The sequence below is a fragment of the uncultured Psychrobacter sp. genome, assembly GCF_947500265.1.
In the GTDB taxonomy this organism is placed as follows: Bacteria; Pseudomonadota; Gammaproteobacteria; order Pseudomonadales; family Moraxellaceae; genus Psychrobacter.
Window position 1 is genome coordinate 115,343 of sequence record NZ_CANMRN010000006.1, and the last position, 57,671, is coordinate 173,013.

52 protein-coding genes (2 of these 52 running past the window's edge) are annotated in these 57,671 nt (G+C 42.1%); 17 read left to right on the forward strand and 35 right to left on the reverse strand.

Features of this window, described 5'->3' with window-relative positions:
- The 3 genes in view from Q0788_RS10030 to Q0788_RS10040 are tightly spaced (at most 32 nt apart) and all read right to left on the reverse strand, a layout consistent with a single transcriptional unit that may run on beyond the window.
- Positions 1-406 carry the 5' end (the start) of an AAA family ATPase gene (locus tag Q0788_RS10030; RefSeq protein WP_298810241.1) on the reverse strand. 962 nt of this gene lie to the left of the window's left edge, so the window shows 406 of its 1,368 coding nt (coding positions 1-406); its start codon is at positions 404-406; the stop codon falls past the left edge of the window.
- Positions 407-427: 21 nt separating this feature from the next.
- Entirely contained in the window at positions 428-1,411 is a 984-nt protein-coding gene (locus Q0788_RS10035; protein WP_198335622.1) for a WG repeat-containing protein, read from the reverse strand.
- Positions 1,412-1,443: 32 nt separating this feature from the next.
- Positions 1,444-1,866 (reverse strand): hypothetical protein, encoded by a 423-nt coding sequence (locus Q0788_RS10040; protein WP_298810246.1) that lies wholly within the window; start codon positions 1,864-1,866, stop codon positions 1,444-1,446.
- Between the two features lie 407 nt (positions 1,867-2,273).
- Between Q0788_RS10040 and Q0788_RS10045 the strand changes: the two genes are divergently transcribed.
- A complete protein-coding gene (locus Q0788_RS10045; RefSeq protein WP_298810248.1) occupies positions 2,274-2,867 on the forward strand; it encodes a hypothetical protein in 594 nt (197 codons plus the stop codon).
- A 68-nt stretch (positions 2,868-2,935) separates the two neighbouring features.
- Complete coding sequence (locus tag Q0788_RS10050) at positions 2,936-3,202, forward strand: hypothetical protein (RefSeq protein ID WP_298810250.1); 267 nt, start codon at positions 2,936-2,938, stop codon at positions 3,200-3,202.
- 209 nt (positions 3,203-3,411) lie between these two features.
- Here Q0788_RS10050 and Q0788_RS10055 read toward each other — a convergent pair whose 3' ends face one another.
- From Q0788_RS10055 to Q0788_RS10070, 4 genes are all read right to left on the reverse strand, one after another.
- On the reverse strand, positions 3,412-3,765 hold the full coding sequence (locus Q0788_RS10055; RefSeq protein WP_298810253.1) for a hypothetical protein: 354 nt from the start codon (positions 3,763-3,765) through the stop codon (positions 3,412-3,414).
- Between the two features lie 47 nt (positions 3,766-3,812).
- Positions 3,813-4,412, reverse strand: a complete 600-nt coding sequence (locus tag Q0788_RS10060) for a tetratricopeptide repeat protein (RefSeq protein WP_298810256.1) — start codon at positions 4,410-4,412, stop codon at positions 3,813-3,815.
- Between the two features lie 317 nt (positions 4,413-4,729).
- Positions 4,730-5,233, reverse strand: coding sequence for a hypothetical protein (locus Q0788_RS10065; protein ID WP_298810258.1), 504 nt, complete (start codon positions 5,231-5,233; stop codon positions 4,730-4,732).
- Between the two features lie 143 nt (positions 5,234-5,376).
- Positions 5,377-5,997 carry a recombinase family protein gene (locus Q0788_RS10070; RefSeq protein WP_298810260.1) on the reverse strand — a complete coding sequence of 207 codons (621 nt, stop codon included), beginning with the start codon at positions 5,995-5,997 and terminating at the stop codon, positions 5,377-5,379.
- 272 nt (positions 5,998-6,269) lie between these two features.
- Between Q0788_RS10070 and Q0788_RS10075 the strand changes: the two genes are divergently transcribed.
- On the forward strand, positions 6,270-7,121 hold the full coding sequence (locus tag Q0788_RS10075) for a thymidylate synthase (RefSeq protein WP_298810263.1): 852 nt from the start codon (positions 6,270-6,272) through the stop codon (positions 7,119-7,121).
- A gap of 157 nt (positions 7,122-7,278) precedes the next feature.
- Here Q0788_RS10075 and Q0788_RS10080 read toward each other — a convergent pair whose 3' ends face one another.
- The 11 genes from Q0788_RS10080 to urtA all read right to left on the reverse strand — a co-directional run bounded on the left by Q0788_RS10080 (position 7,279) and on the right by urtA (position 21,756).
- Positions 7,279-7,791, reverse strand: coding sequence for a hypothetical protein (locus Q0788_RS10080; protein ID WP_298810266.1), 513 nt, complete (start codon positions 7,789-7,791; stop codon positions 7,279-7,281).
- Complete coding sequence (locus Q0788_RS10085; protein WP_298810269.1) at positions 7,788-9,896, reverse strand: site-specific integrase; 2,109 nt, start codon at positions 9,894-9,896, stop codon at positions 7,788-7,790. The genes Q0788_RS10080 and Q0788_RS10085 overlap by 4 nt, the downstream gene beginning before the upstream one ends.
- Complete coding sequence (locus Q0788_RS10090) at positions 9,896-12,334, reverse strand: site-specific integrase (RefSeq protein WP_298810272.1); 2,439 nt, start codon at positions 12,332-12,334, stop codon at positions 9,896-9,898. Before Q0788_RS10090 ends, Q0788_RS10085 begins: the two co-directional genes overlap by 1 nt.
- Positions 12,331-13,566 (reverse strand): tyrosine-type recombinase/integrase, encoded by a 1,236-nt coding sequence (locus Q0788_RS10095; RefSeq protein ID WP_298810274.1) that lies wholly within the window; start codon positions 13,564-13,566, stop codon positions 12,331-12,333. Before Q0788_RS10095 ends, Q0788_RS10090 begins: the two co-directional genes overlap by 4 nt.
- Positions 13,567-13,656: 90 nt before the next feature.
- Positions 13,657-14,295, reverse strand: a complete 639-nt coding sequence (thyA, locus tag Q0788_RS10100; protein ID WP_298810276.1) for a thymidylate synthase — start codon at positions 14,293-14,295, stop codon at positions 13,657-13,659.
- A 148-nt stretch (positions 14,296-14,443) separates the two neighbouring features.
- The gene (lgt, locus tag Q0788_RS10105) at positions 14,444-15,328 is read right to left on the reverse strand and encodes a prolipoprotein diacylglyceryl transferase (RefSeq protein WP_298810279.1); all 885 of its coding nucleotides are present in this window, start codon (positions 15,326-15,328) and stop codon (positions 14,444-14,446) included.
- Positions 15,329-15,633: 305 nt separating this feature from the next.
- Positions 15,634-16,332, reverse strand: a complete 699-nt coding sequence (gene urtE / locus Q0788_RS10110; RefSeq protein WP_298810282.1) for an urea ABC transporter ATP-binding subunit UrtE — start codon at positions 16,330-16,332, stop codon at positions 15,634-15,636.
- Positions 16,333-16,410: 78 nt separating this feature from the next.
- On the reverse strand, positions 16,411-17,220 hold the full coding sequence (gene urtD, locus Q0788_RS10115; RefSeq protein ID WP_367179723.1) for an urea ABC transporter ATP-binding protein UrtD: 810 nt from the start codon (positions 17,218-17,220) through the stop codon (positions 16,411-16,413).
- Positions 17,221-17,264: 44 nt separating this feature from the next.
- Positions 17,265-18,335, reverse strand: a complete 1,071-nt coding sequence (gene urtC, locus Q0788_RS10120) for an urea ABC transporter permease subunit UrtC (protein WP_298810287.1) — start codon at positions 18,333-18,335, stop codon at positions 17,265-17,267.
- Between the two features lie 10 nt (positions 18,336-18,345).
- Positions 18,346-20,091, reverse strand: coding sequence for an urea ABC transporter permease subunit UrtB (urtB, locus tag Q0788_RS10125; protein ID WP_298810362.1), 1,746 nt, complete (start codon positions 20,089-20,091; stop codon positions 18,346-18,348).
- Positions 20,092-20,403: 312 nt separating this feature from the next.
- On the reverse strand, positions 20,404-21,756 hold the full coding sequence (gene urtA / locus Q0788_RS10130; RefSeq protein ID WP_298810290.1) for an urea ABC transporter substrate-binding protein: 1,353 nt from the start codon (positions 21,754-21,756) through the stop codon (positions 20,404-20,406).
- A gap of 412 nt (positions 21,757-22,168) precedes the next feature.
- On the opposite strand from urtA, the gene Q0788_RS10135 reads away from it, so the two are divergent.
- Entirely contained in the window at positions 22,169-23,821 is a 1,653-nt protein-coding gene (locus Q0788_RS10135; RefSeq protein ID WP_298810292.1) for a DUF4139 domain-containing protein, read from the forward strand.
- 108 nt (positions 23,822-23,929) lie between these two features.
- Positions 23,930-24,751 (forward strand): NRDE family protein, encoded by an 822-nt coding sequence (locus Q0788_RS10140; RefSeq protein ID WP_298810295.1) that lies wholly within the window; start codon positions 23,930-23,932, stop codon positions 24,749-24,751.
- Positions 24,752-24,848: 97 nt separating this feature from the next.
- Here Q0788_RS10140 and Q0788_RS10145 read toward each other — a convergent pair whose 3' ends face one another.
- Positions 24,849-25,367, reverse strand: a complete 519-nt coding sequence (locus tag Q0788_RS10145) for an RNA pyrophosphohydrolase (protein WP_057761956.1) — start codon at positions 25,365-25,367, stop codon at positions 24,849-24,851.
- A 476-nt stretch (positions 25,368-25,843) separates the two neighbouring features.
- On the opposite strand from Q0788_RS10145, the gene Q0788_RS10150 reads away from it, so the two are divergent.
- Positions 25,844-26,257 carry an OsmC family protein gene (locus tag Q0788_RS10150; RefSeq protein ID WP_201549050.1) on the forward strand — a complete coding sequence of 138 codons (414 nt, stop codon included), beginning with the start codon at positions 25,844-25,846 and terminating at the stop codon, positions 26,255-26,257.
- Positions 26,258-26,271: 14 nt separating this feature from the next.
- A complete protein-coding gene (locus Q0788_RS10155; RefSeq protein WP_201608040.1) occupies positions 26,272-26,697 on the forward strand; it encodes an MAPEG family protein in 426 nt (141 codons plus the stop codon).
- Positions 26,698-26,742: 45 nt separating this feature from the next.
- Here Q0788_RS10155 and Q0788_RS10160 read toward each other — a convergent pair whose 3' ends face one another.
- The 7 genes from Q0788_RS10160 to Q0788_RS10190 form a co-directional block, all read right to left on the reverse strand.
- Positions 26,743-27,777 (reverse strand): tRNA-dihydrouridine synthase, encoded by a 1,035-nt coding sequence (locus Q0788_RS10160; protein WP_298810298.1) that lies wholly within the window; start codon positions 27,775-27,777, stop codon positions 26,743-26,745.
- Between the two features lie 75 nt (positions 27,778-27,852).
- Complete coding sequence (locus Q0788_RS10165; RefSeq protein WP_057761950.1) at positions 27,853-29,352, reverse strand: UvrD-helicase domain-containing protein; 1,500 nt, start codon at positions 29,350-29,352, stop codon at positions 27,853-27,855.
- 216 nt (positions 29,353-29,568) lie between these two features.
- Positions 29,569-30,456 carry a twin-arginine translocase subunit TatC gene (tatC, locus tag Q0788_RS10170; RefSeq protein ID WP_298810302.1) on the reverse strand — a complete coding sequence of 296 codons (888 nt, stop codon included), beginning with the start codon at positions 30,454-30,456 and terminating at the stop codon, positions 29,569-29,571.
- The gene (gene tatB / locus Q0788_RS10175; RefSeq protein WP_298810303.1) at positions 30,456-31,151 is read right to left on the reverse strand and encodes a Sec-independent protein translocase protein TatB; all 696 of its coding nucleotides are present in this window, start codon (positions 31,149-31,151) and stop codon (positions 30,456-30,458) included. The genes tatC and tatB overlap by 1 nt, the downstream gene beginning before the upstream one ends.
- Before the next feature lie 26 nt (positions 31,152-31,177).
- On the reverse strand, positions 31,178-31,417 hold the full coding sequence (gene tatA, locus Q0788_RS10180; protein ID WP_057761945.1) for a Sec-independent protein translocase subunit TatA: 240 nt from the start codon (positions 31,415-31,417) through the stop codon (positions 31,178-31,180).
- 217 nt (positions 31,418-31,634) lie between these two features.
- Complete coding sequence (gene hisI / locus Q0788_RS10185; RefSeq protein ID WP_298810305.1) at positions 31,635-32,492, reverse strand: phosphoribosyl-AMP cyclohydrolase; 858 nt, start codon at positions 32,490-32,492, stop codon at positions 31,635-31,637.
- Positions 32,493-32,680: 188 nt separating this feature from the next.
- Positions 32,681-33,124, reverse strand: coding sequence for a thioesterase family protein (locus Q0788_RS10190; protein WP_102093896.1), 444 nt, complete (start codon positions 33,122-33,124; stop codon positions 32,681-32,683).
- Between the two features lie 435 nt (positions 33,125-33,559).
- Between Q0788_RS10190 and rpmI the strand changes: the two genes are divergently transcribed.
- The 5 genes from rpmI (at position 33,560) to Q0788_RS10215 (ending at position 38,731) form a co-directional block, all read left to right on the forward strand.
- The gene (rpmI, locus tag Q0788_RS10195; RefSeq protein ID WP_057761939.1) at positions 33,560-33,757 is read left to right on the forward strand and encodes a 50S ribosomal protein L35; all 198 of its coding nucleotides are present in this window, start codon (positions 33,560-33,562) and stop codon (positions 33,755-33,757) included.
- A gap of 119 nt (positions 33,758-33,876) precedes the next feature.
- Positions 33,877-34,233, forward strand: coding sequence for a 50S ribosomal protein L20 (gene rplT / locus Q0788_RS10200; protein ID WP_011281252.1), 357 nt, complete (start codon positions 33,877-33,879; stop codon positions 34,231-34,233).
- A 327-nt stretch (positions 34,234-34,560) separates the two neighbouring features.
- Complete coding sequence (gene pheS, locus Q0788_RS10205) at positions 34,561-35,616, forward strand: phenylalanine--tRNA ligase subunit alpha (protein WP_298810308.1); 1,056 nt, start codon at positions 34,561-34,563, stop codon at positions 35,614-35,616.
- 188 nt (positions 35,617-35,804) lie between these two features.
- The gene (gene pheT, locus Q0788_RS10210) at positions 35,805-38,216 is read left to right on the forward strand and encodes a phenylalanine--tRNA ligase subunit beta (RefSeq protein ID WP_298810310.1); all 2,412 of its coding nucleotides are present in this window, start codon (positions 35,805-35,807) and stop codon (positions 38,214-38,216) included.
- Between the two features lie 215 nt (positions 38,217-38,431).
- Positions 38,432-38,731 carry an integration host factor subunit alpha gene (locus tag Q0788_RS10215; protein WP_057761935.1) on the forward strand — a complete coding sequence of 100 codons (300 nt, stop codon included), beginning with the start codon at positions 38,432-38,434 and terminating at the stop codon, positions 38,729-38,731.
- Between the two features lie 246 nt (positions 38,732-38,977).
- Here the strand turns inward: Q0788_RS10215 and Q0788_RS10220 are convergent, their stop codons facing one another.
- Positions 38,978-39,334, reverse strand: a complete 357-nt coding sequence (locus Q0788_RS10220) for a hypothetical protein (RefSeq protein WP_165598186.1) — start codon at positions 39,332-39,334, stop codon at positions 38,978-38,980.
- Positions 39,335-39,878: 544 nt separating this feature from the next.
- Between Q0788_RS10220 and Q0788_RS10225 the strand changes: the two genes are divergently transcribed.
- Entirely contained in the window at positions 39,879-40,766 is an 888-nt protein-coding gene (locus Q0788_RS10225) for a neutral zinc metallopeptidase (protein WP_298810314.1), read from the forward strand.
- A 211-nt stretch (positions 40,767-40,977) separates the two neighbouring features.
- On the opposite strand, the gene Q0788_RS10230 is transcribed toward Q0788_RS10225, so the two are convergent.
- The 3 genes from Q0788_RS10230 to trxA all read right to left on the reverse strand — a co-directional run bounded on the left by Q0788_RS10230 (position 40,978) and on the right by trxA (position 43,645).
- Positions 40,978-41,205 carry a hypothetical protein gene (locus tag Q0788_RS10230; protein ID WP_057761930.1) on the reverse strand — a complete coding sequence of 76 codons (228 nt, stop codon included), beginning with the start codon at positions 41,203-41,205 and terminating at the stop codon, positions 40,978-40,980.
- Positions 41,206-41,524: 319 nt separating this feature from the next.
- Complete coding sequence (gene rho / locus Q0788_RS10235; RefSeq protein WP_055125334.1) at positions 41,525-42,793, reverse strand: transcription termination factor Rho; 1,269 nt, start codon at positions 42,791-42,793, stop codon at positions 41,525-41,527.
- A 525-nt stretch (positions 42,794-43,318) separates the two neighbouring features.
- The gene (gene trxA / locus Q0788_RS10240) at positions 43,319-43,645 is read right to left on the reverse strand and encodes a thioredoxin (RefSeq protein WP_057761928.1); all 327 of its coding nucleotides are present in this window, start codon (positions 43,643-43,645) and stop codon (positions 43,319-43,321) included.
- Positions 43,646-44,126: 481 nt separating this feature from the next.
- Between trxA and Q0788_RS10245 the strand changes: the two genes are divergently transcribed.
- Positions 44,127-44,840, forward strand: coding sequence for an RluA family pseudouridine synthase (locus tag Q0788_RS10245; RefSeq protein WP_298810318.1), 714 nt, complete (start codon positions 44,127-44,129; stop codon positions 44,838-44,840).
- A gap of 94 nt (positions 44,841-44,934) precedes the next feature.
- Positions 44,935-46,560 carry an NAD(P)/FAD-dependent oxidoreductase gene (locus tag Q0788_RS10250; protein WP_298810321.1) on the forward strand — a complete coding sequence of 542 codons (1,626 nt, stop codon included), beginning with the start codon at positions 44,935-44,937 and terminating at the stop codon, positions 46,558-46,560.
- Positions 46,561-46,571: 11 nt separating this feature from the next.
- Here the strand turns inward: Q0788_RS10250 and Q0788_RS10255 are convergent, their stop codons facing one another.
- Positions 46,572-47,519 carry an NAD(P)-dependent oxidoreductase gene (locus Q0788_RS10255; RefSeq protein WP_298810323.1) on the reverse strand — a complete coding sequence of 316 codons (948 nt, stop codon included), beginning with the start codon at positions 47,517-47,519 and terminating at the stop codon, positions 46,572-46,574.
- Positions 47,520-47,953: 434 nt separating this feature from the next.
- Between Q0788_RS10255 and rapA the strand changes: the two genes are divergently transcribed.
- Both rapA and Q0788_RS10265 read left to right on the forward strand, forming a co-directional pair.
- Positions 47,954-50,842 (forward strand): RNA polymerase-associated protein RapA, encoded by a 2,889-nt coding sequence (gene rapA, locus Q0788_RS10260; RefSeq protein WP_298810325.1) that lies wholly within the window; start codon positions 47,954-47,956, stop codon positions 50,840-50,842.
- 360 nt (positions 50,843-51,202) lie between these two features.
- Entirely contained in the window at positions 51,203-52,105 is a 903-nt protein-coding gene (locus Q0788_RS10265; protein WP_057761915.1) for an acyl-CoA thioesterase II, read from the forward strand.
- A 98-nt stretch (positions 52,106-52,203) separates the two neighbouring features.
- Here the strand turns inward: Q0788_RS10265 and mutY are convergent, their stop codons facing one another.
- The 4 genes from mutY to Q0788_RS10285 form a co-directional block, all read right to left on the reverse strand.
- Positions 52,204-53,448 (reverse strand): A/G-specific adenine glycosylase, encoded by a 1,245-nt coding sequence (gene mutY / locus Q0788_RS10270; protein WP_298810328.1) that lies wholly within the window; start codon positions 53,446-53,448, stop codon positions 52,204-52,206.
- 153 nt (positions 53,449-53,601) lie between these two features.
- On the reverse strand, positions 53,602-54,540 hold the full coding sequence (locus Q0788_RS10275) for a GIY-YIG nuclease family protein (RefSeq protein WP_298810331.1): 939 nt from the start codon (positions 54,538-54,540) through the stop codon (positions 53,602-53,604).
- A 23-nt stretch (positions 54,541-54,563) separates the two neighbouring features.
- Positions 54,564-55,520 (reverse strand): ribosome biogenesis GTPase YlqF, encoded by a 957-nt coding sequence (ylqF, locus tag Q0788_RS10280; RefSeq protein WP_057761911.1) that lies wholly within the window; start codon positions 55,518-55,520, stop codon positions 54,564-54,566.
- A gap of 125 nt (positions 55,521-55,645) precedes the next feature.
- Positions 55,646-57,671: the 3' portion of a DUF2339 domain-containing protein gene (locus tag Q0788_RS10285; RefSeq protein ID WP_298810332.1), read on the reverse strand. It continues 1,187 nt past the right edge of the window; only the last 2,026 of its 3,213 coding nucleotides appear in the window; its start codon lies off the right edge, out of view; it ends in the stop codon at positions 55,646-55,648.

Below are 57,671 nucleotides of genomic sequence, written 5' to 3' on the forward strand. Positions count from 1 at the left end.
ATCGATATGAATCTCTACTTAACTGCTCTAGTTGATTGTTTTTCCTCATCACCCCTAAACAATGTACAACAGTTCCCTCTATATCTTTCCTACCAGGCCATCTTTTATCGAGATCGTTCTCAAATCTGTCTAGAAACTCTTGCTTTGTAAACTCAGATGAGTTTTTATCGCAGCATAGCTGATAAACTTGACAAGCTATCATCTCTTGCCAAGTATTGTATTTTTCAGTGCATTTTATACGGGTAACGGATGTTTCTTGTACGTCGCCAAGATTCACTTTATCAGTAAGATTAATATCCTCTTCAAACTGCCAAGTGCTTTTTTGAATCAACTGACCTATATCGTTTAGTGTAGTACGAGTCATCCAAGAGGGCTGCATAGCGACTGATTGAACATAATCATTCATAGCGTATTCCTTAATATACTTTTACCAACTTTGGAATTCATATTTTTTGATGACAGCATCCCAATTAGCATAGAACGTTTCACTAATAACATTACCTTGATTGTCAAGCGTATATCTTGTAATACTACTTTCGTGTGGTTTACTAGCATCAGTGTATTGATACATATTTATTTTACCTTCTTTGTAGTAGCAATCATCGTAGTATGCGTCGCTCCAAGTTTGAATATTAGGCGCATCGTACTTAGGTTCCACGATAAAATTACCAGATTTATCGATAACACCCCATTTACCAGTCTCATAGTCACCCACTCGAACGGCTGCTAAACCCTCTGAAAAATTACAAGCACGATCCCATTTTGCTTTAATTGAGATATTGCCATTGGTATCAACAAAACCATATTGACTGCCATTATTCCAGTGATTACTTTCAGTATACTGAGCCAATCCATCTGAATAAGAGTGAAGAAAGTTAAATTTAAAAGGAACAATAGTTTTTCCTGATTGATCAATAGCTCCATATTTCTCTTTCAAGCTTACGACTGCCAACCCGTCTTGAAATGCTTCTGCTGACTGATACTGATAGGGAATGATGAGTTCTCGTTGCTTATTCATATATCCATACTTACCATTACGATAAACAGCCACTAGCCCTTCACTAAAGCTCTTATAATCAGTATCCATACCTGTATCATTAGCTTCATGCTCAACAGGAATAACCAATCTACCCTTATTATCAATAAAGCCCTGAAGATTTTTATAGCTTAGATTGCCTTCTTCATCGTAGCCCTTTTTTATTTTTCCAACATAAGCTAAACCATCAGAAAACTCTCCACAAGCCTCAAACAGACCAGTAGGAACCACCACTTCACCCAAACTATTTTTGTAGCCACAATCCCAGCTGTCTGTTGACTCTTCATAAAAACGCTGCAAATCTGCATTTGCAACTGAGCAGTACATCAAACTTAATAGACTAGCACTCACTGTTTTTAAAAAACTTTTATTCATTGATATTCCTACGTTTTTTATTGTTAAGGCTATTATTTTGTCCATCCATTTTTATCTTCTATATATAGCAATACTGCTAACCCCCCTTCATAGTGGTCAGGAATATACCCTCTATTATCAGTATAGTACTCTGCACCTTCTATAAAACGATTTGATCTATCTGTAGACCAACCAAAACCCATAGAAAGCCCTCTATTTCGTCCTTGATCATCATAAGTCCAGCCTCTTTTGGCGTAGTACTTAATGTCATGTTCACCCTCATAACGATAAGAGTCAGGAATATCTTTCCATTGTTTAGATAAAGCTATAAATCCGTTGCAATAACTATCACCCCTACATTCGGGTACATTCGGTGCAGTGTTTGGATTATTATAAATATTCATCATCTCAGGCAGTCCTGCGTAACTACAAGTACTGCTGATTGCCAAAATTAATGTCAGACATATTTTTTTCATATAACACCCCTTAATGGATAGTTGTTTGGTATTACTATCGTCTAAATCTATTTCTATTGCAATGACTCAAGAGTCCTGTGCGACATTAAATGACGCATCAGTAGCATTTAACTAAAAAACTCTTAAATTGACAAATAAAATATAACTTCAAAGAGCAGATAATAAGAGATTTTCAGCTGGGATAGCTCAGTCTTTTGTACAGATAGGTATAAACATGAGTGAATATGGAAAAAATGTAGCGAGCTGTACAACCTATCAAAACCTCTTAAATAGTCAAATTATGTCGGACACGACGTATAATGTCGTAAAGAAGATCTACATACTATGCAATATAAAATTATTTTGGTAATCTCAATAAAAGGTAAAAAACAAACGTATGAGTACACTATTTAATTGAGGAGATAGTAATGATTATTGCACTAAGAGGTTACGGTACATTTATTTACGCTGGTACAGTAGCAAAGAATACTTATGAGTATTTCGAAGATGAAGATATTGACTTACAGGAATATGCTGAATATTTAGACGATCCTGAATCAAGTAATTTAAAAATACCTAAAGAGCACGATTTTGTTGATGGTGGTTGTCTGTATGATATGGATAATTTGTGGTGTATATCAGGCGCAGAATTAACTAGTGATTGTATTTTGAGTGTAGATTTAGAGAATGGAGATGATGATTGGGAATGTTCCCTTGATTTAGGTACCTTAGAAAAACTCGGAATTAAGACAAAATGTATTAGTTCATCTACTAAGGTGATAATGGATTTACCTTCAGATACTGCTATATTTATGGCTAAGGAAACCACTGAAGGGCTACAGTTCGAGGAAAATCAGATTATATCTAGTAGTGATTTTGACCCAACAAAGTTAGAAATTTATTATCATGAGTATATAGATACGGACGTAATCAAACATATAAAGTACGATGGAAGAGAGTATTTTGGTAGTAACTTTGAATGGGATGCAAAAGATAAAGAGTTTAAATGGCTCTTGTGGTGATTAACAATTATAGAGATTTCACACAGTGGCTTTCATTAAAAACTCATAAAATTAGGTTATAGATAAATATGTCAACTAAGAAAACGACTACTCGTGGGGATAATTATATTGAACTACTCAGTTTAGCTAAGTCTAAAAATCTGACACTTAGACGTGCTAATAAATCAGGTGAAACTCCTATGAGGTTTGAGGTTGTTCGTAGAGGTGCTTCAAAAAATGAGCAACCTTTTATTGATAACTTAACACCTGAGCAAGTCAATAATAATAGTCCATTAAGTGAGGGATTTACCTTAAAAGAATTTATTAGCCAGTTTAAAACAGTATGTCCCAGCTGAACTAGTTAAAAAGGCTCATTAATCTACTTATAGTGGATTAATGAGTAGTGATCAGTTTAGGTGTTTCTTTAGCTACATCAGCAATCAGATGCCGTGAGCACTTAGTCATCTTTTGAATATCAGAATAGCTATGACCTGATTTCAGAAGACTAGCAATATAAATAGTTTTGATGGTATCAAGGACTTTCAAAAGCAACCGCGAGAACTCATCATTTACCCTCTGCTTTAGCTCTATCCTCACCTGAAATAGCAAAAGGTCCTTTTATAAACCAATCATCGTTAGCTTTGGTAAAGCTCCAGCCTCTTGTATCTACTTGTCTCTCTCCTTCATAGTCAATACCTACTGATACCACACAAAAATATTTACCCTCAGTTTCGGTGGCTTTACATTCAGTGTAATCGAGTTCTACTTGATCTTTTAAAGATTGATCAGACATATTGCGTGTGACTTTAGATAACACAAGTTCTTTTATTTCAGAGTCACTTGGAGCTCCACTAGATGAACATGCAATGACTGGTAAAATAAGAGCAGATAACGCGAATAGTTTTAATATTTTTAACATTTTTTACCTCAATTTTTCCAAAAAGTATTAACCTACTTATCATCACTTTAAGTATCGGACATATTTTTTAAATTAATTTTTGCTGCATCGCTACCATTAGCAGCTGCTTTGGTGAACCATTCAATAGCCTTATCATGGTCTATTCCTTTTATTTCAGAAAGTGCTTTCGCTACGTCTAGGTAATCAAAGCTTTTAGGGTTATCAAGTCCAAAATCTTTAAATAGTTCTTCATAATCCTTAGGTGATAATTCTGTTTCATTTATTTCATGATCATGCAGTATCATATATACAACTTGGGGAGTCTCTTTACCATCACGATAGATTAATCCTAGATTATTTTGAGCATCAGCATGACCTCGTTCGGCTGCTTCTGTGAACCATTTAAATGCTTCGTAATCACTCTGCGGAATAGCTAAACCCTCTTTGTACATTAATCCTAGATTGTTTTGAGCATCAGCATGACCTTGTTCAGCTGCTTTCGTAAATAACTCAAACATCTTTTTATAGTCGTATTTAACTACAGATATATCGCTGTCTGAAATTCCTTCTATACCATTTTTAAGAATTGCACCTATACAAGCATTTACGCTAGCTTCGGTTGGCTCCCACTGTATCTTTGTTTCTTCTGTAACTATAGGTTCGTTCATAAGTCATTCCTCAAGGTTATAAATCCGGACAAATTTTCACCTCTTAACTTACAGCAATTATTTTAAATATGAAACTAGCTTTAGAGGTAAGGCGACAAGTAATGTCGCAAAGTAGATAAGTCAGCTCGTGTAAGGTTAGATAAACTAAATCCCACAAAAAACACCCTCTGCTGAGGGGGGAAGGGTAACTAAACAGCTTATTTAGTCCTATTTACCATGTACCCTAGGTTCAAGAAAATCAATCCAATAAAAAAAGATGCCACCAATTTGGTAAGCATCCTATTGAGGTGTGAAATACTTGTTAAAGCAATACTCTCTTATTTACAGTAAGTATTGAACAGCACACCTACTGCCTTACGAGGAATATGATCAGTCCAACCCTCATCGCCAAGTCCAGGTCCATACTGACCACCAATTGCCATGGAATCTTTTAAACTGATACGCTCGTTGTCACCCCTTTCGATGTATGAGTTACGAGGGTTTTGACAGTTAAGTAAAACCAAGTCGTCAAATTCTTCACTAGGAAAGGCATAACCAGCGCCTCTAACGCGAGCTAATGCATACTTTACTTTGCCATTTTCTTTAATAATCGTGTGTGGACTTGTATAGTACGTTTCGTTTTTGATCTCAGCCGAACTCTCCCAAATTTGTGTCATCCTAGCATCGGGTTTCTCTGCTTTACCAAACTCAGGGTAAGAGTAGACGTCAATATAAGGTACTTCATCAGGATATTTGTTTTCATACAATATAGCTGTAGCCCCAACCTGACTACTGATTAGACCAAACCCCAAAACAGCGAGACCAACCACTGAGTTCTTCATAAAAAGTCCTATAGTTAAATTTTAGACCAAAATCTCCGGACATTTATTGTACTATAAAGATAGATTAATGTTCGTTTTTATAGCATATATTTAATTATAATATTAGAGATACTTACTGTTCACTTATTATGGCTTGCCTTAGATCATATTGATTTTGACTCTTTAATGACCTCAGCAATTAGTTGACGTGAGCACTTAGCCATCACCTGTATCTCAGAATAGCTATGACCAGCTTTCAATAAGCTTGCGATGATTTTGCGTTTATCAACATCCTTCCTTCGTCCTTTATACTTGCCTTCATATTTTGCACGTGCAATACCTTGCATCTGACGGTTGCGGCGATCCTCGTAGTCTTTACGAGCAATGGCAGCAAGCATATCAAGTAGCATATCGTTAATGGCACGTAGTACGCTATCCATAAACTCAGAGCTATTCGCTTGCTGCAGAGCCATATAAGACGTTGGCAACTCTTTTGATACTACAGAGAGGCGTTTAGCTGACAGCTTTTGCTTGAGGGAGTCCCAGTCGGTTGGGTTGAGCCGTGCTAAGCGGTCTATCTGCTCGACCAAGATCACATCGCCTTCATGAGCGTCATCAATCAACTGCATCAGCTTTGGGCGCTCTAGCGTTGCCCCTGATTCGTTCTCGATATAGAAGGCAGCAATTTTGTGGCCATATTCTCCAGTAAATGCTATGAGTTCACTTTTAGCACGTTTGGCGTCTTGTTCTTTGGTAGAGGCGCGGAGGTAGGCTCTGATAAACATAAATACCTAAAATAGTCTGTTATAAGTGGTTCCATTATAGCAGTCTATTTTAAGTGGTCTATTAATAGGTTTGAGGGGCTAAACAGCTGGTTCCATTGGGGTATAGTCTTTTGATAAGTTATTAAGACAATTAGTTGTTACGAACAGGTTTGTACAATTGAGCCTTGAAACTTTATAATGCTCAATGAAATCAAAAGGTAAAATGTCTTGTGCACGCAGTTCAACAAAAATCACCTTTTGAGATAAGTGTGTATTCCAATTAAGGTTATTGAATGAAACAGTATCTAGATTTATGTCAACGTATAGTTGATGAGGGTGTATGGGTAGAGAATGAACGAACTGGAAAACGTTGCTTAACCGTTATTAATGCTGATTTAGACTACAACGTAGGAGCTAATGAGTTTCCCTTAGTAACTACTCGAAAGAGTTATTGGAAAGCAGCTATCGCAGAGTTGTTGGGATATCTACGTGGTTATGATAGCGCAGATCAGTTTCGAGCTATTGGATGTAATACATGGAACGCCAATGCCAATGAAAATGCAGCTTGGCTAGCTAATCCTTATCGTAAAGGTAAGGATGATATGGGCCGAGTTTATGGTGTACAGGGACGAAGATGGCGTAATTCAGTAGGAGAGGAGTTTGACCAACTTCGTAAGATTTATAATAACTTGCGAAACGGTATTGATGATCGAGGTGAAATTCTAACCTTCTACAATCCAGGTGAGTTTCATATGGGATGTTTACGTCCTTGTATGCATACCCATACGTTTTCATCGTTAGGAGGAAAGCTGTATTTGACTTCATCACAACGTTCATGTGATGTACCATTAGGTCAAAATTTTAATCAGATTCAAGTGTTTACCTTACTAGCTCTCATGGCTCAAATTACGGGCCACGAGGCTGGAAAAGCTTATCATAAGATCGTAAATGCACATATTTATGAAGATCAATTAGAATTAATGCGTAACGTGCAATTAAAACGCGAACCTTATCCGGCACCTAAGCTTCATATTAACCCTGAGATTAAGTCTCTCGAAGATATTGAAACATGGGTAACATTGGATGACTTTAAAGTTGAAGGATACCAGTATCATGAGTCTATTGCCTATCCATTCTCAGTTTGATATCAGCATAAAGTGAAAGCTGAGAAAAGTGATAAATTTCTATTAGGCACAAAGTATTAATATGTGTGATTTATGCTTATTAGCTAAGCTCTCGCTAGCTTTTAAGCAAGAGGAAATTAAAATTATGCTCTCTATAGAATAGATGATTTTTGACAGACTAATGCATAAGCTGTTTCGATTTTGTATCTTCTAAAACTAACATTTTTCTCAATTTCTCAATTTCTTGTCTGGCTTCTGATAGGGACCTCTTATCTGTGTCAGATAGTGCTTTATAGTAATCTCGTGACTCTCTCATTTTTTGTAACCGTTTATCTGAGTGCTCAGCGATCTTTTTTGTATCTTGATATTCATTAAACCAGTAGATAACCTCACTTTGTGCTCGACTTAGCTTTGCTTCTAGCGCATTTTTTACATCTTTAGTGCTTAAACGTACTTGTTCTTCAAGCGATTTCTCTTTAGTTTTTCGGGCTTCTCTAATCTGTTTTAGCTTTTGGCCAGGCCAAACTCGGTTTGAGATGGTGTTCCGATGAATACCAGTCATTTCTGAAAGTTGTGCTACAGTGACTTTCAACCTCTTATTGCATTTAATGTCCGATAATGCTTTTTCCAATAGTAATGTATTTGCGTCATAGTCGTCTCTATTCTTCTGGTCATAAGCTTCATTACTCATAGTTCGACTTCCTCACCAAGACTTTCCAGTACCATTTTAGCCTCGTTCATTGCCGCTAAAATTTGATCACGATTTTGCGAGTATTCTGGTTTATTTAAATTAGCCTTATTTAATGTGTAAACTTCACGCCATTTAGGAGCATGTTTAATAGTTACAACGGCTTGTTTACACCGAGCTGGGTTACAGCGTAGTGAACCAATACATGGCAAACTTGAATCATACTCTTCCTGTCTATTACCATAGCAAAGCCCCTGTCCCATGTAGACAACGGCGACCCCTTGATCTACCATTGCTTCATACACTTCATCTTCCGTATAACCTTCAGCCATATAGCCATTAAATGTCTTGGTTAGACCTTTTTTATGCTCCTTCGCCTTTCCACCATAATATATACCGTTTGGATTATGTGCAGTCTTAATAGCCTCTAATTCAGCTGCTCGGCGCAGTGATTTCTTATCACCTTTTCGATTCCCATCTTTTGAAAGCATATCACCTATATCGCCATACCCCAGTGTTACTAATGAGGTAGAGCCAGTAGAGGTGTAATTATAGACACTGTCCACAAAATGTTTTAATTGAAACGATATCAGAGGTAGACCAACTTCAGCTCTGAATAGTTGATATGTTAGGGTGTGTCTTAACATATATGGATTAAATTTTATTTCATTAGCAACGTTTTTGCCTAATAGTTGGCTAATAAAATTATTCATTTGATGTGCAATACCCTTACTATCCATTGACTGTGGGGAGCTACCAGGTTTAACAGTATCTACATTAGAAACTAAATAAGGTGAAACTTTAATTTTTGAAATATACGAAGCTGCTAATATTGCATCTTTAACAATTGGTATAGCTACCCACTTATCGTCGAATAAACCCGTACTAACTTCATCTTTATGTTTTTTGACAGTACTTTCAATAAGCCAAACGCCATCACTTTGAACCAAGCACGAACAATTCTGAACTCTTACTTCTGATAATTCAGATGGTCTCATACCTGTATACTGACCTACTAAATATGTGCATGCGTACGTTACGAGGTTGAAGTATTCTCTAAGATTATCTAACTTATAACCACGTTTTTTCAATGCTTTACGTAAAGTCAGTCCACCCATAACATTAGAATCTTTGTTGAGCATCCAATTATAGGATTCCACCATATTTGTAACGAAACTCGCAGAATAACCTTTAGTTCCTAGTCTAATAGCAATATAAGCATTTAAGATTTCGTGGGTTACTCTTTCTTGGTTTGCCCATGATAGATGGTTGCTTGTATCAAATCTTTCTAAGGAGTTAGAGTCAGATATTTTTGCTGAAGCACCTATAGCACTTAAAAAGTCAACTATGATAAAGGAAGCCATTTTCGATAAAGACTCAAAGACCAAGTCTGGTAACACTTGATCTTTCTTTTCTTTATCAATATTAGCTCTTTTCTTCCATTTCAGGCTATTCAACTCTACATAGGCAATAGGCTTTTCAAATACATACTTAACAGAAGCTGGACTGCGCAGGTATGTGAAAAACTTATCTAGCGCTACATCTTTTACACGATCATAGTTTTCAGCAGCTCTGGAATACAGTTCGGGTGTTATGTCGGAGAATGTCTGGATTTTTTCTTGAACAAACTCATAACCTAGCTCATGAGAAGCTTGTTTAAATATTTCATTAATAAATGTTAAACCCCTTTCAAAAGATGTAATTAAGGAGTTAGCTTTCAATGTTTTTTTTGATCGACCTTTACCTTCTTTTTTCTGAACTTTGAAAATTGAATTGTTGAGCAAGGCTAACTCAAATATAATTTTTATTTCTGTTAAGACAAATACTGGAATCGCTGTATATTTTGAAAAATTAATGCGTAGCTTTGCACCCTGAACATTCCTTGCAGCATTAGGGTAGTCTTTATTAAAGTTCCAAACGCAGTCAGAAAATTTCGATAATTTTGATACGGGTTTGTCCATAAGAGACGTCATATACTCTACATCATCTGTGTGCTTATGCCGAAGACTCTCATTTTTCTGATCTATAACAGGACTTAAGGCATTTAAGATATAGAGACGATGTTCTACAAAACCTGTTAACACATTTAGTCTTGTTTCATAATCCATTAAATAACTCCATCAACCAATGTTGTTGTTTCAACGTACTCTGCTAAACGTTGCCCATTCTCTAAATCCTCTGAGGAAAAGTCAGATAGCTCTGGATCTGTAATGCCTTTTATTAGTTCCATATTCTCTGAAATGACATGTCCATAGGGTGTATCCATGACACGTGTGTGCTCTATTAAGAGTGTGTAGTCGCGCTTCATTGCAAAAATTTCAGGAAGGTGTTTTGCTGTAATAATGACATTATCACAACCTAAACATTTATTATATTGTGAACATGGAGTGCCTGGAGTATAGGACGCTAGGTTCTTTACAAAGTCTGGCGGGTCGAAAATATTTCTGCATTCAGCCAATGGGGTATGAAAGGTTACTATTAATTCATCATTAATTTTAGTTTCTATAACTTCTGACAGCTCCTCATTCTGCTTATTAAGAGTCGATTGATGTATTTCTTTTAATTTATCATTTATCTTTATTCTACTTATCGAGTTCAAATCAAAAGAATCCAGATAACCAATAGTTGTTTGAATTGACGAGTGTCCCAACATGAGCTGAATTTCACGTAGAGTTACGCCATTTTCAAGCATCTCACTAACAAAGGTTGGTCTAAACCGACTTATTGTAATAGTTAGCGGCTCTCCTACGTCATTTTTTAAATCATATTTCTCAGCAAACCTAGACAAACTATCTCCCAATGCTTTTGCATTTCTGTTTTCATTTCCTAATATTGGAGATACCCTGCCGTGCTTTTTTGTACTATCTGACTGATAGATGAACAACCTATCTTTAAAAACCTCATCTTCAATGTCCTGTCGAAAACTACTCGTCAATCGGACTAATTCTTCAAAAATATTTTTTATTGACTTAGCTTGAGATGATGTAAGCCATGTTAGTTCTGCATTAAAAAGGTCAAGGTGGTATTCTTTATGACCATCAGACCGTTCTTTCCAATATCTAAGACAAGGCCGTGATGTTGCTGGGTGGGAGTCTATGTAATCATTCATGTTAAGAGAAAGTAAAGAATCTGTATTTAAACCAGTAATTTGAGCAAGCCTTAAAATGTAAGGCGTTAGTGTATCCACGTTTACCATTGGGATAACCCCCCATTCATTGTATGTCTCTATCAAACCCTTATCTGAACCCTTAATTATTCTTAAAAAAGACTTCTCAATAGGTGACTTAGCTGTATTGTTATGAACGGGCTTACACATTAAGAGGTTTTCAAAGAGCCAACGCGCATTCTCTAATGTCGAGAGACCTCTTATGACCGAATTTTTTTCGTCCAGAGGGTTTTTACCTATACCTGTTTTTTCATAAGGTATGAGAGCTGCTCTAGATTCACGTAGTCCTTTTTCGATAGCATCTAATACTTGGATTCGCTCGTTCGTTGTAAATGGCTTTTTTGCATCTGTTTCTCTACTTGTGGTAAAGCCATCTATATCGAAAAAAGTATATTCCATATCACGTACTTGGGTCAGTCTATACAGTGTTTTGCGTACTGAACTCAGAACTGTATTTGCATGATGACTTGATATGTCTTTGCTTATTATTTTCTGCTCTAAATATTTTCGATATCTAGATAGAATATGTTCATCAAAAACTGCCGTTATTTTTAGAGGGGCAGTTCCATACAGTTCAGATAAGAACTCCATAAATAAACTGCTCGCAATTCTGTAATTACTCTTACCTGATTCTGAAGAGACAGTTTTACTAGTACAAGAAAACAGTTGCTCAACCTGAATAAAAGGTTCTAGTTTTGAAGGAACGAAGAAGTCAGTAGCAGCAGTTAACTCTCTTGCTGCCAGTTTATGAAAGCGTTCTATCTGACTTTCACTATAATTTTTTCTATTAACGTTCGCTTCGCTTGTTCTTTCAGCAACGTTTTTATAGTTTGGATCAATCACTCCAAGTTTTTCAAGATCCTTGTGAATGAAGATCCAAGCATCTTTAACAATCTTAAATCTTAAAGAATTTTTTTTTATAGGTAATTGTTGCGAAGATACTTTTTTTATCGAAACCTTATTGCCAAAAATAGGTAATGAATACTTTTCTTCTTCGGATAGCTGTCTATACCAATTTAATAGTTTCCTTGAGTTTTCGATACCAGCAGCTTCGTAATTTTCATCTGGTATCACCAAAATTCCTTCTTCAATCATCTTCTCAATTAAAGGATTGGTAAGAGCCCTATGTCTGTGTGCAACAGAGTATGAGATACCTACAGCATTTTGAATATGCTTGATGGCTACACCGAAACCTAAAGTACTATCAGCCTTACTGATTTGTACTTCCCACAGCGCCTCTATATCTTCAACTGTTTGCGTTACCCATTCTATAATAGATTCTTCGGCATTTTTATTCAGTCGTTTCTCTTCAACCTTTATACTTTCTAGTTCAAAAAGATCCTTGTAAGCCTCATTGGTGGCTATTTTATTCCTTTTCATTTGATGTCCTTAATGCCAATTCTCAATTGTGTACTTTTACTCAAGCGTCTCATTTTTCCCGCTCTAGTTAGTAAGTTGCTGTTTTCATCACACATACTATTGTAAATTTCCTGAGGAATACTGGTATACATTTGGGTAGTACTAAGTTGGTTATGACCTAAGTTTTTTTGTACGATAACGAGCCGATCTAGATAGTCGTATCCTAAATCATCGGATTGTAATATTGCGTAGGCATTACCATGTCGAAGCTTGTGAGGAGAGATTATTCTATTGAGGTTACCCTTCTTTATTGCACGCTTGCTGAGACGCTCAAGTAATTTGTTGATCGCGCTACGTGTATAAGGAGTACCTTTGGCATTAAAAAATGCTGGGGTTTCATCTGGACTTTCATATTTGCAAGCATGTTTTTTATACAACGGAGACGCATGATATTTCTGTACGCGTTTAATGGTTGCCGAACTAACTAACGTCCACCGCGGTTTGATTTGATTTCCACGCCCTTTGCTACCTTTAATGGCTAAAGGTACGTAGTCTGCATGAATAGGTTGGTCGGAATCTTCTGAAATAAACTTTTCAGAGTTAAAGTTGATAGTATCTTTAAAGTCTTTAAGAGTAACCCTGATCAGCTCTGAACGCCGCACACCAGAATCGTATAAAAACTGAAGTAACACTCTTTCTCGTTCTGATTGAGTAGATTTAATCAATATGACGAGATCATCAAGAGTGCATGAAATAATTGGTGTGCGTTTCGGTACTTTTGAAAGGTATCCATTACTATATGGATTATCTTCTCTAAGTGGCTGACGGTCTTCCGTATGACTGCAGAGGAAGTTAATGAAAGCGTATATTGCCCCGTCACGATTTCTAATAGTAGCTGAACTTTTACGCTCTTCACTACTTAAGAAAGTAAAGTATTGCTGAATTACATATCCTGGGACTGTAATGAATACTTCATCAGTTTCATCATCGTTATATTCTGGACGACTACGGATATACTCTAAGAAGTAAGTTAGATTTTTGCCATATGTATATGCTGTTCCATAGGCAATCTTTTCATGCTTGAATTGATATGATAAATACTCAGAGATAATAGGAAGGATTTTACCACTATCATCAAATACGCCAACCCCATTCACTTTGACTTTCTGATCTAATGATAAGTCTGGTATTTCATTAGTTACACAAGACTTTGATAAGTCTAATGCTTTATTGGAACAAATCTTAATATCCATACTATAGGCCACATTAATACATAGATTAAATTGTATAACATATTATGCATGACCTGATCTTTGCTATAGATATAGAGAAAAGAGATGTTTCTAGGCTGCTAATAATTCATACTGTGAATTATCATTATGGGGGAATAATAGGAATAAGTCAGCCGAACGCTGATACAGCTGGCATGACAGCTTATTGTCTGCGACAAAGAACTGAAATAACGTATGACATGGTGGTAGGGCTACTTGCTCTGCCTCACCTGGATTCCAGCCTGAGACAATCAAACGGCGCGAATTCGGATTGTTCTTTATCTGTTCAACGACCTGTGCGATTTGATCGACACCATCAGCGTTATAACTGGCATCTTCATTTTTGGTCGCACCATAGTTACGCCATTGATGACCATAGATAGGACCCAAATCACCAGCAGGTCTGTTAAAGCGCGTAGTCTGTTCTGCTGTTGCCCACTCATTCCAGATACGAACGTTATTCTGTTGTAGATAGTCAACATGAGTGCTGCCACTTAAAAACCATAATAGCTCATAAGCGATAGATTTAAAGTGAACTTTTTTGGTCGTTAGCAGTGGAAAGCCTTCTGCTAAGTCAAAGCGTAGCTGTGCGCCGAAATGGCTAAGCGTACCAGTACCAGTACGATCACCTTTTTCAGTGCCATTGTCGAGAACGTGGCGTAGCAAATCTAAATAGCCTTGCTCGTTATTACTTTGGGTGCCATTGATCATAAAATGCTCTTTAGTTACTGCTGACAGCGCATACAGGCTAAATGGGTAGTCGATATATACACTGTCATTATTGAAAGTATTGCTAGGGTAGGTGTTTTGACAGAATACCCTATTTTAAGTCATCAACCTTTATCACAAAAGGGTAGGCTTAATAAGCAGCTTGCTTACCCCAGTCGTAGATGCCGCGTTTATAGGCATAACCGATCAAGAATAGACCGATAATTATCATTGGGGCGCTTAGTATCTGACCTTTGGTCATCCAACCTAGCAAGATGAATCCTTGGTCGATGTCTGGCTGGCGGAAGAACTCAATGATGAAACGGCTAAAGCCATAACCAAGCATAAAGACACCAGTCACTGCCATACGAGGACGGGGCTTCGATGAGTACCACCACAAGAATAGAAACAACAGTAGACCTTCTGCAAGGGCTTCATACAGTTGCGACGGGTGACGAGGCAACAGGTACTGGCCATTGACCTCAGTCATAAGGTCTTGTAGTGCAGGATTGGCTTGTAGCTGCTGCATATCAACATTAGCGGCCTGCGGGAAGTAGGTCAACCAGTTATAGCCACCATCAGAGACGCGGCCCCATAGTTCGGCATTGATATAGTTACCAATACGTCCGAACAATAGACCAGTTGGCACACAGGGAACGACAAAATCGAGCACTTGGAAAGGTGTCTTTTTATATTTGCGAGCAAAATACAGCATACCCAACATGACACCAATCAGGCCACCATGAAATGACATACCGCCTTCCCAGACTTTGAACAGATAAGCAGGGTTTTGGAGTAGCTCGCTGAACTGATAAAACAATACATAGCCGACACGGCCACCTAATATCACACCAAGTGCGCCAAAGAACACTAGGTCAGAGACCATATCTGTCGTCCAGCCTTCACGCTTGGTACTGCGATACCATGCCAGTCCGTAGGCGGCGGCAAATGCCAACAAATACATCAGCCCATACCAATGGACTTCGACAGGTCCAACTGCTAATGCTACAGGATCGTACTGAGGATGAATCATCATAAGGGCATCATAATATTGATAATAAAATGCTGACTATAATAGCAAATTTCGTTCGCTGGGCATACATAATTGCTCTGGTGCCAATCAGAGTGTATGAGTAATTTGAGTTTTTGAGATGGTACAGAATGTATAGGCTAAGAGTTAAAAAAGATAAGAAGTGAGGTGAAAAGAGTGACTTTAATTAAGGAGTGTTTTCGTGATGATATGTAATCTTGGTAGCTAGCAGCTTGGGATAAAAATGCCATTTTTAGCATTATTCAACTTTCACTACCAAGTTGTACTATCACATCTATTATTAAAAGAAATTAGATGGCGACCAGATCTTGTACGTTACTTTCGACCATCGTATCGCCTGCGCCTTGTGAGACTACCTTGCCGCGTGATAGTACCGTGTAATTGTCAGCAAGCTCTTCGGCGAATTCATAGAATTGCTCAACCAGCACAATGGCCATGTCACCTTTGTCAGCCAAGTCACGTAGGACGCGGCCAATATCTTTGATGATAGAAGGCTGAATACCTTCAGTTGGCTCGTCCAAAATTAATACAGTCGGCTCGGAGGCTAGGGCGCGTGCAATGGCAAGCTGCTGCTGCTGACCACCAGATAAATCACCACCGCGGCGATGTTTCATCTCATCGAGTACGGGGAAAATATCGTATAAATGCTTAGGTACGTGTTTGGCCTTACTGCGTGAAAACTTTGCCATACCAATTAATATGTTCTCTTCTACCGTCAGTGTCGAAAAAATATCGCGGCCTTGTGGTACATAAGCCAATCCTGCTCGTACCCGTTGCTCTGGAGACATCTTGCTGATGTCTTTATCATTAAGCAAAATCTCTCCTGATTTAATCGGTAATATCCCCATCAAACATTTGAGTAGCGTGGTTTTGCCCACGCCATTACGTCCAAGTACCACGCTGCATGCGCCTACAGGTGCTGTAAACGAGACATCTCGTAAAATATGACTGCCGCCGTAATACTGGTTGATATCGTTCACTTGTAACATGGCTGTCTCCTAAACTCTAAAACTTTTTTAATATTTTAAAGGGAATATTCGTTTGGCTCGTCTAGATGATACGTTTAGCTATCGACCTAAGTAGGACTCAATCACTGCTTCATTGGCTTGCACTTCCGCTAACGTACCTTCGGCCAAAATCGCCCCTTGTGCCAATACCGTGACCTTTTCACTGATAGCATCGATAAAGGTCATGTCATGCTCGACTACTACTAATGTATGGTTCTTTTTGAGGCGTAGACACAGCTCAGCGGTATGTTCTGTTTCAGCATCAGTCATACCGGCCACAGGCTCATCAAGTAAAATCAGTTTGGGGCTTTGCATTAGTAGCATGCCAATCTCTAACCATTGTTTTTGCCCATGTGAGAGCAAACCAGCTGGCTTGTTGATTTTGTCGATCAGGCGAATTTGTTGTAGGGTCGAGTCGAGGGTATCGCGAGTATCGGCATTGAGTTTATTAAACAAGCTTTTGACCACACGTTTGTCTTTTGGCGCGGCAAGTAACAGATTATCCATCACCGTAAAATTTTCAAAGACAGTAGGTTTTTGAAACTTACGGCCGATACCCGCTTCGGCAATTTCTTCGGTAGATAAGCTGGCAAGATTATGAGTCTGACCAAAAAACACGCTGCCTTCCGTAGGGCGGGTTTTACCTGTAATGACATCCATGAGCGTGGTTTTACCCGCGCCGTTGGGGCCGATAATACAGCGTAGCTCGCCTTCTTCGATATAGAGCGACAGGTTGTTGAGTGCGCGAAACGAATCAAACCAAACGCTCACATCTTCTAAATACAGAGCAATACCATGGCTAAAGTCGACGCCTGATTTTTTGGGGTGACTGAGACCGTCACGTCCATCAGTATGATCATATTCAGACAGCGCTTTGGTCGATTGTTCGGTCGATGGTGATTTATCATTTAGCATTATTGTTTCTCCTTTTTGAATCGATCGAACAAGCCCATAATGCCATTGGGTAAAAACAACGTCACGACGACGAATAGCCCGCCTAATATCAATAGCCAAAACTCAGGGTAGGCGACCGTAAAGTAGGTTTTCACAGCATTCACCACACCAGTACCTAAGATAGCGCCAATTAAGCTTCCTCTACCACCAGTTGCTACCCAGACGGCTATCTCAATCGAGTTAACTGGGTTCATCTCACTTGGGTTAATGATTCCGACTTGAGGTACGTATAGCGCACCTGCGATACCAGCGATGACGGCAGACAGCACCCAAGCGGATAGCTTGTACCACAGCGTACGGTAGCCCAAATACTGCAAGCGGTTTTCGCTGTCACGAATCGCACCGAGTACGCGCCCATAAGGTTGGTTCATTAAATGACGCAAACCCATATAAGAGACTAACAATGCTACGGCCGTGACAAAACACAGCATTGAGCGAGTTGAGGCAGCAGTAATGTCGTAGCCTAAAAGAGTAGTAAAACCAGTAAAGCCGTTATTGCCGCCGAAGCCTGTCTCATTACGGAAGAATAGCAATGCTGCTGCATAGACCATGGCTTGAGTGATGATAGAAAAATAAACCCCTTTGATTTTGGAGCGGAAAGCAAAAAAACCAAAGATAAAAGCAACCAAGCCAGGTACTAATACGACCAGTGCGACTGCCCACCAAAAATGCTGCGTGCCAGCCCAGTACCATGGCATCTCAGTCCAGCTCAAAAATCGCATAAAATCAGGAAGCGCGTCGCCCGCTGTCTCACGTGTTAAGTACATGCCAAATGCATAACCACCCAAGGCAAAGTACAGACCATGTCCCAAGCTCAAAATACCAGCATAGCCCCAGACGAGATCTAGTGCCAAAGCCACCATCGCTAGCGCCATGATTTTGCCAATCAGGGTAATCCAGTAGGCTGAAAGGTGAAAAGCTGAAGTCTCCGGCATAAGATGTAGCCAAGGCAGTATCAGTAGTACGGCAAAACATAAGCTAATTAAAACTGCACTACGCGGGGTATCAGACAGTAATTTGGTCAGTATCATAGGAGTCTCCTTATTCGACAAAGCGGCCTTTGAGTGCAAATAAACCTTGTGGCCGTTTCTGAATAAACAGAATCACAAGAACCAATAATACAATCTTAGCCAGTACTGCACCGATACCAATCTCAAGTACCGTACCGCTCACACCAAGTCCTAAGGCGGCCAATACTGCGCCCCATACTTGTCCGACACCGCCAACGACGACGACTAAAAAGGTATCAATGATATAGGTTTGACCCAGATCAGGACCCACGTTGCCTACTTGGGCAAGGGCACAGCCTGCCATGCCAGCAAGTCCAGAGCCCAAACCAAATGCCATCATATCGATACGTGCAGAAGGGATACCGACAGCACGTGCCATTTGACGGTTTTGGGTAACGGCTCGTATAAACAAGCCAAAGCGCGTTTTGTTGAGCAAGTAAACCAGTAGCGCCACGACAATGACGGTAAAACCAATAATGGCAATACGGTTGTAAGGCAGTACCAAACTTGATGACACCTGATATGCGCCGCTGAGCCATGCCACGTTACTGACTTCAACGTTTTGCGCACCAAAAATCATCCGTACTAACTGCATCAATATTAAGCTCACGCCGAATGTCGCCAGCAAGGTCTCTAGCTCGCGGCCATATAGCGGACGAATGACAATGCGCTCAATAATCATGCCGATGATGGCGCTGACTAAAAACGCAGCTGGAATAGCGGCAAGCAAATACCAACCTGCCATATTTGGCATATAAGCTTGAAAGAAATTTTGCACCATATAAGTGGTATAAGCGCCAATCATGATTAGCTCACCATGCGCCATATTGATGACGCCAAGCAAACCAAAGGTAATGGCGAGACCAAGCGCTGCTAGTAGCAAAATACTAGCGGTACTCATACCGGTGAAAATATGACCCGTCCATGTGCTTATTTCGATACGCCGTGACACGCTAGATTCAGCATCGATAAGTGCAGCTTTGAGCGAGGCATCTAAGCCATCAGACGCGAGGGCAGATTCAATATCGACCAAAACTTGTGGGTTATCACTATCTGCAAGTAGGTTCACAGCTGCGATTTGAGTTGGTAGGTCACCGTTTTTGAAATCAATACGAGCTTGTAGTGCGGTTAGTGCTTTTTGAACTTTAGCGCTGTCTTCATTTGCCGCTGCTGTCGTAATAATGGCTGGATCTACTTGGTCAATATTGTCAGCCAAAATCTCTACAGCTTGCAGGCGCTGTGCGGGCTTGTCAGAAGCAAGCTTTACCTTAGCCTGTCCAAAGATAAGCGCTGAGCGAAGGGCATTAGTCAGGGTGATTTGTGATAAATCACTTGGCCAATCGTCAGTCTCTTTTTTATCAGGATAAGTAAACAGCTGATCTTCTTTATTCAATAAATACGTTTGCCCACCGTTGCCTTGATATAGCTCATCATTGGCAATAAATTCAACCAAACTATCTAAACTCTCAACGGATCCTGGCCAATCACTTAGCATGGCTTGGCGCTTACTAAAATTGCCGGCCACGAATTGTTGAATGGCATCGGCTGAACTTGTAGAAGTTGCTGTTGAAATATTTGAGGTGCTGGCTTGAGTAGAAGTGGTTACGTTGACAGGTGTGAGCAACGATTGCTCACTATGAGCGGTATCCGTATCGTGGTCATGTACCTGACCATCATGATCCGCATATGCTGTGGTGGTGAAAGTTGTTATGCATAATGCCATCAATGCAAGTAATCGCAGAGGCGCATAAATTGAAAAACGAGCCGCATACTGCATGACTTCACTGGCTGATGCTTGTGGGTTATTACCATTTTTGGACGATGTTTGCCCTACAAACGGGCGTAAAGTATGGTGCTGCATGTGCGGCTCCCTGTTTTTCACAGACAACAAACCCTTAGCCACTACTACTTAACGTATTAAGCGATAGAAGAGTTAATAAGGTTTGGTGTTATTTAAAAGTTAAGAATAAGTGTTGAAAATAAAAGTGGAGAGTAGGCGTTAGGACGGTTATTGGTGTCGTTTATCCATCCGCCTACTATTCAGTTACTATCCACGTGCTTTTCAGTACTGACTTATTTAGGGAGTAGCCTATTTAGGAATGTACTCGCTCCATGGCTGGGCTTGTATGACTTCTGGTGTTTTAAAAATCGTATCAAACTGTCCGTCGGCACGAATTTGACCAATCATGACAGGCTTCCATAGATGATGGTTTTCTTCATCCATTTTTAGCGTGTAGCCAGAAGGTGCATCGAACGTTTGTCCCGCCATGCTAATACGTACTTTATCAACATCAGTCGTACCTGCTTTTTCGACAGCTTGCTTCCACATGTTGATACCGACGTAAGTAGCTTCCATTGGATCATTGGTCACGACTTTTTCAGCATTTGGTAGTTTTTGGTCCAATGCATACTGCTTATAGCGTTTGGTGAAGGCACTATTGGTCGGGTTTTTGATCGACATAAAGTAGTTCCACGCCGCCAAATGCCCTTGTAGCAGACTGGTATCGATACCGCGTAGCTCTTCTTCACCGACTGAGAATGCCATGACCGGAATATCTGACGCTTTGATACCTTGGTTGGCAAGCTCACGATAGAACGGAACGTTTGAATCGCCATTGATGGTCGAGATAACCGCGGTCTTTTTGCCCGTTGAGAATTTTTTAACATTAGATACGATGGTTTGATAATTGCTGAAACCAAATGGTGTGTACTCTTCCATGATGTCTGCATCAGCCACACCTTTCGATTTCAAAAATGCCTTTAAAATCTGGTTAGTGGTGCGTGGATAGACGTAATCAGTACCTAACAACACAAAGCGCTCTGCACCGCCGCCTTCTTCACTCATTAGATACTCTACCGCCGGAATAGCTTGCTGATTTGGTGCCGCACCAGTGTAAAAAATGTTTTCTGACTGTTCTTGTCCTTCGTACTGCACTGGATAGAACATCAATCCGTTCAACTCTTCAACTACAGGCAACACGGATTTGCGTGATACCGATGTCCAACCGCCAAAGATAACATCTACTTTGTCTTGAGTGAGTAGCTGACGGGCTTTTTCAGCGAATAATGGCCAATCAGAAGCAGGGTCGACGACGACTGGTTCTAGCTGCTTACCGAGCACGCCGCCATTGGCATTGATTTCATCAATCGTCATCAGCGCGGTATCTTTTAGAGAGGTTTCAGAGATGGCCATGGTGCCAGACAGCGAATGTAGTATGCCAACTTTGATAGTGTCGCCATCGGCAGCAGGCTCGGTGGTTGTTTCTGTGCTGGTTTCAGTTGTAGTCTCTGTTGATGCCGTAGTTTCAGCAGGTTTTTGACAACCAATAAGACTTAAGCTGCCAACGACAGCCACCGCTAGTAACGATAAACGTGATTTAATTTTTCCGTGTGATTGAGGGTCTACTACTTGAGTGTTGGCTAAAATTGGTAACGAAAACATGGACATCTCCTAATAAATACAAAAGGTAAAATAATGTTCCTGAACACCTATTAAGAGTTCAAGTTCCGTGCCAAGTTAAAAAAGCCAATAATCGAGTAATAATTGAGCAATAATTAAGTTCTGATTAATATATTCATTAATTTAGTGCAGGATGGTAAATAAATTGCACCATAAAGGGGAGATGAACAAAAAAATGGTGCAATATTAAAAACCAAATTGTTAAGACTGAACAGATGCCATATGAAGAGATTTATCGCTAAAGGCGCTGTTTGCTAAAAGTGCAGTCTGCCAAAAGCATTTATTGCCAAAGACCTGCAAAACGGCTACGGTAATATCTCTAAGATAGTTACTATTTTGCGCGTTGAGCCAATGCGTGGCTGCCATGATGGATTTTACTGCTAAGGAATGATGTATGAACGCACAACTAACGGATTCGCCTGTCTCAACAGGTTGTGGTAGCGTATTACCGCCGCTTAATCAAATAACTAAATTTGCTATCCTTCCATTTGTACTTGGTAGTAGTGCCATTTTGGGATTGTCTTCGGCACAAGCGGCCACCAGTAGCGTCGAGCAAGTGACCATTTATCAGGGGCTGGCAAGCGTGACGCGCGCATTGCCTATTACAGGTAGCGGTGAGCAAATGGTGGTGTTTTCGTGCCTGTCACCTTATATGGATAAAGAAAGTCTAAGCGTACAAGCGACGAATAATGTCAACGTTGGGGAAGTCAGTATCGAAGAGCTGACAGGTGAGCAGGCAGCCCAATGCCAGTATCAAGGTGACGCCAAGGTACAGACGCAGCAAAATACCCTAGCCAATATCAATGCAGAATTGGAAGCAGCACAGTTAGCAAAGGCCTACTTGCAAAATCTGACCAAAGCCACGCAAGTCAATACAGATAGCACGATTGCCAATAATGCCCGCGATATAGAAACTCAAGCGACCAGTATTAACCAAAGGATTTTAGAGATTCAACAGCGACAAGCGCGTGCCCAAGACGCACTGAACCAACTGATGGCAGGCAGCGCGACATCGACCTTTAACAAGGTGACACAGGTAAGTGTACGTACGGCAAGCCGCTCGCCAAGTAGCGTTAAGTTGCATTATCAAGTGCAAGGTGCAGGTTGGGAGCCTGCGTATCAAGCGCGACTAAACACAAACAGTGAGCAGTTAAGTATCACAGCTTCTGCGATTATTGCTCAGCAAACTGGCGAGAACTGGACAAATGTACCACTGACACTCAGCACCGTGAACCCTAATCAAAGTACGACGGGGCAACTGCCGTATGTACAGCGTCTATCATTGTATGAAGAGAGCGAAGATGCCCGAGTAAGACGCGAGCTACCTATGATGGATGCGTCTCCTGTTATGATGGAAGAGCCTGCTTATAACAAGGGAGCAGGCGCACCGATGGCACCGCTACCGAATTTTACGGTCAGTAGCCAAAACAAAAATGGCATTATCGAGTATCGTTTACCGCAGTTGGTCAGTATTCCGAGTGATGGGAGACGGGTACGCACAGTGATTGGGGAGCAGGCAGGTAATAGTAAGCTCTGGACTCGTAGTACGCCAAGTGTTGAGACTGCCGCCTACTGGTATGCATCAGCGCCGTTTTTGACGCCGGACTGGGTCGATGGTTCGCTACAGTTGTACCGTGATGACAACTATGTAGGTCAGTCACGTTATAATTATCAAGTGCTAAAAGAACAGGGGATTGGATTTGGTCGTGATTCAAATATGCTCGTAAAAGAGCTGACCAATGAAGATAAGCAAGGTGAAAAAGGTGTGCTAAACCGTACGCAAACACTGACGACCACTAAGGCCTATCAGTTTACCAATCAGCACAATCGTAGCGTACGCTTGCAAGTACTGGGCAGTGAGCCTATCAGTCGTGACGATAGTTTAAAAGTTGCGGTGACTCATATGCCGCCTGTGACTGAGCGAGATTGGAATGACAATCAAGGCATGGTAGCGTGGGAGTTTGACTTACCAAGTAAGCAATCACAAGTAATACGTTCAACCTCCCAAATTAGTTATCCTGCCAATAAATTGCTAACTGGCAATTAATAAGTACTGCCTGTAAGTGCTACCTTATTAATAGGTAAAGTCTGAAATAATATCTTTGCCTCTATTAAGAATTACTCGCATAACGAAAATTATTATAAAAGGAAAGCTATGTGTATTGTCGCTATTGCTTGGCAATTATTTGATGAGTTACCGCTGGTACTACTGTCTAATCGTGACGAGTTTTTGCAGCGCCCAACTGAGCCGCTCCACCAGTGGTCTGATCAACCTATTTATGCTGGACGTGATAAGCAAAGCGGTGGTACGTGGTTAGGCATTCATCAGCAAGCGTCACCAGCGCAGAGTTCAGAGTATTATGAACAAAATGGGCGCTGGGCTGCGGTATTGAACTTTCGTGACGGTGTACAGGCAAGCAGTGATGAGCGCTCGCGGGGCGCGCTGGTTACCGAGTTTCTAACGGGGACTTTAAGTCCAATAGATTTTGCACGGCAGATTGATATGCAGGATTATGCGGGTTTTAATCTGATCATTGGTGACACTGCGCAAGCTGTGATCATTAATAATCGTGGTCATGCACCCACGCCACTATATTCAGGTCTGCATGTTATCTCTAATGGACAACCAGAGGACAGCTGGTTTAAGACAGAGCGGTTGCGCGGACGCCTACGTCAAGAAGTGCTGCCATTGATTGCGGAGGATAGCTCGCCTGCGTACTGGCAAGCGGCGGCTTTTAATGTTTTGTCAGATAGTACCAAAGCACCAGAAGATAAATTGCCTGTTACTGGCGTGGCATTTGAAGTGGAGCAAATGCTATCGTCTGTTTATATTGAACCCGTCGCTTTTGGCGATACTGAAACTAGCAAACCTACTTATGGTACCCGCACTCAAAGCATTTTAACGTTGCGCAAAGAGAGAGATACGGGAGCGAACTACACGGCTGACATTGTTAGCCGAGAGTTTGATAGTCACTAACAATGACTGTTAGTAGATAATAAAAAAACACCCACGGTAATTGCTAACATTCTAGCTACTATCGTGGGTGTTTTGCATTGTACTATTGAGTGACTCATTACATAAGCAGGTGATTATTTTGCTCAGGAATGATCAGCTCTTGCTTTAGAGGGAGTTCACGTACCAATTCTTGCAAGGCACGACGATAAACGCCTCGTTTAAAGTGAATCACTTGTCCGAGTGGATACCAGTAGCTGACCCATTGCCAATGGTCAAATTCAGGTTTCCCTTCATCAAAGCGGATATGTTGAGTATTTGGCTCATCTAAGCGTAGCAAAAACCATTTTTGTTTTTGCCCAATACATAAGGGATGCTGACCATGACGTACATAACGTTTTGGCAAACGATAGCGCAACCAGTCTTGCGTGACTGCCAATAAGTCTACGTGACGCGGATGTAAGCCGACCTCTTCCCAGAGCTCGCGATACATTGCATCCATCGGCGTCTCCCCGCGGTCGATACCACCCTGCGGAAATTGCCAAGCGTTGTGACCAATACGTTTTGCCCACAGAACCTGCCCTTGTGTATTTGCCAAGATGATGCCGACGTTGGCGCGAAAGCCGTCTGCATCTATCATGACTAAACCTTTTAATTTGTTTAAAAATAGCTTGTTTTGACTTGAAACCGTGACAGCAATCGTAATTATTATAAGGTGATTGTTGTCAATATCCGCTCAAAACAAGATTCATTACCGTTATTAAACCAAGAAACAAGCAAAATGTGTAACAGTATTTTGCTATAAAATGTTTCACGAGTTTTACCTTTTAAAATCAACCATTTATAAGCAAACTTTTGTAGGTTTTTATACAGTATTTTTTGGGCATGTGTCGAAGAGTAGTAATAGGCGTATGGACATACGATTATTTAGTAAACTGTCGAACTTCACTATTTCGATATGTATAAAGTGATAAAAGTACAGATTTCACTGGTGAGTTAGCAGCAAAACAATGAGCCTATAAAATCTTGCTTTGGCTTATGCTACACTAGCTGGGCAATATATCATTCACACAATAATAATAGGCAATACGCCATTTAAAATAAGGAACATCTGCAATGTCAGAATCAAAAGCAAGCGTCATATGGCAAGAGAACAAAGCCTTTATGGGTGTGTCACCATCAGGACATAATGTACAAATCGATGCTGATAAAGAGAAAGGCTCAAGCCCGATGGAGCTGATTTTGCTAGGACTAGGTGGTTGCGCCAGTTACGATGTCGTAGAGATTTTACAGAAATCACGCCAAGCAGTGACGGATGTACGTTGTGAGCTAACCGCCCAGCGTGCTGAAACTGTACCAGCGGTCTATACTGATATTCATATGCACTTCATTGTCACTGGTCAAGAGGTCAAAGAAAAACAAGTCGAAAAAGCCATCCAGTTATCAGCAGAAAAATACTGCTCTGCTAGCCGTATGTTAGTAGCAGGTGGGGTTAATATCACTCATGATTTCGAAGTGGTTGCAGGCTAGGGACTTATATAATGATAAGTGCATTCTTTGAGTTGGTAACTGATAAAGTGGCGTCTGCCATTTTGGCCATGGTGGTAGCAAGCCTACTGCCATGGGCGGTGTCAATCGTTGCAAAAGTATCTGGTGGCTTTAGAATCAGAAATAATGCACATCCTCGCGAATTTTTTCAAAATGCGACAGGCATGGCAGCACGTGCTAATGCAGCACAACAAAACAGTTATGAAACCTTGCCAGTGTTTTTGGCGGCGGTGATAGTTGCTATGCTGTTCTTTGTACCGCAGTCGATTATCAACGTATTGGCTTGGCTGTATGTGATGATACGAATTGGTTTTTGTGTGGCATATATTACTAACTTGGCAATGTTCCGCTCTATCCTCTGGGTATTATCAATGGCATGTTGTCTAATGCTATTTTATTTAGCGATACGAGTCAGCGTCTAGTAAAAATATCCGTAACTGCCAAAACGCTCAAATACAAGCAAGTGATTAATCTTGTACGCTTGCTTGTAGGGCGCTAATAATAACCGCTTTATTTTTCTCTCGTTTAATACCTTCCCATACTGTCTGCGCCTCAACGTAGCCTTTGGTAAGCATACCTAGCCATTGTTTATAACGACCGACTAACACCACATCATTCTTTGCTTCACCTTCCAAAAACTTAATCTGATGCGCGATTAAATCTTGCCATAATAATGTAGCCGTATTCTCTCCGCTGTCAGTACTTTTCTCAGTATCATTATCAACCTGTGCCACTAAATCAGGACGTGTTACTGCGCCGCGACCTAACATCAAATGCGGTGTACCTGCTTGCGTCATACAGTTCTGCGCATGCTCAAAGTTCCAAATTTCTCCATTGGCAATGACTGGAATATCGAGCGCATTAAAACTTTGAATTTTGTCCCAATAGGCGGGTGGCTTATAGCCTTGCGTTTTAGTGCGTGCATGAATGGTTAGCCAGTCAGCGCCACTGTCGTTAATTGCGCCTCGGATATCATCCATTCGGCTAGTGTCGGTATAGCCCAGACGAATCTTAGCTGATACTGGTATATGGGCGGGAACGGCTTGGCGTACGGCACTGATAATCTGATACATTGTTTCAGGTTCATCCAGCAGTACTGAACCACCGCGATGGCTATTTACTGTTTTTGCAGGACAGCCAAAGTTAATATCGATAGCAGGCGCACCAAGCTCACAAGCGTACGCGGCGTTTTCGGCCATAAGCTGTGCTTCGCTACCTAAAATCTGTACATGAATGGGCGTACCAGAGGCCGTTTTGGCATCATGATGTAGCTCAGGCACATATTTATAAAACACATGTGCAGGTAAGACGTGCTGAGTGATACGAATAAACTCACTGACCGACCAATCATAAGGACGACCCAAGTCAGACGCAATTTGGGTTAATATTTGGCGCATTAATGGATCGGTTAAGCCCTCCATAGGTGCGAGCAAACGCACGGGAGCTGCAAATGACTGATTAATAGTATTTTGACGCGTTTGAAGTTGCTGGCTATTATTCATGCTGGTGATTCACTGCTAGAGAGTCGTTATAAGAGAGATTAAATAAAACTTGAGACTGATAGAGGTAGAGAGTAATTAAGTATTGCCAAAAATCACTTTTTTGCCCGTCTGTAATCCTGATATCAAGTCTTTAATATTATGAATATCCAAATTGCTTTGCGCACGCGTACAGGCGACATAGAGCAAACGCAGCTCTTCTGGGCTTATTTTGACGGCGTTGGTGGTCACATCATAATAAAAGTCATCATCTAGTTGTACTTTCCCCCATTCAAGCCCTTTGGCCTTGTGAGCGGTAGAGATGACATAGTCAGCGTTTTCAATGCTAGTCAGACTATTGACCGCTTGACTCAAGACATTGGTACCGTGGTCATCGACCAGTTTGACCAGTGTTTTGAGATCGCTACCCTCATTGGTTTCGGCGTACTCTTGCACATCACCCCAGTTATAAAAATACGCCAGCTCAGGTACACCATAAGCTGATTTACCATTTTTTAAGTTTTCGGCTGCCTGACAGAATTTGAGCATACGATCGGTATCTGCCTGTAGCGCCACGCGATGGCCGTGCTTTAGTCCTGTCAACAGTTGCGACATGGCAGCAGCGTTGGTACGGCACAAAATAGCATCTTTCTTACTATGTACCATGCCCTTATCGGTAGAGGATTGTTTATTCGGATTGCCTTTTAGCGGTACGTCCTCTTGTAGTGCTTTTAACAGGGTATTGGCCACTTCTGCAATCGGCTCACCAAAGCGAAAAGATTGCGTCAATAATGTCTGCGGCAATGGCAGCTTTTTCATGGCATTGACCGCGCCGCGCCATTCATAAATCTGCTGATGCGCATCGCCCACATAGATGACTTGTCTCGACTGCTGAGTCAAGATACCCATCATCAATGGGTCCGCGTCTTGCGCCTCATCAAATAAGATAAAGTCCGCTGGAATACTGGGCTTAGATAGTGCCCAAAGCTTGAGATAAATATCATGGCCAATACCAGCAGGGTGACGCGCATCAATCGACTGTAACCAGCGCTGCTCAACAGCAGGGTAGAGCATCTCGCGCAGCTGCTCTGCATCTGAGTCATCGAGCCAGCTTGGGAACAGTATGTGCCTTGGCGCAGGGTAGCTGGCATGTGTGCTACAGAAATTACTTACCGCATCGCTGACGAACCGAGACAATCGCGCGGGTGTCAGTGTGATGTATTTATTAACCCCATCCATTTGCCGACGTACTTGTACAGGCTGTAGTCCCAAATCATCACCGAGGCGCTTGGGTGAAAAGCGCGGCAAAGATAGCTTGGCGGTAATATCACGAGCAACATGACGATAAGCTAGTGAATGAAAAGTACGGCATTCTACATGCGGCGGAAACTTTGAACGAGCATCATTGGCAATCGCTTTGTTAAAAGCCAGATATAGTCCGCGGCCACGTAAGCGCTCACCGATTAGCTTGAGCGTCGTTGTCTTACCGGCGCCCGCATAAGCGACCACTTTAAACGACTTATGATCCATCGCCATATTCAGCGCGCTCAGCTGCTCGTCAGTGGGATCGCTCATATAAGCTGGCATAGATGCGGACATAATAAAGCTACCTAAATACAAAAATTGATTAAAAATAAAAGGGGCAAAAAAAGCCACTGGGTAAACAATGGCTTATAGATGATGGTGATGCTAAAACGTGATAGTAAGCAGTCAGCTTACTAATGAGGCAAGAATAAAACGGTGTAATGATAGTTTAACGCATAGCTATATGTAATCAATAACTTTATTTGAGTCTGGATTAGACTGATAAGTGTTTTATTCTTTGTTTGTCGATACGAGAGTAGGACGGGGCTCTTCTTTGATTAGAATCTTCGCCAAAAACAAACCAAGCTCAAACAACAACCACATCGGAATCGCTAGCATGAGCATCGATACGCCATCTGGCGGCGTGACAACGGCAGCCACAGCAAAACAGCCCACAATGATATAACGACGTTTTTCTTCTAAGCTCTGAATGGAGACAATACCTGCCAATATCAATAGCAAAGTGACAACTGGAATCTCAAACGTTAAGCCAAATACCATAAATAATTTTAAGGCAAAACTGAGGTAGCTGTCGATATCCGTCATGGGTAGTACGTTTTGCGGGGCAAACATAATGAAGAACTTTAAGACCCCTTTGAGCACAATAAAGTAAGAAAAAGCCACACCAGCATAGAATAAAAATATAGAAGATAGCAGCACTGGAATAGCAATTTTCTTTTCTTTCTTATATAAACCGGGCGCTACAAATGACCAAATTTGATAAAGAATGTAGGGCATCGCCAAAAACGCAGCTACGAATACGGTCAAACGTATCGGCGCCATAAAGTTTGACGTGATATCGGTGGCAATCATAGTCGAGTTGGCAGGTAACTGCGCAACTAGTGGATCAGACAACAAGTTATATAGCTCGCGCGAATAACCGACCAAACCTAAAAATATTATCAATACCGCCACACATATCTTGATCAAATGCCGACGCAGCTCAATCAAGTGCTCGGTAATAGGCATATCAGCCAAAGGGCTTAAAGCATCCTCTGATTTTTTATCTTGAGTGGTATTGGTTTTTGTTCCAGTATCTTGATCAACGACATTTGGGTCAGTAATGGCAGAAACAGCGATTTTCTCTTGACGACTTTTTTTGCGTTTGAGTAGTTGCATCAGTCAGTCTCCTGCTTATGGTCAGAAGTCTGCATGTTGGCAGGACTGTTGAGTAGGGCGTCAGCTTTATAATTTGGCACATATGGCGGCATTGGGAGCCGACGTGCTTTGTCATAAGCGCCAAGTCGAAACCACATGTTTTCCCACGGTCGGGTAGTGATGGTCTGAACAACTGGCGCTGTCTTGGCATCATCGCCCACATTTACATCATCTACATTGTCACTGCTGTGACCTCGCTTCGATAATTGACCATTTTCTATTGTATCTGGCTGCTCGTCAGAGGCATAAGCATAGTCGAATGCTTTTGGTGTGGCTGGTTGCTGCTTTTGTGTGCGGCTATTTTTATGAGCTTCGTCAACCTTGCTGTTTTCAGCATTCGTAGATGCTTCAGAAGCTATCGAAGCAGGACTATGTGAGCTTTCAAAAGCTTTCATATTACCGCGCATCTCAGCCATCTCGCGCCTCATTTCGGCTTCGGTCTGGCGAATTTTGGCGAGCTCTTTTTGCATTTGCTGACGTGTCTCAGCCAAGTCAAGCTCAGCCTCTATTTCAGACTGCAAGGTTGAGACTGTACGGCGAATTTTGGCGTACCATTGCCCAGCCGTGCGCGCTGCCTGCGGCAGTTTTTCTGGGCCCAGTACGATTAGGGCGATAACGCCAAAGAGAAGTAGTTCAGAAAACCCGATATCAAACATAATGGTCCGATGTCACTGTTTAGATGCTATACGTTATGCTTATCATCAACCTTGGTGGTTGAGCGCTCTTCAGTGTGTGCCGTCGCATCGTGGTCAAGAACCGCGTGTTTTTTGGCATGCTCTGTATTTTCATCTTTAACAGCTTCTTTAAAACCTTTGACAGCACCGCCCAAATCTTTACCAGCATTTCTGAGTTTTGAGGTGCCAAACACGACAACGACAACGACCAATAGTATCAGCCAATGTGTAATAGAAAAACTACCCATAATGGTATCCTTGTGACTTGGTTTTGTGACTTGGTTTCGTGACTTAGTTTTCAGTCTTTATATGTCTGCTGTTAGTTTGCAAAAGGTCTATCTAGCAAACAAAAAGCATCAGCATATAATGCGAGATAAAACAGAGCTATATTATAACCTGCACTTATTACAAATAGGTGAAAGCAACAATAATCCAATAAAATAGACGTTTATTTTTTATTTAGGCTTATCTAGCGGCTTTTTCATCGATACCGGATAGCCCAAAACGTCTACCTAGCTCGTTTAACACGGCGTCCGACTCTATATCAAACCAGGCCAGTCCGACTAAGGTATGGAACCAAACATCGGCGACTTCATAGATTAGCTCATGACGAGCTTCATCGTAGCTGGCTTTGTCTGTACTCTCATCGCAGTTAGCAAAATCTTTGGCAGCGATGATACTTTCTGTACTCTCTTCACCGACTTTTTCTAATATTTTATTTAATCCTTTGGCATACAGACTGGCCACATAAGAGCTGTTGGCATCGGCTTGTTTGCGCTCTGCTAATACGCTATCGAGCTGCTGCAATACAGAGGCTTTATCGACTTGTGCTTGAGCAGTATCAGCTTGTGCTTGGATAGTATCAGAGTCAGTATTCGAACCAGTGTTTTCAATTTCATGAGTGTCGCTAGTAGAGTCATGAGAATGATAAATATCTGCAGGTTCTTTTAATACTTTATCGACAGTTTGCCATTCAGGCGTTTGACCTGATAAATCCAAACGCTGATAAAAGCACGACTCACGTCCTGTATGGCAAGCAATGCCGCCAGCCTGAGTGACACTAAGCACAATCACATCTGCATCACAGTCTAGACGAATATCATGCACGGTTTGCGTATGACCTGATGACTCACCTTTATGCCATAATTTGGCACGTGAGCGCGAAAAATAAACCGCTGTCTGTGTTTGTGCAGTGAGCTGTAGTGCTTCTGCATTCATCCACGCCATCATCAAAATACGACCTGTCTGATGATCTTGAGCAATTGCAGGAATCAAACCATCATCATTAAAAGTTACGGCAGTCAGCCAAGCAGGTAAAGTCATAATGTATTTGTCGTCTTATAGGTAGAAAGTGGAAAAGAGTGATAAGCAATTATACTACTTATGATTAAAGCGGGGAGATTATCTGAAATGCTCTGCAATATACTAACAGCTAGCAATATGATGTCAGCTAAATGCGCTATAGAGTGCAACTATGCTAAATGACAGCATACTATTGATAACAAGCGATTCTACAGTCTAAATAAATGCGGATACAGCGCTTCTTTGATCGTGTTATCAAGCTTAGTCACTTTATTGAGGTTAAAGTCGTAACCTCTAAAATGCTGGCGCGCTTTTGCTACTATCTCGCCCGTGTGCATCCGTGTGACTTTTAGGATTATATTACCGCCATTATCATATATTGGCTCAACACCAACTTCAAATAACAACTCTTCTCGTACGCGGATACGGCTAACAATATCTAGCTGCAATTTATCAATAATTAAGCCTTGATGGTCTGCGTTGATTTCTTTGACACCTTTAGCATATAAAAATCTTAGCCGTGCTTCGGACAATAGCGCTGTCAGAGATTCGACCGTCATGTGTTGTCCTGCGTCGGCTTCCGTATGACGCACACGCATCACTGTCTCAAAAACAAACAAGTCGTCGTCGAATACTAACTCTTGTTTTGACACACTATCTCCTAGAGTGATGGCCAAAGATTGTTCTACTTGTCGCGCTATATGTTGGCAGCATTGTTATCGTTATAGCTATACATTACAGCGTAAATATTCATAGTGAATAAGTGGGTTTTAATAGTGTTTATATGAAGATATAGCTCAGTCCCTACTTAAGCACAGCTTAGGCTGACATTCAATCTATTTGGATAAAAATCAGCCGTTTTATTGGTGCTTTTAGGAGAGCCGCTATCGCTTATTTGATGTCGGTGACTTGTCTTTATTGTCTACTAAAACCTCGCCAAAACTTTACTTGGCAAAACAAGGCACTATCTGCTAAAATAGCGCCTCCCACCTCGAGGCAAATAGAGGTTTAGTGGTTATTTATATAACGATTATTCAGTGTGACTATTTGACGACCAGGTTCTAAAACAGAAAAAGAGGCAAATCATCATGAAAGTTAAGATGAAAACCAGAAGCGGCGCAGCTAAACGCTTCAAAAAAACAGCGAATGGCTTCAAGCGTAAGCAAGCATTCAAAAGCCATATTTTGACCAAGAAATCAGCTAAGCGTATTCGCCAATTGCGTGGTCTTAAGTTGGTGCACAAGTCTGACGAAGCAGCAGTTCGTCGTATGTGCCCATACATTTAATAGCCTACCGTCATCTATCTTTGATTGAAAATATTTGACTTTGCAATCTGACAATGATGTTTGTTATTTAACGGCATCATCACTCGCTTAACAGTGATTAAAAAATCTTGGAGTAAATTATGGCCCGTGTAAAACGTGGTGTACAGGCAAATCGCCGTCACAAAAAAATCTTAAAGCGCGCAAAAGGCTACTACGGTGCCCGTTCACGTGTTTACCGCGTAGCGGTACAGGCAGTGACCAAAGCTGGTCAATATGCTTATCGTGACCGTCGCAACAAGAAACGTACTTTCCGTCGTCTTTGGATCGCACGTATCAATGCTGGTGCACGCTTAAACGGCTTAAGCTATAGCCGCTTCATCAATGGCATGAAAAAAGCAAACATCGCAATCGATCGTCGCGTTCTAGCAGACATCGCTATGCATGATGCAGCGACTTTCACAGCATTGGTCGAAAAAGCAAAAGCGGAATTGGCCTAAATATTAACCGTCCTTTAGGTATGATGCTTTTAAATAATTATTTATAAGCAATTGTCTAAATGGATAGGACTAATATTGATTAATAGTATGATATTAATAAAAGCTACCGCTGGTCGGTGGCTTTTTTTATATTAAATTATTTTAAGAGTGCTCTATATTGAACTTTGTCGAGCAAAAATATGCTTATCATCGTCTAAATATTCAAGCCATTCTTCTCACCAGCCTTTATATTAATCTTTTATATAAATATAACTGGATAAATGGTTTGCAATATTTGGTCAAATCCCTACAATTAATAGTCCGTTCAAATCAGGAATAATGCGTCTTATGACTAACCCTGCTGCCACCAACGACTTGTCGGCGCTACCGACCTTGTCTTCAGAGCTCAATGAGCTTACCGAAGCTCAGCTTACCGAATTTGCGAGTGCTGCTGAAGCCCTAATCCTACAAGTAACTGATGCGCGTACACTGCAAGATTTGCGTGTGCAATTGACTGGTAAAAAGAGTCCATTAACGGGCTGGTCAAAGCAGATGGGCAAGCTCGATGCTGATGATAAAAAAACTTATGGCGGCTGGTTGCATCAAGTGCGTAGTCGCATTCAGCAAGCACTGACAGATCAGCAGCAGCAACTAGAAGTCGCCGCACTCAATGCCAAGTTGGAGGCCGAGAGTATTGATATCACTTTGCCTGCTCGCGGTGGTCAAAAAGGTCATCTGCATCCAGTGACCATGATTACTCAGCGTATGCAGCAGTACTTTATTCAAGCGGGCTTCAATGTCGCAACCGGCCCTGAAGTCGAGAGCGACTACTATAATTTTGAAGCGTTGAATATCCCGTCGCACCATCCTGCGCGCGCGATGCATGATACCTTTTATTTTGATGCGCATTATCTATTGCGTACGCATACCAGTCCTGTCCAGATTCGTACCATGGAAAAAAATGAGCCGCCGATTCGCATCATTTGCCCAGGCCGTGTTTATCGTAACGACTCAGACCAAACTCATTCGCCGATGTTCCATCAGCTAGAAGGCCTTATGGTCACCGAGTCGAGCACTTTTGCTGAGCTAAAAGGTTTAATCAGTGAGTTTCTAGAAGCGTTTTTTGCCAAAGAGCTGACCGTCCGTTTCCGTCCGTCGTTTTTCCCATTCACTGAGCCGTCTGCAGAAGTGGATATCTTAGATGACAATGGCAAGTGGCTTGAAGTGATGGGCTGCGGCATGGTGCATCCACAAGTATTGACCAATTGCGGTATTGATAGCGATAAATACACTGGCTTTGCTTTTGGTATGGGTATCGAGCGCTTTGCAATGCTTTATTACGGTATTGATGACTTGCGCTTATTTTTCCAAAATGACGTGCGCTTCTTAAAGCAATTTGGCTAGAGTTTTCTTTATACCTATATAGTTAGTTCAAGATAATTTAGATCCAAGGAGGGTGAGTGAAAGTGCTACAAATCGTAGACTGAGCGAGCCTGACGTTGTATCTAATTTATATAGGATTGACTATAGCAAGTGAATTCGCCAAGCTTTACTCCAACATCTTTATTATAAAATTCTGATCCGAGATATTTATGAAAATTAGCGAACAGTGGCTACGTCAGTGGGTAAACCCTACAAATACTAGCGAACAGTTAGCCGAACAGTTGACTATGGCAGGTCTTGAAATTGATGATCGCTATGCAGTTGCCCGTGCTTTTAGCGGTGTGGTAGTCGGTGAAGTCATCAGCGTTGAGCAGCATCCTGATGCAGATAAATTACGTGTCACTCAAGTAAATATCGGTGATGCTGAGCCGCTACAAATTGTCTGCGGCGCGCCTAATGTGACCGTCGGTATGAAAGCACCGGTTGCTACTGTTGGTGCAATATTACCAAGCGATGACGCTAGTAATGGTAAAGCGGGCTTTAAAATCAAAAAGAGTAAGCTACGCGGTGTGGCTTCAAATGGCATGCTATGTGGCGCCTCTGAAATTGATTTAGTCGATGATATAGATGGCTTGCTTGAGCTGCCTGAGGATGCACCAGTTGGTACCGATATTCGTGAATATCTAGGTCTAGATAATCAAGTATTGGATATCTCAATCACCCCAAACCGTGGTGATTGCTTTAGCGTACGTGGTATCGCTCGTGAAATATCAGTTATCAACGACTTACCTGTACAAATGCCAGAAATCTCGGCCAATACAGCTGGCACTGCCGCAACACCAGCTGTGACAGTCGATGCAAAGGAAGCGTGTCCTCGCTATCTTTTGCAATCAATTAGCAATATTGACCGTAGCATCGATACTCCGAAATGGATGCAAGATGCGCTAGTACAGTCGGGCCTACGTTCACACAATTTCTTGGTAGATGTGACCAACTATGTATTGATGGAATTGGGTCAACCGTTACATGCGTTTGACGCAGATACAATCGAAGGTGATATCGTTGTACGTTTGGCGCAACCTGATGAAACCATTACTTTGCTGAATGAGCAAACCGTTACCTTGACCGGTGATGAGCTTGTGATTGCTGATGACAAAGGTGCCTTGGCGCTAGCTGGTATCATGGGTGGTCAGCGTAGCAGTGTCACCGATAGTACGACCAATATCGTTGTAGAAAGTGCTTTCTTTAATCAGTTAGCTATCGCTGCGCGCGCACGCCGTTTTGGGCTGCATACGGACGCATCACAGCGTTTTGAGCGTGGCGTCGACTTTGAATTGCCAGCATTGGCGTTGGCACGAGCTTGTGATTTAATCACCAGTATTACTGGCGGGGAAGCAGGACAAATAGTCACGGCCGAAAATCTTGAGCATTTGCCAGCACGCGCACCGATTACACTGCCAATCGCGAAAGTTAGCGATGTCATTGGGATTGATATTGAGCCATCTGAGATGGTACGTATCTTGACCCAATTGGGTTTTGACGTAGAGCAGCAGAGTGATGCATTAGTTTGCAAGCCGCCATCTTATCGTTTTGATATGAGTATTAAAGAAGACTTAATCGAAGAAATTGCTCGTATCTATGGCTATGACAATATTCCAAGCGTCCTGCCACATTTGCAAGTCAGCATGGATTATGATGATACTGCAGATTTGACGCATGAGATGAAGCTATCATTAGTCGACAACGGCTATATGGAAGCGATCAGCTTTAGCTTTAGTGATGCAAAACTAGAAGCATTGCTTGACGACGAAGCGCTAGGGGAAGTGTTGGCACTGGCAAACCCTATCTCTAGTGATTTGGCGGTTATGCGTCGTACTTTGCTATCGAGCCTACTGCCTTGCGTGCAATATAACTTGAATCGTCAACAGCCACGTGTACGTTTCTTTGAGACGGGTCTTAGCTTTGTTGGACAAAGCATTAGTGACTTAGTTCAAACGCCAAGTATTGCTTTAGTCGCAGTTGGTGATATATGGAGCGAGCAAGCTTATCAAAACCGTGCGTTAGATTTTTATGACCTAAAGCATGACATTGAGCAGCTATTACCAGCACAAATCGATAGCGCACGTATCCGCTATGAGCGTAGTACGCTGAGTTTCCTGCATCCAGGACAAAGCGCTGAGTTATACATCGATGATATATACGTTGGTTGGTTGGGTCAGTTGCACCCAAATACTGCTAAGCAGTTAGATCTGCCGACTACATGGGTCGCTCAATTGTCACTGGCACCGCTATTGACGATTGCACGTGAGCAGCATGCTATCACGACACCAAGCAAGTTCCCGCAAGTACGCCGCGATATTGCTATCTTGGTAGACAGTGACATCAGTTTGCAGACACTAGAGACAACAGTACGAGCTGCGGCAGGTAATATGCTGACTGATCTTTGGTTATTTGATGTTTATCAAGGTGACAAAGTACCAGCAGGCCAGCGCTCACTAGCGTTTGCACTGATATGGCAAGATAGTACGCAAACGTTGTCTGACGAAGCCGTCAAGACTGCCACAGATAAAGTGGTACAAGCGCTAACTGAACAGCATTCTGTACAGCTGCGCGACAGCTAACATTTAGTAAGTATTATACCCAATGCTCTGTAGTCTTTTTACCATGAGGCTACGGAGCATTGCTATTCATAGAATAAGTTAAGTGGTTATTAATAAAGGATTTTAATGAAGACTTTGTTAAAAAATAGTCAAAAAACCTTTATAATAGCTAGCCTTAACCCTCATACCGCTAAACCATGATATTCGACATCACGACATAGCATAGGAGTCGTACTGTGAGCACCTTAACCAAATCTGACATGATTGAGCATTTGATGAGTCACCTAAACCTAACACGCCAAGAAGGTCGCTGTCTGGTGGAGAACTTTTTTGATGAGCTGTCAGAGAGTTTGATTGATGGCAAAGAGGTCAAGCTTTCAGGCTTTGGCAACTTTGAGCTTAAAGATAAGAACAGCCGTCCAGGCCGTAACCCGAAAACAGGGGAGCCTGTTGCAGTATCCGCACGCCGTGTGGTTACTTTCAAAACAGGGCAAAAATTTCGTCAGAAGGTTGACGAGCGTTTGTTTGATAGCTAATACCTAGTTTGGCACTGCGCTGAACGATAGTGTGTCTGTTTCATCGTGAGTTTATAAGGATGCTAGTGCGTATTTGCACTTAGTTATTTTTGCGTACATCTAGGTATTTCGATATTGCAGCACGCATCGCATATTAGGGTTATCTATAAAGTAGAAACCTACTAAAATCATAAATAATAGACATAAAAAAAGAGAGCATAGGCTCTCTTTTTTTTACTACAGTTTATCTATTGTATGAACAATAAATTACTGAGCTTCTTCAACTACTACTTCGTCAGAAGCTTCAACAGCAGCAGTATCAGTTTCGCTAGCTACGTCTACGCTAGTGGTGTCGCCGTCTACAGGAACTTCAGCGTCCATTTCGTCAGTAGCAGTTGCTTCTTGAGCATCAGCGATGTCAGCTTCAGCGCCAGCAACAGCAGCGTCAGCATCAGCAGTCATTTCGCCTTCAGCAGCAGCTTCGTTTAGCTCTTCAGAAGCGTCTTGCACTTCTTCTTGCGCGTCAGATAAATCTTCAGCAGCGTTTTCTTTGCTGCTATCACAGGCAGTAAGGCCCATAGTTGCAGTCATGATACCAGCTAGAGCAAGTAATTTAAGTTTCATATGGTTTTCTCCGGAAAAATGAAATGAGCAGTAGCAGCAACAAAGGTCGAAATCCGAGATTTCTCAGAATTCAACTAGTCTTAGTCACAGCTACTCAGCTTCCACGCATTCTATAGGTTTTCTAAGTAAATAGAAATAGCCTGTACAATTAAGTAACAATAAAATTTAAAATAATATTTTACTTTCTCTATCCGATATACTTTTTAATACAAGAAACCAGATTAATCGACGTATAATCAATGACATCAGAGGGATTGAGACCTTTTTTAGTTCTCATTTTTTGTCTCGAATTGTCGATATTATCCCCGTTCTTATGGGTAAGAGTTGAATTAAATAGTCTGATTATCGTCCTATATTACATAAATCATAGTTAAGTTAGCAATTTTATAGGTTTCTACTTGCTTTTAGGATAGTAGACTAGGTCATAGCGTAAATTGACTGGCTAAATGATATAGAACATAAGTAATAATTAATAAAAGTAGTGGCTAATAGAGATAGTGGTTAATAGAAATAGTGAATCAATCTATATTTGAGGAATAGAAATATGAAATGGCAAGGTAGACGAGGTAGCTCAAATGTGCGCTCTAGCACAGGTGGCGGTAGGATGATTGGCGGCGGTATTGGGGGTATTATTATCGCTGGTATCTTGTGGTTGGTATTTGGGGTAAACCCAATGACTGCATTACAGACAGGTCAAGCGGTAACAGGCGGTAGTAGTGAATCATCTACCGAGCTTGCAACCAGCACAGACCGAGACACGCAGTTTGTAAAAGTTGTATTGGCAGATACAGAAGAAGTCTGGCATCAAATCTTTAATGAAGCTGGTAGCACTTATCAAGAGCCGTCATTGATTTTGTTTAATGGTCAGGTCAGCTCGGCATGTGGTAGTGCTAGCTCTGCAACAGGTCCATTTTATTGTCCAGGGGATCAGACTGTTTATTTGGATACATCATTCTTCATAGAGATGCGTCAGAATCTTGGTATTTCAGGCGATCAGCAAGGCTCTGGTGGTGAAGAGAACCAAGGCAAGGCTGGCGATTTCGCACAGGCCTACGTGATAGCGCATGAGGTAGGTCATCATGTTCAGACGCTATTGGGCATTAGCCAACAGGTCAATGAAGCTCGTCAGCAAGTGACTCAAGCACAGTCCAATAAGCTATCAGTATTGCAAGAGTTGCAAGCGGATTGTTTTGCTGGTGTATGGGCACAGCGCAATCAAGAGCGTGTACAGTTTTTAGAGGCTGGTGATATTGACGAAGCGGTAAATGCTGCTGGTCAAATCGGTGATGATCGTCTGGCAAAAGCGAGTGGTGGTGCAGTAGTGCCTGATAACTTTACTCATGGTACCAGTCAACAACGTGTCGAATGGTTCACCCGTGGTCTAGAAAGCGGTAATGTACAATCTTGTGATACGTTCAGCGGTGCACTTTAATGGACATATATATTAATAATCGTGTATTTAACTAACGATGTTTTTTAAGACTGATGTTTTTTAAGACTGATGTTTTTTATTATAAGTCTAGTGCATGGATTTATAGTAAAAATTAAGACATAAAAAAGCCTGCAACGAGTCGCAGGCTTTTTTATCATCTTTTATCTGATATCACTCAACCAATTGTCAAATAATATCAGCGTAGAAAGATTTAGTTGTTGTCAAGAACATAACCACCAGCACCGCCAATCGCTGCACCAGCCAATGCGCCACGAGCGATATCTTTGCTGTCGCCTTTGCTTTTAATAAGAGCACCAGCTGCTGCGCCAGCGGTAGCACCTTTAGCTGTGTTGCTCATACCGCTATAAGAGTTACAACCAGTCATGATTAGGGCTGAGCTAGTAATGGCAGTCATTGCGATCGTTTTAGCAAATTTCATATTATCACCTATTAAGTCATCAAGTTTAAAATACAATACCTTCAAAATACTGTGTCCATGATATTTTCAAGTATATTCCTACTGTCTGTCATAATAGTCGGTTACTAATAATATAGTCGTAGTAAAAACGCTAAACTTTGCAAATGAGATGTAAGCGATGTTGCCGTACTGTATCATCAGCAACGCCTGTGAACGACAGTGCAGATTACGTCCTAATGGGTTTAACTATTAATACTTCGATACTGCTATAAAAAAGACTACCTATAGGTAGTCTTAATATTGAATCAAAGCTGAATATCTCTAGCAAACTAACTAAGAATTAGTTTTGTGATTTACGCTTCATTTGCTCAAAGAATTCATCGTTGGTCTTCGCTTCTTTTAGGCGATCCAATAAGAACTCAGTAGCTTGTACGCCATCCATCGGTTGAAGTAGTTTACGTAAAATCCATACTTTACGCAGCTTATCTTCGTCCAATAGACGCTCTTCGCGGCGTGTACCAGATTTTTTGATATTAATCGCAGGGAATACACGTTTTTCAGCCAAGTCACGCTCAAGCGTAATCTCTTGGTTACCCGTTCCCTTAAATTCTTCAAAAATGACGCTATCCATCTTACTACCAGTATCAATCAATGCACTGGCAATAATAGTTAAGCTACCACCTTCTTCCACGTTACGCGCAGCACCAAAGAAGCGTTTTGGACGTTCTAGAGCATTGGCATCTAGACCACCCGTCAATACTTTGCCTGATGATGGGATAACCGTATTATAAGCACGTGCTAGACGCGTAATCGAATCAAGTAAAATCACCACGTCTTGCTTATGCTCGACCAAACGTTTGGCCTTTTCGATGACCATTTCAGCAACTTGTACGTGACGCTGTGGCGGCTCATCAAAAGTAGAAGCAACCACTTCACCGCGTACTGTACGTACCATCTCGGTGACTTCTTCTGGACGCTCATCAATCAATAGTACGATCAAATAGCATTCAGGATTATTACGAGTAATTGATTGTGCGATGGTTTGTAGCAACATCGTTTTACCCGCTTTTGGCGGTGCGACGATGATAGAACGCTGACCTTTACCAATCGGAGCGATTAGATCGATGATACGACCAGTCAAATCTTCAGTGGTTCCGTTACCAAGCTCAAGCTTTAAATGCTCAGTTGGGAATAGGGGCGTTAGGTTCTCAAAGATAAGCTTATGACGTGAGCGATCTGGCGTATCAAAGTTGATCTCGCCAACTTTTAATAATGCAAAATAACGCTCAGAATCTTTTGGTGGACGAATCGTACCAGCGATACTGTCACCAGTTTTTAGACTGAAACGGCGAATCTGGCTTGGGCTGACATAAATATCATCAGGACCGGCTAAATATGAGCCTTCTGATGAGCGCAAAAATCCAAAACCATCAGGAAGAACCTCAAGTACGCCGTCACCATAAATGGCTTCACCGTTACGCGCATGGGTTTTTAGAATAGCAAAGATAATGTCCTGTTTACGGCTACGCGCCATATTATCAAGACCCATTTCTTTGGCGATAGCCAATAGCTCAGCGATTGATTTTTTCTTTAATTCAGTAAGATTCATAGATAGGTCATTAGCAATTGATCAGATGAGAGATGCCATTAGCAGCACAAGTCACGACAGTGATTAAAATAACGGTAATATGATGATATGGGTGTGTGCACAGCGCTGTAGTTTATGTAGTTTTGGTTTTATATGTCTGCTTATGTACGCATTGCCATCATTGGATGCAAGGTAATAAGAAATAAGGATAAAAAAGGCTACATAAGAGTCTGCGTCAAAAACTCAATATCAGTAATTGCGTTTAGTCATTTTGTTCAGCAATGGTGTTTATAATGACGATTGTGTTTTTGTTGATAAACACGAGGAGAATAGCGACAAGATACTTAGGAAAACAGTTGGTTTTCTCTTGTCAGCAGACTATACGGTCTTCACAATAGCGTTGTCAATAAATTTTGCCAAAAAAGTCACATTATCGAGTTTTTTGCACAAAAAACAAGCAAAAAAGCCACTATCTTGGTTAGATAATGGCTTTCTCGGTTATTCTATTTTACCCGCTCAAAGTAATCTAGAGCGAGTAAATTTAACTTATAAATGCTTGTCTAGTACTTTAGCCAATTCAGCTTTTGGCTGTAGGCCCATTACTGAATCAACTTTTTCGCCATCTTTGAATACAAATAGCGTTGGGATATTACGAATACCGAAACGGCTAGCCGCTTGTGGGTTGTTGTCTACGTCTACTTTGACGATTTTAACTTTACCTTGGTACTCAGTCGCTAGATCTTCTAAAATAGGGGCAATGGCTTTACAAGGACCACACCATGGTGCCCAGAAATCTACTAGTACAGGTACGTCTGATTGTAGAACATCTTGATCAAAGTCTGTGTCGGTAGTATGTACAATAAGGTCTGACATAATTTTATCTCTCTTGTTTTATTACTTCTATCACCACTCATCAACCTATATATTGGTTTAATAATAAATCAGTTGGTGGTCAAAGAATTGTTTAGAAGGGGTGAAAATGTGCCATTATATTAACATGTTTGCCCTAATTTGACAGATACAGGCTGGTTAAATTGTTTAACAACTAGTATTAGCACAATAAATCGAAACGGTGCAGCACAAGAGTGTCTAATCTGTTATTTAATACGATTATCCTTATTAAAGTATGTATCTCAATGCGATAGAAGTCGTATTTTATACCTCGTTTATATAGTAGTTAGTTATTAGTAGCTAGTGATATTAATAATTTTAAAAGTCAGTCAAAGTTTTGCCCTTTTATCCGAATAACCGTTGTTCCTAAAATGGCTGTCGTGCCAAATATAGCTATCGTGTCTAAAAGACTAGCCACCAAAAATCCTTATCTTAAAACCAATTTACATAAGTAGTTAAATTTATGCCTTTTACCGATGAAGAAGTTAATGCCCTCAATGCCCAAGAAAGCGCTTATCCGCTTGAGTTTTTTAAAAATTTTGCGCAAGAAATTACGGTTTACGAAGACGATGACATTTGGGTGGTTGATAAACCTGCAGGCCTATTGAGCGTCGATGGCAAGACACTCAAAGTCAGTCTGCTTGCTCGTCTTGAGCGTGCCAATCCAGCCGTCAAGTTGATTCACCGCTTAGATATGGACACGTCGGGACTGCTTATTTTTGCAAAAAATGCAGCAGCGCAAACTAATATCAGTAAGCAATTCATCGAGCGTTTACCGCAAAAAAAATACCAAGCGCGTGTCTTTGGTGAATGGGAGCAAGTCGGCGCAACTGGTGAGATATCAGTGCCGGTGCGCTATGAGCCAAGTACCAAACCGCGCCATATCGTCGATCACGACTGGTCAAAGCATGCGCTGACGCTATACGAAGTTGTGGCTCACGAAACCTGTAATGGCGAGGTAGTTACTCGGGTCATGCTAAAGCCAGTCACAGGCCGCAGTCATCAGCTACGCGTACATATGGTGCATGTCGATCATGTGATGATTGGCGATCCGATTTATGCTGAAGGTGCGGCATTAGAGATAGCACCAAGGTTGAACTTACATGCACAGCAATTGCGGTTAAAGCATCCAGTACTGGGTGCTTGGATGGACTGGGAGAGTCCCTGCCCATTTTAAAGCGTTAGATTTTACCGCTTACTGTTAATAGATGCGATAAACGGCTCTAAAGCCAGCTATAAAATGCCAGTCATGCAAATACAAGGATGAAAGTATGCTTGATATCACCACTACCAAACAGGCCATCAAAAACCGCCTTAAAGGTAAAAAATCAAAGACGGATAAAGTAGCCGACTATGAAGTATTGATTATCGGTGCGGGTATCGCAGGTATTGGCATGGCTTGCCGTTTACAGCAACAGCAGCATAAAGGCCTATTCGGTCATAAAGCTCCCAAAAAGCAAAAGCAGGTAAGTTCGACTAATAAGCAAAAACCTCCACAACGCTTTGCTATCTTAGAAAAGCGTGCTGATTTGGGTGGTACATGGGATTTATTTACCTATCCGGGGATTCGCTCTGACTCTGACGCCTTGACCTTTGGTTATAATTTTAGGCCGTGGCTTGATTATAGAATGCTTGCAGCAGGCGATGATATCAAACGCTATATCGCTGATACGGCACGCGAGTTTGGGGTGACCGAACATATCCATTATCAGCATGAAGTTCAGCAGATATCCTGGTCTAGTGAGGATCAACAGTGGTCAGCAACCATCAAAAATCATGCAAACGGTGAGATGTTTGTTAAGACTGCTAAGTTTATCGTAGGTGCCACTGGCTATTATAACTATGAGCAAGGCTATCGCCCTCATTTTGATGGAGAGGAGGATTTTCACGGTCAAATCGTCCATCCACAGCACTGGAATAATCTAAATTATGATGATAAAAAAGTCATCATTATTGGTAGTGGTGCCACGGCGATAACGTTGCTACCTGCGCTAGTAGATAAAGACAGTAATCAGTGTGCGCGTCATGTCACGATGCTGCAGCGTACGCCGACCTATGTGGCAAGCGTGCCGGGTGATGACCATGCTATTGACTGGTTATCAGGCAAGTTTTCACCATTATCAAAGGAGCAAGCTTATACGGTACTGCGTGCGCGCAATGTGTTGAGGCAGCAAGGCCTGTACAAAGTTGCGACTCATGCGCCCAAGGTGATGAAAGCAGTCTTAAAAAATGGGGTGAAAAAAGAGTTAAAAGGTAGCGACGTCGACAGCAAGCATTTTATGCCTGACTATAATCCGTGGGATCAACGAGTATGTGCGGTACCTGACGGTGATTTATTCAAAGCCCTGCAGGACAAACGCGCAACAGTGGTGACCGATCAAGTCAGCCACTTTACTGAAACAGGAATTATGCTGCAATCTGGTCAGCACCTCGACGCTGATATCATCGTTACCGCGACCGGCTTAAAGCTACAGATGCTGGGCGGGGCAGCGGTATATATCGACGGTCAATCTGTCGATATTGGCACGCGTATGACCTACAAAGCGGTCATGATAGAAGGCATACCTAATATGGCTGCACTGTTTGGCTATACCAATGCCTCGTGGACACTAAAAATCGATTTGGCTTGTCAGTATGTAGTGAGGCTACTGGGGTATATGCATAAAAATTGCTATCAGGTCGCATTACCACAAGCACAAACTGCAGATATGACAGCCTGTGCTCAAGCAGATACCGTAATGGGTTCGCTATCGTCTGGATATGTCAGACGCGGCAAAGACGAGCTACCTAAGCAAGGCGATCGCTATCCTTGGTTCGTGACCAACAACTATCTAAGCGATCGAGTCATGCTTAAGTATCGTAAGATAAAAGACGACTGGTTACGGTTTAGTCGTTAGTATCTTGGTAATTATTGATGATGGTTGTCGATGAAATCAGCCACTTGCTTGCTTAACATCTGCCACAAGGTCTCCTGGGCGCTTTTGCTGCCCCATGCATTGTGCGGACTAAAGATAACACGCGGATGGTCGCTGATACTGAGCAGTGAGTCATTGTCAGCGATCGGTTCTTGTTCAAACACATCGCTAGCATAACCGATGATTTGCTCACTATTAACCGCGTCAGTTAATGCTTGGCTATCAATGATGCCGCCACGTGCGACGTTGACAATGAGCGGCTGTTTAACCATCTTCGCTAGAGTGTCTTTATTAATAAGATGCTCAGTTTGTTCGTTTAGCGGACAGTGTAGACTTATCACATCTGCCCGCGCTAGCACTTCATCAAACGCGGTATAGTCATCGTTACGCGGCGTGCGCCCTTGATGTTCGGCCCATAGTACGGTCATACCAAAGGCACGAGCGATTTCGGTCACGCGCTTGCCAATGGTGCCAATACCAATAATACCTAGCGTCTTATCTTCCAAATCTATCAACGGAATATCCAGCAGACAAAAATTACCGTTTGCCAGCCATGTGCCATCAGTGACTTTCTGATGATAATGAATACCAGCACGCATCGCTGTCAGCATCAACATAAAGGTATGTTCGGGCACGCTTTTAACCGCATAACCAGCGACATTAAAAAGCGCAACACCGTGCTTATCGCAAGCGGCTTGATCAACGTTATTCATGCCAGTAGCAGTCAGCTGTATCAGCTTAAGTTTTGGTAGTTGCTCTATCACCTCAGCACCGATTTGCACTTTATTGGTGATAATAATGTCAGCATCTTTGCAACGCTCAATGATGACAGCCGTGTCTTTTGGCGTGTCGTTATAAGTGATGTAATCGCTCACACCCATTGGCGCGGGAAGGTCAATACCTTCAGAAAACGTACCTTTATCTAAAAAAACGGCTTGCATGGCTAGTCCTTACTTATTGTTGTCTTATAGATAATTAGCGAATAAACGGCTATCGCATGAATCCTTATCGGCTTAATGTAGCACGTTGGTATTTTTAGTCAAAAACGAATTAGCCAAATATCGATCGAATAGATATAAGCTACTGATAAAATAGGACAATCTGCATTATTTAACAATCACGTATTCGTCTGACATAGTATCGATAAATAACTTATAAAATCATAGCTATCGTAAGCTGCCTCTTGAAAATTCAACTTAACGCACTCATCTACCCGCTAACGTTATATAATGGTGTGACTGAGCTGCTGGCTCTACTAAGATTACGACATTTATTTTGCGTCTATTGACGATTTATGTTCTTTGTAATCTTACCGCTATCACAATCTACCATTGCTATCTAAATTTCATTATCTGAGTACAAAAGACATCGCCTTATGACTATCTCTATTGCTTCATTGCACAGTACTGAATTCGCCGTTGGTCAACGTTATTTATCTGATACGGAGTCTGAGCTTGGCTTAGGTGTGGTCATCGATGTTGACGACCGATGTGTGCATATTTTATTTCCGCAAAGTGAAGAGACACGCGTCTACGCAAAAAACTCTGCGCCATTATCGCGCGTGGTGTTTAAGGTGGGCGATAGCATCTACGATCAAGATGGCAAAAGCTATACGGTCAATGCCGTTGATGAAGTGATGGGCGTACTGAAATATGGCGTCGATGAGCACGAGCGCGGCATCATGGAAACCCGCCTTGCTGCCAATATCACGTTGGCCAAGCCGCTTGAGCGTTTGCTTGCTGGCCGTATTGAACGTGGTGATTGGTATGAGCTGCGTCAAGATATCTTACGTATGCAGTCAGCGCTGGCAGGTCACCCACTAAAAGGCCTAATGGGTGCACGTGTCGATATCATCGAGCATCAGCTATATATTGCACATGAAGTGGGCAAGCGTATCGCGCCGCGTGTACTACTGGCTGATGAAGTGGGCCTTGGTAAGACCATCGAAGCGGGCATGATTATTCATCAGCAGTTGCTAACAGGCAAAGCTGAGCGTGTGTTGATTTTGGTGCCAGATAGTTTGCAGTACCAATGGATGATTGAGTTACGTCGTCGCTTTAATCTGAATTTTGCCTTGTTTGATCTGGTGCGTACTGCGGCTATTAAAGAACACGACCCTGAACAAAACGTCTTTGCCACTGAGCAATGTATCATCGGTGGTATGGATCTGTTACTCGATCACCCAGACTTATATGACCAAGCGATGGATGCAGGGTTTGATTTATTGGTCGTTGATGAAGCGCATCATCTGCATTGGGATGAAGCACAGGGCGGCAATGATAAGTATGACTTGATTGCAGATTTCGCCGAAGAAACGCCAGGCGTGATGCTATTGACAGCAACGCCAGAGCAGCTTGGTGCGCAAAGTCACTTTGCTCGTCTGCGTTTGCTTGATCCAGATCGCTTTGATGATTTGGATGAGTTTATCGATGGGCAAGAAGCCTTCGCAGAGACAGCAGCAGTTGCTGGTGTCTTGATAGAAGAAAAGCCATTGAATGAAGGCCAAATCGCTGCTTTAAGTAGCTTACTAGACATTAGTATTGAAGAACTATCTTCAATCAATGAAGATGAAAAACTGCGTACACATGCGCTAAACGAGCTGTTAGATCGTCATGGTACAGGTCGTATCTTGTTCCGCAATACTCGTGAGAGCGTCAAAGGTTTCTACGGCCGTAGTAGCCAACCATATCCACTGCCATTACCTGAAGCATGGAAAGACAGCTATCAAACCAATGGTAAGTTGCGTGAGCAGCTATGGGGCGAAGAAAACCAACCAGATGGTGGCTGGCTAGAAGATGATCCACGTGTTTCTTGGTTGATTGATATCTTACGCGGTGAGCTTAAGCATCAAAAAGTCCTATTAATTGCTCGTAGTGGTGCGACGGTAGAGAGTTTAGAAGCGGTATTGCGTCTGCATGCCGGTATCAAAACAGCTATCTTTACTGAGCAGATGACTTTGCTTGAGCGTGACCAAGCAGCTGCGTTCTTTGCAGATAGTGAAGGCGCGCAGATATTACTATGCTCAGAGATTGGTTCAGAAGGTCGTAACTTCCAGTTTGCAAGCCAGTTAATACTATGGGATTTGCCTGCTAACCCAGATACGTTAGAGCAGCGTATTGGCCGTCTAGATCGTATCGGTCAGACTCAGCAAATTATGCTACATGTGCCTTATGTACAGGGTACAGCGCAAGAGCGTCTGTATCAATGGTATAACGATGCGCTGAACATGTTCAATCAGATATCGCCAACTGCCCAAAGTGTACAAGAGCAATATATCCAAGAGCTTAAGCCAATGCTTGAGGGTGCTGATACTCCTGAAAATAATGTCATCTTGCAAGACATCATTGACGAGGCGCTACAGACACGTTTGGGACTAGAAGCACAGCTACAAGCTGGTCGTGATCGCCTGTTAGAGTACAACTCATGCCGTCCGCGTGTCGCAGGTCGTATCGCCGATGCTATGCGTGACTTTGATGGTAATAATTTGCTGCCGCACTTTATTGAGCGTTTCTTTGCATCTGCCAATATCGATCACAATATTCAGCGTGATGGCTCATGGGTTATCGCACCGATCGATAGCACCGAGATCAGTGATTATATTGATGGTTTGCCACTTGGTGATGAAGACGGTATGACGTTGACCTTTGAGCGTGAGCAAGCGCTTCAGCGTGAAGATATCGAATTCATCACTCACGAGCATCCATTGATGCGTGCAATTTATGAGCTAGCGAGTACCAGCACCTTTGGTAATACGACAGTTGCTATGCTGAAAAGCGCTGCTGTTCCGCAAGGCATGGTACTGCTAGAGGTGAACTTCCGTGTTGAAGCAATCGCGCCAAAAGTGCTTAATCTGCCAGCGACTTTGTCCACGCAAAATATCCGTGTCTTTATCAGTGAGCAGGGTAGTGATTTATCGGCTCGTATCAGTGCTGAGATGATTATGCCGCACGTTGAGCGATTGGATAAAAACCGTGCCCGCCAAGTCATTAAAGTACGCGGTGATGTAATTGAGCAGCGCTATTACGAAGCTGAAGATATTGCTCGCCAGCAGATTGCTGAGATTGGTGAGCAAGCAAGTAGCCGCTTTAGCCAGCAGTGGTCACGCGAAATCAAGCGTTTAAAACATCTACAGACGATCAATCCAAACGTACGTCCTGAAGAGATTGAGCGTTTAGAGCAGCTTAAAGCTCAAGGTGAGCAAGCACTTAGTAATTTATCATTAGTACCGGATTCTATCCGCGTACTCGTAGCAGTTAAGCCGTAAACATCGACGTATTTGTCAAAAACGAGGTGTTATTATACATCTCGTTTTTTTATGGTTGAGATTGCTTGCTTTGCTCTTTGGTTGCGATTTGTCTGGCAAAAACTGATAAGCAATACTTATGAGTAAGCCGACAGTAACTAGTCAAAGCCACCAATATTGGGTAAGATGTTTACCTTTTCTATAGAAAATAAATATTCGGTGATAACATCGCTAACGATGTCTGTATGTTTATTTTAAGGTCTCCTTCGACAGATCTTAACAAGTGATCTCGCATTATTTTACATTCAAATATGATGGCTATATGGCATCAATATCATCAGATGCTGAGCGTTTTTGATAAAAATAAGGAAACATATTGTCATGTCCGATAATCTACAACTGATTGATGAGCTGCTGGCTACTATCGCGCTTATTGAAGTTACCCCTGATGTGTTTGAGGGTAAAAGCCATGACTATGTGGGCAGTCGTATATTTGGTGGGCAAGTGCTCGCTCAAGCGATTATGGCAGCGGCTCATACATTAGATAAAGACAAACCTTGTCACTCACTGCATGGATATTTTTTGCGTGGTGGTGATATCAATCAGCCAGTGATATACCAAGTACGTCGATTGCGTGATGGTCGCAGCTTGTCTGCCCGCGAAGTCACGGCCATTCAATACAAAGAAGTACGTGGCAAGCCGCCTGTTGAGCAAGTGATATTTTCGATGATTGCCTCGTTTTCACCGATGGAAGATGGGCTTGAGTATCAAGAAGACATGCCGGTCTATCCACCGCCAGAAGATTTGCTGACCGAACAAGATTTAAAAGAAGAGAATGTCGGAAAAGTGCCAGAAGCACTAAAGGCAAGATTTATGCGCCGCCGTCATGTCGAGATTAAGCCAGTGAAGCCGCGTAATCCGATTAGCCCAGAACCTATGAAGCCTAAGCAAGCAAACTGGCTACGCATTCGTGAATTGGGCAATCAGCCAGTGGCTATTCAGCAGGCACTATTGGCATTCTCTTCTGACTTTTATTTGGTTGGCACAGGGCTAATGTCACATGGTGTGAGTTTTATGACCAGTGGTCTACAAGCTGCCAGTATCGATCACTCGATGCATTTCCATCGCGATTTTGATTTGAATAAATGGATGCTGTATGACATGTGGAGTGATACCACGTCTAATGCGAAAGGCTTGAATCATGGTCAGTTTTGGCAAGATGGCAAACTGGTCGCTACTGTGCAACAAGAAGGACTCATGCGTTTACGTGTGCCAAAGTCTTAGGGTGCTTTAGACCCAGTTATCTTTATATCGTCATTATAAAAAGCGACTCATTATTAACAGTGAGTCGCTTTTTTTATTCCAATTTTTTATGCTAATTTTTATTCTAAGATCTTAATCATCGCGCGAGGTAGCCCTAGACTGTCTTGCGCTTTTTGTTCGGCTAACCACTTAAAGTCGATTTCGGCCGCTGCTAATTTCTTATTTAACTCAGTGACCTGAGTCGCGTCAACCGTCAATTTACGCGGGGTCAGATACCAGTGAAAATGCGTCAGTGAATGTTTGATAGGGGCGTCATCAAGCAAGGTATTGCTAACTGATTTTGTGACCAGTTCATTTTTTATGAGCCATTCATTAATAATTTGCTCAGCAGTGGTAAACTCTGCTTCGTATACTTTTTCATTACTACGGATATCGTTTACTGTGTTTGATGGCTTATCATCACTAGCTAGCGTCTTTTTAACAGTAGCCTTAGTGTTCGCTTTACCGTCAACTTTTTCCACGAACTGTAATGGCAAACTCCATAATCCACCCCAGATGCCGTTGTCAGGGCGTTGTAGCCATAGTATCTCACCGTCTACGCTTTCTACCAGCAACGCATCGCTAAACTTACTTGGCTTTGGCTGTTTTTTTGCTTTGACGGGATAATCAGTCTCACGCCCTTGCGCATGGGCTAGGCAGTCTTCTTTTAATGGACATAATAGGCAGGCAGGCTTGCTACGGGTACATAATGTCGCACCCATATCCATCATGGCTTGCGCAAATAGTCCGGAGTTCTCTGTCGGTGTCAGTCGCTCTGCCAATGCCCATAAGTCTTTGGTGGTAGCAGATTTGGTGATATCGCCGTCAATTGCGGCCCAACGTGTCAGTACTCGTTTGACATTACCATCGCAGATGACTCCATAATGGTGCAAGCCCATCGCCATAATCGCGCCAGCAGTCGATGGCCCAACGCCCGAAATCGCTTCCCATCCTGCTAGCGTCTGCGGAAACTCGCCCGTTTCATCGATTACCTCAACCAACTGCTTAGCACCTTTATGCAAATTACGCGCACGCGCATAATAGCCAAGTCCTGCCCAATGCTCCGCTACGGTATCCCATTCTGCTGCGGCCAAATCCTGCACGGTCGGAAACGACGCCATAAAACGTGCAAAGTAGGGCAGTACTGTGGTCACTTGTGTTTGCTGAAGCATGACTTCGGATAGCCAAACAATATAAGGGTTGGGCGTGTCGGTCTGGTGTTGTTGCCAAGGTAAGTCATGGCGACCGTTTTCGGCAAACCAATCGAGCAGGCGTGGGGCGAAGGAGTTAAGAGCAGTAGGTGATTGAGAAAATTGAGTAGGCAAGAGTATTCCTTGTAAGTTGAACAGGGATATATAGGATTTGGAGTTACGACGGGTAAGCGAGAAGGTGAATAGATAAAACTATTTACCAGTATATGAGGCTTAATTGTTTATAAATAAAGGGGATAGATAGTATCATTATAGAGAAGTAAGAGTTTATCGATAAACACTGTCTAAAGTCTCACCTAATTCATTCTTCCATTTAATCCATCCGTTGGTCGAACGTCCTGACACTAGAGAACTGGCTCCACTAGGTGTTTTAAATAGATGGTTTTCAGTGAGTTTATAGCTTTTATCGTTTACAGCGACGAGTTTGCCGCTACTGAGCAGACTCTTTTTCAATTTAGCTACGAATGGCGGAGCTGATGATGTCTGTGTTTGTCGTATTAAAGAGCCTGCTAATATTACAAACCCATCATCGTCGTAGTATCCTTTAGCATGACCATCTTTTGCCTTATAGTAAAACAGGGATGGAATAGGTTTCGTTGGAGCTTCATCGATTATTCGACCGACTTTAGCAATGGTGGAATCAGTCGGTTTGTTTTTATAAGTCTCGTTGCTATAAAGGCTATCATGAATAGCCAAGGACTCGAAAATAGGCTGTCCTAAGGTGGATAGTAAAACGTCAAGGGTGTGGAATAACTCCTCGCAATCAGCTTTTAATGGGTCAGGTGTATGCGGTTTATTACCATTATTTCCATTTTTTAGTTCGTAACGTCCCACCTCTATAGCAGTTGCGATAGCCTTATGTTCCATATATAGCGCATGGGTCTGCGTCATAGAGTTATTGGTCGAGAGCATGACAAAAGCCCGTGTCCAGAAATCTTTTTCATCATGTTGGTTAAGACGTCTTTTAAGATCGCCAGTTTGTCCAACATAAAGTAACGGCTTCTCTACGCTATCGGTATCACCAATCAAAAAATACAAACCAACTTGATTAGCATCGGGCATCGCAAAAAAGTCGTCAATGTGGATACGTGGGATTTCAATCAATCTTACTGTGCGCGTAGTCATCTCTGCCAAACGCAACCCACGAGGGTTACCTTTTGGCAGATAAATTTGGATGGTTTTAGCCGATGGTATTAATGGATTCATAGTAGCTTATATTATTGGTAAATCTACTTACGATTCTTCCGCGTTTTCAAACGACGTAAGCGTTTTTCTTCTTCTTTAGCCTTCTTCTTCTCTTCAGCAGCGAGTCGTTGTTCAGCGACGACAATTTCTTCAGCCTCAGTCATCGCTGGTGTTTCTAGCGTGATACGACCAATCTTCGCGCTACGTAATTCGTTAATCAAAATCTCAGACATACGGTACGTATCGACTTGGTTGCCCGCGCGTACACAGCCGCGATTACGTCCAGCTACTTCAAAAAACTCCCAATCAGTCTTTGGCAGCTCTTCAATTTTGTAGCGAGTTTTTAGCAGCTCAGGATAGGCTTGCATCAGGTACTCAGCGGTATAGCTAGCTACATCAGCGAAATCAAAAGCAGTATCACGAATACCGCCTGTCGCTGCGAGACGATAACCTGAGTTTTCGTTTTCAACCTTTGGCCATAGCATACCGGGCGTGTCATAGAGCATGATGTCATCGTCTAGTTTAATCAGCTGCTGTGACTTGGTCACGGCCGGCTCGTCACCTGTCTTTGCTACAGCGCGACCTGCTAGCGTATTGATCAGCGTTGATTTACCAACGTTTGGGATACCCATGATCATTGCTTTGATTTGACGACCAGTCCCGACTTTATTAGGTACGAGATGCTTACAGATGGCGATGATGCGTTTTACATCATTGGCTTTTTCAGTATCGCAAGCGATGGCTTTGACCCCATCTTGCTGCTCGAGATAATCCATCCATGCTTGAGTCAACTCAGGATCGGCAAGGTCAGCTTTGTTCAGGATTTTGATAACAGGTTTTTCGCCGCGCAGTGCTGCGACCATTGGGTTTTCACTACTATATGGAATACGCGCATCGATGACCTCGATGACCAAATCCATCTGCGGCATGACTTCTTTGATTTCGTTACGGGCTTTGTTCATGTGCCCAGGGAACCACTGAATACTTGCTCTCTTATCCATCTGCTTTCATAACCTTTTATAAAAAATGCTAAAAGTAAAACAATCAACGTTTACTTTCTAATGGTGTCCAGTTTACTACAGAACCACCTTGCTCACGGCACAATTTCACCCAACCAGCTTTGTCATTACGCTTGATTTTGGTTTTCTGTTTCCTCATGCGCGGGTGGTAATGGGGCAAGGTAACCAATTAATAGTATTAAGCTGCCTGCACCAAGGAAGGATATCACTCGCCAAATTGCCTCAGTCTGAGACAAATCTACCAAGACTAGCTTAAGTACGACGATACCTAATAATCCAATACCAATAAACCAAAGCGCGCGCTGCCAATAGCGACTGGCTACTATAGTGGCGACCAATGCCAAGAGCGTCCACAAAATCGTCAATCCTGTTTGTACTTGCTCGCTCTGCCATGCGCCGCCTTGATAGTCATTCCAAAGTGGCGTGCCAATAAAGGCGTGTAGCGTTCTGACCAACATGCTGGAAATCAACCAAAAGCTGATTAATCCCAATATAATTAGCAAATTTTCAGCGGTAAATACGCGCTTGGATTTGGCATCTGCACTCGACTCGATAACGATTTCATTGTGACTGTGCTGGCTGATGTAATACAGACTAAAACCAACCGATAGCGTCAGCCACGATGTGATGTCATATAGGTTGAACAATGGAAAATAAGACAGTTCCCAAATCATACCGTCATAAGACCAATTGGTAAGAACAACCCACAGTAAAGCAATGGGAGCAAAAATGGCAGCGCATCCTAATAGTGCCTGTTGCCAATCAAACCAGTACAGCAGACCTTGTTTTGAAACTTTATTAGTTGATGTGTTTTCTGCATTTTGACTGAGATAACGAAGATTGAACCATAGTCCAAATAATATAAGTACCGCTGAAAACAAGAAAGCCGTTACGCCATCAGAGTCTGGTAGGCCATAATGCGCCGCGGCAGCGACAAGTAAGATACCCGTACCTAGCCAGCTTGCAGCAGTATAACGTGAGGTATTGTTGTTATCGGACCATGTATCAGACCATGTTTTTAGCCATAGCTGACCCATGACTAACCAGCCGATTATTAAGCCTAGGAACACTAACCATTCCGCTGTTGCCCATGTTAAATTTCGCTCAAATTTTTGTGGCAGTTGCAGTATTAGCATGAAGTAGAACAAAGCTAGCAATCCATGACTAAGTTGTCTAATTTCCGCCCACGGACGATAGCGATTGATGACCCAATAAGCGATCAAGCTCATAAGTGCTGCTAGTGCAATTACGGTCGTACTTGATTGCCAGATATCAAACCAATGATGCAAATCAAGCATCAGTACTTGTAGCATCCAAGCCATTGCGGTCAATGTCAAAAATTTGGTTAATCTAGGGCTATGCCAAACAAATTTGAATACGCGGCTCTGACTATCGATAGAAATTAGCCATTGCTGCGCAGCTTGCATACTGACACCCAGCGCATGGGCATAGCCGGTCAATACATCTGATGTGCCGTCCAATGTTTGTGATTGTATGACCGAGGCTGTTGTAGTGCCTTTATTGTTAAGGCTATTAAGTTTGTTACTACTATCTAAGCTATTAAGCAGCACAGCAGGGGAGTTGCTAGCGCGTAATATAAAGACGGTCGCTAGATAACTGAGCGCTGAAATACTAAAGGCTAAAACGGGATAGTCTTTGCTAGAGAATATCGCTGTCGTCACTAGCATACCAATACTGACGAGCTGTAATAGTAAGCCAAATAACACCGACCACGATCGCAACGAGCGTCGTCCAAACCATACTAGCGCCAATCCTTGTACTGACCAACCAAAAGCAATCCATTCAGCATCTAGCGCCAGCGGAATAACGAGCGCAAAGAACCCTAATCCTAACGCTAGCATGCCTTCGGTGATTAAAGCATAGCGTTTACTGCGCTGGATAAATAGCCAGCCTAAGCCAAGATAAACCGTAGCCAAAATGGCACTGGTAATCGTGAGGGCGTTAGAGATGTCGTTTAGTAAGGCAGAAAATAAACCAAAAGCCAGTAGCGGTACTGAAAACAGTAAGCCCGTATCAATAGGGAATACATAGGAGCTGCCTACATGGGCTCTGTCCAAGTGTTTTGTGTCATCTGTATTGTCAGCATGACTGAGGTCTTTTTCGTTTAGCGCA

What these genes read in the sequence shown, in the direction of transcription:
- Q0788_RS10035 (WP_198335622.1), bottom strand. Translation starts at nt 1,411, where the DNA reads ATGAATAAAAGTTTTTTAAAAACAGTGAGTGCTAGTCTATTAAGTTTG.
- Q0788_RS10040 (WP_298810246.1), bottom strand. Translation starts at nt 1,866, where the DNA reads ATGAAAAAAATATGTCTGACATTAATTTTGGCAATCAGCAGTACTTGT.
- Q0788_RS10045 (WP_298810248.1), top strand. Translation starts at nt 2,274, where the DNA reads ATGATTATTGCACTAAGAGGTTACGGTACATTTATTTACGCTGGTACA.
- Q0788_RS10050 (WP_298810250.1), top strand. Translation starts at nt 2,936, where the DNA reads ATGTCAACTAAGAAAACGACTACTCGTGGGGATAATTATATTGAACTA.
- Q0788_RS10055 (WP_298810253.1), bottom strand. Translation starts at nt 3,765, where the DNA reads ATGTTAAAAATATTAAAACTATTCGCGTTATCTGCTCTTATTTTACCA.
- Q0788_RS10060 (WP_298810256.1), bottom strand. Translation starts at nt 4,412, where the DNA reads ATGAACGAACCTATAGTTACAGAAGAAACAAAGATACAGTGGGAGCCA.
- Q0788_RS10065 (WP_298810258.1), bottom strand. Translation starts at nt 5,233, where the DNA reads ATGAAGAACTCAGTGGTTGGTCTCGCTGTTTTGGGGTTTGGTCTAATC.
- Q0788_RS10070 (WP_298810260.1), bottom strand. Translation starts at nt 5,997, where the DNA reads ATGTTTATCAGAGCCTACCTCCGCGCCTCTACCAAAGAACAAGACGCC.
- Q0788_RS10075 (WP_298810263.1), top strand. Translation starts at nt 6,270, where the DNA reads ATGAAACAGTATCTAGATTTATGTCAACGTATAGTTGATGAGGGTGTA.
- Q0788_RS10080 (WP_298810266.1), bottom strand. Translation starts at nt 7,791, where the DNA reads ATGAGTAATGAAGCTTATGACCAGAAGAATAGAGACGACTATGACGCA.
- Q0788_RS10085 (WP_298810269.1), bottom strand. Translation starts at nt 9,896, where the DNA reads ATGGATTATGAAACAAGACTAAATGTGTTAACAGGTTTTGTAGAACAT.
- Q0788_RS10090 (WP_298810272.1), bottom strand. Translation starts at nt 12,334, where the DNA reads ATGAAAAGGAATAAAATAGCCACCAATGAGGCTTACAAGGATCTTTTT.
- Q0788_RS10095 (WP_298810274.1), bottom strand. Translation starts at nt 13,566, where the DNA reads ATGGATATTAAGATTTGTTCCAATAAAGCATTAGACTTATCAAAGTCT.
- thyA (WP_298810276.1), bottom strand. Translation starts at nt 14,295, where the DNA reads ATGATCAATGGCACCCAAAGTAATAACGAGCAAGGCTATTTAGATTTG.
- lgt (WP_298810279.1), bottom strand. Translation starts at nt 15,328, where the DNA reads ATGATGATTCATCCTCAGTACGATCCTGTAGCATTAGCAGTTGGACCT.
- urtE (WP_298810282.1), bottom strand. Translation starts at nt 16,332, where the DNA reads ATGTTACAAGTGAACGATATCAACCAGTATTACGGCGGCAGTCATATT.
- urtC (WP_298810287.1), bottom strand. Translation starts at nt 18,335, where the DNA reads ATGATACTGACCAAATTACTGTCTGATACCCCGCGTAGTGCAGTTTTA.
- urtB (WP_298810362.1), bottom strand. Translation starts at nt 20,091, where the DNA reads ATGCAGTATGCGGCTCGTTTTTCAATTTATGCGCCTCTGCGATTACTT.
- urtA (WP_298810290.1), bottom strand. Translation starts at nt 21,756, where the DNA reads ATGTTTTCGTTACCAATTTTAGCCAACACTCAAGTAGTAGACCCTCAA.
- Q0788_RS10135 (WP_298810292.1), top strand. Translation starts at nt 22,169, where the DNA reads ATGAACGCACAACTAACGGATTCGCCTGTCTCAACAGGTTGTGGTAGC.
- Q0788_RS10140 (WP_298810295.1), top strand. Translation starts at nt 23,930, where the DNA reads ATGTGTATTGTCGCTATTGCTTGGCAATTATTTGATGAGTTACCGCTG.
- Q0788_RS10145 (WP_057761956.1), bottom strand. Translation starts at nt 25,367, where the DNA reads ATGATAGATGCAGACGGCTTTCGCGCCAACGTCGGCATCATCTTGGCA.
- Q0788_RS10150 (WP_201549050.1), top strand. Translation starts at nt 25,844, where the DNA reads ATGTCAGAATCAAAAGCAAGCGTCATATGGCAAGAGAACAAAGCCTTT.
- Q0788_RS10160 (WP_298810298.1), bottom strand. Translation starts at nt 27,777, where the DNA reads ATGAATAATAGCCAGCAACTTCAAACGCGTCAAAATACTATTAATCAG.
- Q0788_RS10165 (WP_057761950.1), bottom strand. Translation starts at nt 29,352, where the DNA reads ATGTCCGCATCTATGCCAGCTTATATGAGCGATCCCACTGACGAGCAG.
- tatC (WP_298810302.1), bottom strand. Translation starts at nt 30,456, where the DNA reads ATGCAACTACTCAAACGCAAAAAAAGTCGTCAAGAGAAAATCGCTGTT.
- tatB (WP_298810303.1), bottom strand. Translation starts at nt 31,151, where the DNA reads ATGTTTGATATCGGGTTTTCTGAACTACTTCTCTTTGGCGTTATCGCC.
- tatA (WP_057761945.1), bottom strand. Translation starts at nt 31,417, where the DNA reads ATGGGTAGTTTTTCTATTACACATTGGCTGATACTATTGGTCGTTGTC.
- hisI (WP_298810305.1), bottom strand. Translation starts at nt 32,492, where the DNA reads ATGACTTTACCTGCTTGGCTGACTGCCGTAACTTTTAATGATGATGGT.
- rpmI (WP_057761939.1), top strand. Translation starts at nt 33,560, where the DNA reads ATGAAAGTTAAGATGAAAACCAGAAGCGGCGCAGCTAAACGCTTCAAA.
- rplT (WP_011281252.1), top strand. Translation starts at nt 33,877, where the DNA reads ATGGCCCGTGTAAAACGTGGTGTACAGGCAAATCGCCGTCACAAAAAA.
- pheS (WP_298810308.1), top strand. Translation starts at nt 34,561, where the DNA reads ATGACTAACCCTGCTGCCACCAACGACTTGTCGGCGCTACCGACCTTG.
- pheT (WP_298810310.1), top strand. Translation starts at nt 35,805, where the DNA reads ATGAAAATTAGCGAACAGTGGCTACGTCAGTGGGTAAACCCTACAAAT.
- Q0788_RS10220 (WP_165598186.1), bottom strand. Translation starts at nt 39,334, where the DNA reads ATGAAACTTAAATTACTTGCTCTAGCTGGTATCATGACTGCAACTATG.
- Q0788_RS10225 (WP_298810314.1), top strand. Translation starts at nt 39,879, where the DNA reads ATGAAATGGCAAGGTAGACGAGGTAGCTCAAATGTGCGCTCTAGCACA.
- Q0788_RS10230 (WP_057761930.1), bottom strand. Translation starts at nt 41,205, where the DNA reads ATGAAATTTGCTAAAACGATCGCAATGACTGCCATTACTAGCTCAGCC.
- rho (WP_055125334.1), bottom strand. Translation starts at nt 42,793, where the DNA reads ATGAATCTTACTGAATTAAAGAAAAAATCAATCGCTGAGCTATTGGCT.
- trxA (WP_057761928.1), bottom strand. Translation starts at nt 43,645, where the DNA reads ATGTCAGACCTTATTGTACATACTACCGACACAGACTTTGATCAAGAT.
- Q0788_RS10245 (WP_298810318.1), top strand. Translation starts at nt 44,127, where the DNA reads ATGCCTTTTACCGATGAAGAAGTTAATGCCCTCAATGCCCAAGAAAGC.
- Q0788_RS10250 (WP_298810321.1), top strand. Translation starts at nt 44,935, where the DNA reads ATGCTTGATATCACCACTACCAAACAGGCCATCAAAAACCGCCTTAAA.
- Q0788_RS10255 (WP_298810323.1), bottom strand. Translation starts at nt 47,519, where the DNA reads ATGCAAGCCGTTTTTTTAGATAAAGGTACGTTTTCTGAAGGTATTGAC.
- rapA (WP_298810325.1), top strand. Translation starts at nt 47,954, where the DNA reads ATGACTATCTCTATTGCTTCATTGCACAGTACTGAATTCGCCGTTGGT.
- Q0788_RS10265 (WP_057761915.1), top strand. Translation starts at nt 51,203, where the DNA reads ATGTCCGATAATCTACAACTGATTGATGAGCTGCTGGCTACTATCGCG.
- Q0788_RS10275 (WP_298810331.1), bottom strand. Translation starts at nt 54,540, where the DNA reads ATGAATCCATTAATACCATCGGCTAAAACCATCCAAATTTATCTGCCA.
- ylqF (WP_057761911.1), bottom strand. Translation starts at nt 55,520, where the DNA reads ATGGATAAGAGAGCAAGTATTCAGTGGTTCCCTGGGCACATGAACAAA.